This window comes from Streptomyces sp. bgisy130, from assembly GCF_057708345.1.
The window spans coordinates 226,243-269,999 of record NZ_JBYISA010000009.1; the positions used below are offsets into that span (position 1 = coordinate 226,243).

The 43,757-nt window shown below is 72.1% G+C and carries 30 protein-coding genes and 1 pseudogene (1 of these 31 running past the window's edge); 18 read left to right on the plus strand and 13 right to left on the minus strand.

Translation table 11 applies throughout. The features are described 5' to 3' along the window. Both AC3EUV_RS15520 and AC3EUV_RS15525 read right to left on the minus strand, forming a co-directional pair. Positions 1 to 1,887: the 5' portion of a YhgE/Pip family protein gene (locus AC3EUV_RS15520; protein WP_435603148.1), read on the minus strand. Its footprint begins 192 nt before the window's first position; the window shows 1,887 of its 2,079 coding nt (coding positions 1-1,887); the start codon lies at positions 1,885 to 1,887; the stop codon falls past the left edge of the window. Continuing rightward, complete coding sequence (locus AC3EUV_RS15525; RefSeq protein WP_432140763.1) at positions 1,859 to 2,695, minus strand: ATP-binding cassette domain-containing protein; 837 nt, start codon at positions 2,693 to 2,695, stop codon at positions 1,859 to 1,861. The genes AC3EUV_RS15520 and AC3EUV_RS15525 overlap by 29 nt, the downstream gene beginning before the upstream one ends. 222 nt (positions 2,696 to 2,917) lie before the next feature. On the opposite strand from AC3EUV_RS15525, the gene AC3EUV_RS15530 reads away from it, so the two are divergent. From AC3EUV_RS15530 to AC3EUV_RS15540, 3 genes are all read left to right on the plus strand, one after another. Then, positions 2,918 to 5,830: a discoidin domain-containing protein gene (locus tag AC3EUV_RS15530; protein ID WP_435603149.1), complete on the plus strand. Its 2,913-nt coding sequence runs from the start codon at positions 2,918 to 2,920 to the stop codon at positions 5,828 to 5,830. Between the two features lie 170 nt (positions 5,831 to 6,000). Next, the gene (locus AC3EUV_RS15535) at positions 6,001 to 9,918 is read left to right on the plus strand and encodes an ABC transporter ATP-binding protein (protein WP_435603150.1); all 3,918 of its coding nucleotides are present in this window, start codon (positions 6,001 to 6,003) and stop codon (positions 9,916 to 9,918) included. 177 nt (positions 9,919 to 10,095) lie between these two features. Beyond that, positions 10,096 to 11,514, plus strand: a complete 1,419-nt coding sequence (locus AC3EUV_RS15540; RefSeq protein ID WP_432140760.1) for a S28 family serine protease — start codon at positions 10,096 to 10,098, stop codon at positions 11,512 to 11,514. Positions 11,515 to 11,619: 105 nt separating this feature from the next. On the opposite strand, the gene AC3EUV_RS15545 is transcribed toward AC3EUV_RS15540, so the two are convergent. The 3 genes from AC3EUV_RS15545 to AC3EUV_RS15555 all read right to left on the minus strand — a co-directional run bounded on the left by AC3EUV_RS15545 (position 11,620) and on the right by AC3EUV_RS15555 (position 15,782). Then, positions 11,620 to 13,473 carry a glycoside hydrolase family 3 protein gene (locus AC3EUV_RS15545; RefSeq protein ID WP_435603151.1) on the minus strand — a complete coding sequence of 618 codons (1,854 nt, stop codon included), beginning with the start codon at positions 13,471 to 13,473 and terminating at the stop codon, positions 11,620 to 11,622. Between the two features lie 349 nt (positions 13,474 to 13,822). Further along, entirely contained in the window at positions 13,823 to 14,728 is a 906-nt protein-coding gene (locus AC3EUV_RS15550; RefSeq protein WP_435603152.1) for a sugar phosphate isomerase/epimerase family protein, read from the minus strand. A gap of 70 nt (positions 14,729 to 14,798) precedes the next feature. Further along, positions 14,799 to 15,782 carry a bifunctional helix-turn-helix transcriptional regulator/GNAT family N-acetyltransferase gene (locus tag AC3EUV_RS15555; protein WP_435603153.1) on the minus strand — a complete coding sequence of 328 codons (984 nt, stop codon included), beginning with the start codon at positions 15,780 to 15,782 and terminating at the stop codon, positions 14,799 to 14,801. 165 nt (positions 15,783 to 15,947) lie between these two features. On the opposite strand from AC3EUV_RS15555, the gene AC3EUV_RS15560 reads away from it, so the two are divergent. The 5 genes from AC3EUV_RS15560 (at position 15,948) to AC3EUV_RS15580 (ending at position 23,058) form a co-directional block, all read left to right on the plus strand. Beyond that, positions 15,948 to 17,099 (plus strand): Gfo/Idh/MocA family protein, encoded by a 1,152-nt coding sequence (locus AC3EUV_RS15560; RefSeq protein WP_432140756.1) that lies wholly within the window; start codon positions 15,948 to 15,950, stop codon positions 17,097 to 17,099. Positions 17,100 to 17,167: 68 nt separating this feature from the next. After that, on the plus strand, positions 17,168 to 18,241 hold the full coding sequence (locus AC3EUV_RS15565) for a dihydrodipicolinate synthase family protein (RefSeq protein WP_432140949.1): 1,074 nt from the start codon (positions 17,168 to 17,170) through the stop codon (positions 18,239 to 18,241). Then, a complete protein-coding gene (locus AC3EUV_RS15570) occupies positions 18,238 to 19,098 on the plus strand; it encodes a sugar phosphate isomerase/epimerase family protein (protein ID WP_435603154.1) in 861 nt (286 codons plus the stop codon). Before AC3EUV_RS15565 ends, AC3EUV_RS15570 begins: the two co-directional genes overlap by 4 nt. A 280-nt stretch (positions 19,099 to 19,378) precedes the next feature. Continuing rightward, the gene (gene recD2 / locus AC3EUV_RS15575) at positions 19,379 to 21,592 is read left to right on the plus strand and encodes an SF1B family DNA helicase RecD2 (protein WP_432140754.1); all 2,214 of its coding nucleotides are present in this window, start codon (positions 19,379 to 19,381) and stop codon (positions 21,590 to 21,592) included. 176 nt (positions 21,593 to 21,768) lie between these two features. After that, complete coding sequence (locus AC3EUV_RS15580) at positions 21,769 to 23,058, plus strand: citrate synthase (protein WP_432140753.1); 1,290 nt, start codon at positions 21,769 to 21,771, stop codon at positions 23,056 to 23,058. 424 nt (positions 23,059 to 23,482) lie between these two features. On the opposite strand, the gene AC3EUV_RS15585 is transcribed toward AC3EUV_RS15580, so the two are convergent. After that, positions 23,483 to 25,747 carry a heavy metal translocating P-type ATPase gene (locus AC3EUV_RS15585; protein ID WP_435603155.1) on the minus strand — a complete coding sequence of 755 codons (2,265 nt, stop codon included), beginning with the start codon at positions 25,745 to 25,747 and terminating at the stop codon, positions 23,483 to 23,485. A 4-nt stretch (positions 25,748 to 25,751) separates the two neighbouring features. Further along, entirely contained in the window at positions 25,752 to 26,039 is a 288-nt protein-coding gene (locus AC3EUV_RS15590; RefSeq protein ID WP_432140751.1) for a heavy-metal-associated domain-containing protein, read from the minus strand. Between the two features lie 245 nt (positions 26,040 to 26,284). Here AC3EUV_RS15590 and AC3EUV_RS15595 point away from each other — a divergent pair, with 245 nt between their 5' ends. After that, complete coding sequence (locus AC3EUV_RS15595; RefSeq protein WP_432140750.1) at positions 26,285 to 26,932, plus strand: DedA family protein; 648 nt, start codon at positions 26,285 to 26,287, stop codon at positions 26,930 to 26,932. Between the two features lie 49 nt (positions 26,933 to 26,981). Here AC3EUV_RS15595 and AC3EUV_RS15600 read toward each other — a convergent pair whose 3' ends face one another. Beyond that, a complete protein-coding gene (locus AC3EUV_RS15600) occupies positions 26,982 to 28,013 on the minus strand; it encodes a Gfo/Idh/MocA family protein (RefSeq protein WP_435603156.1) in 1,032 nt (343 codons plus the stop codon). A gap of 173 nt (positions 28,014 to 28,186) precedes the next feature. On the opposite strand from AC3EUV_RS15600, the gene AC3EUV_RS15605 reads away from it, so the two are divergent. Further along, entirely contained in the window at positions 28,187 to 29,311 is a 1,125-nt protein-coding gene (locus tag AC3EUV_RS15605) for a LacI family DNA-binding transcriptional regulator (RefSeq protein WP_435603157.1), read from the plus strand. An 87-nt stretch (positions 29,312 to 29,398) separates the two neighbouring features. Here the strand turns inward: AC3EUV_RS15605 and AC3EUV_RS15610 are convergent, their stop codons facing one another. The 5 genes from AC3EUV_RS15610 to AC3EUV_RS15630 form a co-directional block, all read right to left on the minus strand. Then, entirely contained in the window at positions 29,399 to 29,593 is a 195-nt protein-coding gene (locus tag AC3EUV_RS15610) for a helix-turn-helix transcriptional regulator (protein ID WP_018093041.1), read from the minus strand. Between the two features lie 400 nt (positions 29,594 to 29,993). Then, positions 29,994 to 30,362, minus strand: coding sequence for a peptidoglycan-binding domain-containing protein (locus AC3EUV_RS15615; RefSeq protein ID WP_244329652.1), 369 nt, complete (start codon positions 30,360 to 30,362; stop codon positions 29,994 to 29,996). A 183-nt stretch (positions 30,363 to 30,545) separates the two neighbouring features. Beyond that, on the minus strand, positions 30,546 to 31,967 hold the full coding sequence (locus AC3EUV_RS15620) for a sugar porter family MFS transporter (RefSeq protein ID WP_435603158.1): 1,422 nt from the start codon (positions 31,965 to 31,967) through the stop codon (positions 30,546 to 30,548). Between the two features lie 220 nt (positions 31,968 to 32,187). Then, the gene (locus tag AC3EUV_RS15625) at positions 32,188 to 33,207 is read right to left on the minus strand and encodes a Gfo/Idh/MocA family protein (RefSeq protein ID WP_432140746.1); all 1,020 of its coding nucleotides are present in this window, start codon (positions 33,205 to 33,207) and stop codon (positions 32,188 to 32,190) included. Between the two features lie 130 nt (positions 33,208 to 33,337). After that, positions 33,338 to 34,258 (minus strand): sugar phosphate isomerase/epimerase family protein, encoded by a 921-nt coding sequence (locus AC3EUV_RS15630; RefSeq protein ID WP_432140745.1) that lies wholly within the window; start codon positions 34,256 to 34,258, stop codon positions 33,338 to 33,340. A gap of 344 nt (positions 34,259 to 34,602) precedes the next feature. On the opposite strand from AC3EUV_RS15630, the gene iolC reads away from it, so the two are divergent. The 8 genes and pseudogenes from iolC to AC3EUV_RS15670 form a co-directional block, all read left to right on the plus strand. After that, positions 34,603 to 35,595, plus strand: coding sequence for a 5-dehydro-2-deoxygluconokinase (gene iolC / locus AC3EUV_RS15635; RefSeq protein ID WP_432140744.1), 993 nt, complete (start codon positions 34,603 to 34,605; stop codon positions 35,593 to 35,595). 89 nt (positions 35,596 to 35,684) lie between these two features. After that, positions 35,685 to 36,572, plus strand: coding sequence for a Cgl0159 family (beta/alpha)8-fold protein (locus tag AC3EUV_RS15640; protein ID WP_432140743.1), 888 nt, complete (start codon positions 35,685 to 35,687; stop codon positions 36,570 to 36,572). Positions 36,573 to 36,602: 30 nt separating this feature from the next. Beyond that, positions 36,603 to 37,496, plus strand: a complete 894-nt coding sequence (gene iolB / locus AC3EUV_RS15645) for a 5-deoxy-glucuronate isomerase (protein ID WP_435603159.1) — start codon at positions 36,603 to 36,605, stop codon at positions 37,494 to 37,496. Then, positions 37,493 to 39,409 (plus strand): 3D-(3,5/4)-trihydroxycyclohexane-1,2-dione acylhydrolase (decyclizing), encoded by a 1,917-nt coding sequence (gene iolD, locus AC3EUV_RS15650; RefSeq protein ID WP_435603160.1) that lies wholly within the window; start codon positions 37,493 to 37,495, stop codon positions 39,407 to 39,409. Before iolB ends, iolD begins: the two co-directional genes overlap by 4 nt. Before the next feature lie 38 nt (positions 39,410 to 39,447). Continuing rightward, positions 39,448 to 40,941: a CoA-acylating methylmalonate-semialdehyde dehydrogenase gene (locus tag AC3EUV_RS15655; RefSeq protein ID WP_432140740.1), complete on the plus strand. Its 1,494-nt coding sequence runs from the start codon at positions 39,448 to 39,450 to the stop codon at positions 40,939 to 40,941. Between the two features lie 178 nt (positions 40,942 to 41,119). Next, positions 41,120 to 42,259 carry a hypothetical protein gene (locus AC3EUV_RS15660; protein WP_435603161.1) on the plus strand — a complete coding sequence of 380 codons (1,140 nt, stop codon included), beginning with the start codon at positions 41,120 to 41,122 and terminating at the stop codon, positions 42,257 to 42,259. Between the two features lie 341 nt (positions 42,260 to 42,600). Further along, positions 42,601 to 43,098, plus strand: a complete 498-nt coding sequence (locus AC3EUV_RS15665) for a GNAT family N-acetyltransferase (RefSeq protein ID WP_435603166.1) — start codon at positions 42,601 to 42,603, stop codon at positions 43,096 to 43,098. A 263-nt stretch (positions 43,099 to 43,361) separates the two neighbouring features. Then, positions 43,362 to 43,757, plus strand: a pseudogene (locus AC3EUV_RS15670) (two-component sensor histidine kinase); the annotation flags it as partial.

The window sequence follows — 43,757 nt, forward strand, 5'->3', positions numbered from 1 at the left end:
GTGGATGGCGGCGAAGAAGCCGGGGCTGGTCTGCACCGGGTAGGTGCCGCCCGCCGAGGTCAGCTGGAGCATCAGGACGACCAGGGTCAGCACCCGGCCGGCCGGTCCGAAGAACGCGCCCAGCAGCTGGATGATGGCGGTGAAGCAGGCCGTGGCCAGCAGCAGGAAGCCGACGGTGCCGGCCGTGCGGGCCATCTCCAGGCCGAGGCCCCAGTGGAGCACGGCCATCAGGGCGAGCACCTGGACGACGCCGATGGCGTAGGCCGGCAGATAGGAGCCGAGGGCGATCCGCCAGCCCGGGGCGCCCGCGGCCAGGGCGCGCTTGCCCAGCGGCTGGAGCAGCATGAAGGCGACCATCGCGCCGACCCAGAGGGAGAGCGGGATGAAGTACGGCGCCAGGCCGGTGCCGTAGTTGGGCGCCTTGTGCAGCGACTTGGCGGCCAGCTCGACCGGGTCGGCCATCACCTCGGTGCGGGTGTCGCGGTCCTTCTTGTTGTAGTCGGGGATCTTGGAGACGCCGCTGTGCAGCCCGTCGGACAGCTGGTTGCTGCCGTCCTTGAGCTTGAACAGGCCGCCGGTGAGCTTGTCGGCACCGTCCTTGGCGACGCCCAGGCCGTTGTGGAGCTTGCCGGCGCCGTCGGCCAGCGTGCCGATGCCGTCGGCGAACAGCCCGGCGCCCTGGGATACCTTGTGGGCGCCCGCGTTGAGCTGGTTGATCTGGCCGATCGCCTTGTCCGCCCGGTTCGCGATGCCCGGGGCCTGCTCGGCGACCATCGCGGCACCGTGGTGCAGCTCCCGCACCTTGGTGCGCAGCTGCCCGAAGTCCGTGTGGGCGACGGTGTCGTTGACCTTCTCCGCCGCGTCGGCGGCGAGGGCGGTGCCGTCGGCGATCGCCTTCAGCTTGGGGCAGTCGGGGTCGGTGTCGACGAGGCCCTTGCAGCGGCTCTGGTAGAGCTCCGCGGCGTTGTCGGCGTTCTCCCGTGCCTGGCGGGCGGCCTTTGCGGAGTCCCCCGGCAGCCTGCCGAGGTCCTCGTCGAGCTGCGCGGTGAGGTCGGCGACGATCTGTGCCTTGCGGCCGATGTCCTTGCCGTGCTCGCGGAGGTAGGGCAGGTCCCTGCTGGCGATGCCGTGGACCTTGTCGGCGAGCTGCTGGGTGCCGTCCGAGACCTTGCGCGCGCCCAGGCTCAGCTGCCGGGCCTTCGTGGCGGCCTCCGCCGCGCCCTTGCTGATCCGGTCCGCGCCCTTGTCCAACTTGCCCAGGCCGTCGGCGAGTTCACCGGTCTTGTCCTTGGCGGTGCCGAGACCGTCGTCGAGCTTCCCGGCGCCGTCCGCCGCCTCGGCCGTCTTGTCGTGCAGATCGGAGAACGAGATGAAGATCTTGTCGAGCATGGCCCGCGACGAGCTGGCCGAGGTCTTGGCGCGGACCTCGGAGAACACCGTCTTGGAGATCGAGCCGACGACGTAGTTGTTGGCGTCGTTCGTCCGGACCTGGAGCGCGCCGGTCTGCGGGGTCTTCCCGGAGCTGGAGGCGATCCGCTCGCTGAAGTCCCGGGGGACGGTCAGCGAGAGGTAGTACGTGCCGTTCTCCACACCCTTGGCGGCGTCGGCGGCACTGACGTCCTCCCAGTGGAACTTCTTGCTGTCCTTGAGGTTCTCGGCCAGCTCGTCGCCCGCGTGGATCTTCTTGCCGCCCGTGGTGGTACCCCGGTCGTCGTTGACGAGCGCCACCGGGATCTTGTCCAGGCGGCTGTACGGGTCCCAGAACGAGCAGAGGTACAGGGCTCCGTAGAGCAGGGGGATCAGCGTCAGGGCCACCAGGCCCAGCCGGGGCAGCTTGCCCCTGCTGAACCGCCTGAGCTCAAGCGCGGCCAGCTTCGGCGAACGCATCCGCTGCCTCCTCCTTGGTGGTGTGGGGGTCGTCCTGGACGGGGGCGGGAGTGGCTTCGGCGGGCTCGGCGGCCTCGGCGGGTCCGGCTGCCCCGGCCGCTTCGGTGCCCGTGCGCGCGGTGCGGACGATCAGCGCGTCCTCGGGTGCGCCGTCACCGGCGGCCACGACGGTGAGGCCCTCGCGCGAGAGGTCCCGCAGCAGCTGCCAGATCTCGGTGCGCTCGGCGTCGGCGAGCTTGAGGTCCACATCGTCGACAGCCAGCAGCTGCGGGCCGTGCATCAGCCCGAGCGCGACGGAGAGCCGCAGCGCCTCGATCCGCTCCAGGTCGCGCACGGCGGTGCGCAGCCCCTTGGGGAGGGTGCCGGGGTCGAGCCGGGCGGCCGCGAGGGCGGCGTCGACCCGGGCCCGGGTGGCCTCCTTGTGGCGCTTGCCCCAGGGGAGCGAGACGAGCGGCGAGCCCTGGATGCGGGGGCCCAACAGGGCCTGCTCCTTGAGGTGTTCGCCGACCGTGAGGGCCGGTTCGAGGTCGGCGACGCCCGGCACATGGGCGAGGGCGGTACGGCTGCGTACCGACCCCATCCGCTTGGGCAGCGGGAGTCCGGCGACCGTCGCCTCCCCTTCCGTGATCCGCATCCGGCCGGTGAGGGCCAGCAGCAGACAGGTGCGGCCGGAGCCCGAGGGGCCCTGGACCGCGATCAGCGTGCCCGGTTCCGCGGTGATGTCGACCGCTCGGAAGGCCCATCCCCGTGGGCCCTCCACTCCGATTCCGCCGGCGTGGACCGCCGCCCCCTGGCGGGTGGTGTTCACCGACACCCCTCCCCTTTTGATCTGACTGGTCAGTCTAAAAGTGTGCCCTATGGAGGGTCGTGTTGACCAATCGGACCGCACGGGCTGGAGCCGGTCCCGTCGATCCCGTGACCCGAACGGCCGAGCCGCCCTAGGGTGCAGGGCAGGCGGGGGCCTGATGATGTCCATGGTGAGTCCGTGCCGCGGCATGCGGCGCGGACCGCGCACAGACGACGGAGAAGCATGCATCCTTCGCCACAGCACCCCGTGGACCGGCCGCCGCAGCAAACGGCCGGTCCGTCCGCGCCGCGCTCCCGCAAGCTGGTCGCCCCTCTGCTCGCCACCGCGCTGATCGCGGTCCTCGCACCCGTCTCGGCCTCCGCCGCGGCGCCCGCCCCCGCGCCGGAACCGGCCGGCGCCGCGCAGGGTCCCTGCATGAAGGGCGACGGCTGGACCGCCACCGCCACCAGGATCGACCCGAAGGACAGTCACCACGCCTTCGTGGGCAACGGCTACCTCGGACAGCGGGTGCCCCCCAACGGCACCGGCTACGCGGCACCCGGCGGAACGACCGGCTGGCCGCTCAAGACCCCTGAATACGACGGCTCGTTCGTCTCCGGGCTGTACGCCAAGGGACCCAAGGACCTCAAGGGCCGGCAGGCCATCGCCGCGATCCCCACCTGGACCACCCTCGACGTCGCCACCGGCGGCGCACACCCCGACACCTTCTCCTCCGCCACCGCCCCCGGCCGGATCTCGCACTACCGTCAGACGCTCTCCCTGCGCTGCGGATTCGTCCGTACGTCGCTGACCTGGACCGCCGCCGACGGCCGCGTCACCGACCTGGTCTACGACGTGCTCGCCGACCGCACCGACGCCCACACCGGTGCCGTACGCCTGCGGATGACGCCCCATTGGAGCGGCGCCGCCACGGTCACCGACGGTCTCGACGGCCGCGGCGCCCGCCGGATGACCCCGTCCGCGGACGGGGCCGCCACCAAGGGCGCGGAGACGGGAGGGAAAGAGACCGGCGGCAAGGAGGCCGGAGGTAAGGAGACCGGGGGCAAGGAAGCCGGCGGCAAGGAGGCCGGCGGTGCGGCCACCGGCGGCACCATGGACGTCGGTTTCCGCACGGACGGGACGAAGACCGAGGGGGCGGTGGCCTCCACCCTGCGCACCGGGCCCGGCGTACGCGCCAACCCGCCCCGGCCGACGACGCAGGACAAGCTGAGCAACCGGCAGCAGGTGTCCTTCCCGGTCCGCAGCGGCCGCTCGTACGAGCTGACCAAGTACGTCGGCGTGGACACCGCCCTCACCTCCCGCACCCCGCGCGCCGCCGCCGACGCCGCCTCGCGCCGGGCCGCCGACCGCGGCTGGGACGCCCTGTTCGCCCGGCACAGCGCCGCCTGGCAGCGGCTGTGGCGCAGCGACATCGAGGTCAAGGGGCAGCGGGACCTTCAGAACTGGGTGCGCGCGGCGCAGTACGGCCTGCTGGCCAACACCCGTGCCGGCAACCGCAACAGCATCGGCCCCACCGGCCTGACCAGCGACAACTACGCCGGCGAGATCTTCTGGGACGCCGAGACCTGGATGTACCCGGGCCTGCTCGCCGCCCACCCCGCCCTCGCCAGGTCGATCGTCGACTACCGCTACAAGACGCGGGCCGGGGCCGCCGCCAACGCCCGCAAGCTGGGCTACAAAGGGCTGTTCTACTCCTGGACCAGCGGCAGCAAGGGCGATCTGTGGAACGAGTGCCACAGCTGGGACCCGCCGCACTGCAAGACCCAGAACCACCTCATGGGCGATATCTCCCTGGCCACCTGGCAGTACTACCTCGCCACCAAGGACACCGCCTGGCTGCGGTCCCGCGGCTGGCCGGTCCTCAAGGGCATCGCCGAATTCTGGGCCTCCCGGGCCACCCGTAACACCGACGGCAGTTACTCCGTCAAGAACGTCGCCGGTCCTGACGAGTACAGCAACGGCGTCAACGACGGGGTGTTCACCAACGCCGGGGCCGCCACCGCGCTGCGGCATGCCGGCCGGGTCGCCGCGATCCTCGGCGAGAAGGCACCGGCCTCCTGGAAGGCCATCGCCGACAAGCTGCGCATCCCGTACGACAGCAAGAAGCAGGTCTTCGAGCAGTACGCCGGGTACAAGGGCACGACCATCAAGCAGGCCGACACCGTGCTGCTGATGTACCCGCTGGAATGGCCGATGTCGCAGACCCAGGCGGCCCGCACGCTGGACTTCTACGCCGGGCACACCGACCCGGACGGCCCGGCCATGACCGACTCCGTGCACGCCATCGACGCGGCCGGGATCGGCGAGGCCGGCTGCTCCACGTACACCTATCTGCTGCGGTCCATCAAGCCGTTCGTCCGCGGGCCGTTCCACCAGTTCTCCGAGGCGCGCGGCGAGAAGGCCGGCGCCTCCGACCCGCACGCCGGTAAGCCCGCCCAGGACTTCCTCACCGGCAAGGGCGGCTTCCTCCAGACCTTCACCCACGGGCTGACGGGGCTGCGGCTGCGCGAGGACCGGGTGCGGCTCGACCCGATGCTGCCGCCGCAGCTCTCCGAGGGCGTCACCTTGCGCGCACTGCACTGGCAGGGGCGGACCTACGACATCGAGATCGGCGCGCACCAGACCACCGTGCGGCTGACCGCCGGGGCGCCGATGCGGATCGAGTCGCCGGAGGGCGAGAAGATCGTCAGCCGGGGGGTGCCCGCCGTCCTGAAGACCCGCCGCCCGGATCTGGCGGCGACCTCGAACGCGGCCCGGTGCACCTCGGCCACCGCGACCTCGGAGGAGCCCGGCCTTTACGCCGGCGCCGCGGTGGACGGCAACACCACCACGGCCTGGGTGCCCGACGCCGCCACCGGCACCCTCACCGTCGACCTCGGCCGGACCACCCGCATCGGCCAGATCACCCCGCACTGGAACGGCACCCGGCCCCGGTCCTACAACGTCCAGGTCTCCCAGGACGGCAAGCACTGGACCGGAACCGGATACGCGGGCCGCACCCCGGCCCGGTACGTACGGGTCACGGTGCACGGTGACCCGGGCACATCGGCCGACGGCAAGCCCAAGCCGCATCCGGGGATCTCGGAGCTGACCGTGGAGCGGGTGCCGGACACGACGGGGGAGCGGGGGAAGTAGCCCGCCGCGCCCCCTGAGTAACGGCCCGCTGGGCGACGGCCCCGTTCCGGACGATCCGGAACGGGGCCGTCCGCCGTGCCGGGGGCGGTGCGCGCAGAGAAGTTTGTGACAGCGGGATGAAAACCGCGCCACGCGGTGTTAGCGCCCTCGAACAGTTCGAAAAAGTGTCGATGGGCGGGAGGCACCGGGTGGCGGGGACGGACAGGGAACGAGCGGGCTGGGCGCGGCGGCTGACCCGCGACTGCTGGCAGTACCGCAAAGACGTGCTGCTGGCCCTCGGCTCCTCGCTCGCCGGGATGGCCGTGCTGGCCCTGGTCCCGCTCGTACCGAAGCTGATCATCGACGATGTCATCGTCCGGCAGGCGCGCCCCATCGGCCCCTGGGCCGCCCTCATGGTGGTGGCCGCGCTCGTCGTCTACGTCCTCACCTACATCCGCCGCTTCTACGGCGGCCGGCTCGCCCTGGACCTCCAGCACGATCTGCGGACCCGGATGTTCGGCGCGATCGCCCGGCTCGACGGCCGGCGGCAGGACGAGCTGAGCACCGGCCAGGTCGTCGGCCGCGCCACCAGCGACCTCCAGCTGATCCAGAGCCTGCTCTTCATGCTCCCGATGATGATCGGGAACGTCCTGCTGTTCGCGGTCTCGCTGGCCGTGATGGCGGTGCTGTCGCCGCTGCTCACCGTCGTCGCGCTGGCCGTCGCCCCCGCCCTGTGGTTCATCGCCAAGCGCAGCCGCGCCCGCCTCTTCCCCGCCACCTGGTACGCCCAGGGTCAGGCGGCCGCGGTGGCCGGTGTCGTGGACGGCGCGGTCGCCGGGGTGCGGGTCGTCAAGGGCTTCGGGCAGGAGGAGCAGGAGACCGGGAAGCTGCGCGAGGTCAGCCGCCGGCTGTTCGCCGGACGGCTGCGCACGGTCCGCCTCAACGCTCGCTACACCCCCGCCCTCCAGGCGGTCCCCGCGCTCGGCCAGGTCGCGATGCTGGCCCTCGGCGGCTGGATGGCCACCCAGGGACAGATCACCCTCGGCACCTTCGTCGCCTTCTCCACCTATCTGGCGCAGCTGGTCGGACCGGTCCGGATGCTGGCGATGATGCTGACCGTCGGCCAGCAGGCACGGGCCGGTGTGGAGCGGGTCTACGAGCTGATCGACACCGAGCCCACACTCACCGAGCGGCCGGACGCCCATGAGCTGCCCGCCGACGCCCCGGCCACCGTCGTCTTCGACCGGGTGACGTTCGGGTACGCGCCGCCGCACGGGGGCGAGGGGGCGGGCGACGGCACCGGCCCCGCCCCGGACGTCCCGGCCGCCGCCCGTCCCGTCCGCCCGGTCCTCGATGACTTCTCGCTGCGCATCGAGGCCGGCGAGACCGTCGCCGTGGTCGGCACATCCGGCAGCGGCAAGTCCACGGTCTCGCTGCTGCTGCCGCGCTTCTACGACGTCTCCGCGGGCCGGGTCCTGGTCGGTGGCCACGACGTACGCGATCTCACCCTGGACTCGCTGCGGGCCGCCATCGGCCTGGTCCCCGAGAGCAGCTTCCTGTTCTCCGACTCCGTGCGCGACAACATCGCCTACGGCCATCCGGACGCCACCGACGCCCAGGTCCGCGCCGCGGCCCGCGCCGCCCAGGCCGACGGCTTCATATCCGAGCTCCCCCAGGGCTATGACACCAAGGTCGGCGAGCAGGGGCTGACCCTCTCCGGCGGCCAGCGCCAGCGCATCGCCCTGGCCCGCGCCATCCTCACCGACCCCCGGCTGCTGGTCCTGGACGATGCGACCTCGGCGGTCGACGCCCGGGTCGAGCACGAGATCCATGAGGCGCTGCGCGGCGTCATGGCGGGCCGTACGACCCTGCTCATCGCGCACCGCGCCTCCACCCTGGCGCTCGCCGACCGGATCGCGGTCCTCGACGGCGGGCGGCTGGTCGACCTCGGCACCCAGGAGGAGCTGGCGGACCGCTGTCCCCTCTACCGCAGGCTGCTGACCGACCCGGAGGAGCTGGGCGGCGTCGAGCGGGACCCGGCCGGTGCGCTGGCCGGTGCCTTCGACGGCGAGTTCGCCGCCGACGGACCCGGGGACCCGGAGGCGGACCCCGACGGTGTACGGGACGGCGCGGCGCCCCGGGCCGGGGCGGACGGCACCATCACCCCCGAACTGTGGGTCCGCCGGGAGCAGGAGGCCGAGGCGGGCGGAGCCGGGATGGCGGCCCGCGCGGCCGCCGCGGCCGGCCCCGGCATCGGCGCCGCGATGGCCGGACTGCCCGCCACGCCCGAGCTGCTCTCCCAGGTCGCCGCGCTGCCGCCCGCCACGGACACCCCGGACATCGACGAGGACCGGGCCGTACGCCCCGAGCGCTCCTACGGCCTGCGCCGGCTGCTGGACGGCTTCGGCGGGCCCCTGACCTTCGCGCTGGCGCTGGTCACCGTGGACGCACTCGCCGGGCTGATGCTGCCGGTGCTGATCCGGCAGGGCATCGACGACGGCGTCCGCCGCGGCGCGCTGATCGGTGTCTGGACGGCCGCCGCCGTCGCCCTCGTCGTGGTCCTGGCCCAGTGGGCCGCGCAGATCGGCGGCAACCGCATGACCGGACGCATCGGCGAGCGGATCCTCTACGCCCTCCGCCTCAAGATCTTCGCGCAGCTCCAGCGCCTCGGGCTCGACTACTACGAGCGGGAGCTGACCGGCAAGATCATGACCAGGATGACCACGGACGTGGACGCCCTGTCCACGTTCCTCCAGACCGGTCTGGTCACCGCCCTGGTCTCGATGCTGACCTTCTTCGGCATCTTCATCGCGCTGCTGGCCATCGACCTCCAGCTGGCCCTGGTCGTCTTCGCCACCCTCCCGCCGCTGATCATCGGCACGTACTTCTTCCGCAAGCAGAGCGTGCGGGCCTACGAGCTCGCCCGCGAGCGGATCAGCGTCGTCAACGGCGACCTCCAGGAGAGCGTGGCCGGACTGCGGATCGTGCAGGCGTTCCGGCGCGAGGGGCAGGGCGCGGAGCGGTTCGCCGCCCGCAGCGACGCCTACCGGCAGGCCCGGGTCCGCGGCCAGTTCCTGATATCCGTCTACTTCCCCTTCGTCCAGCTGCTGTCGTCCGTGGCGGCGGCGCTGGTGCTGATCGTCGGCGCCGGCCGGGTCGGCTCCGAGACCCTCACCGCCGGTGCGCTGGTCGCCTACCTGCTCTACATCGATCTGTTCTTCGCCCCGGTCCAGCAGCTCTCCCAGGTCTTCGACGGCTACCAGCAGGCGTCCGTCTCGCTCGGCCGGATCCAGGAGCTGCTGCGCGAGCCGACTACCACCCCGGCCGTCGAGCGGCCCCGCGCGGTGCCCGCGCTGCGGGGCGCCATCACCTTCGACGATGTGCACTTCCACTACGGCGGCGACGGCGAGGAGCCGGCGCTGGCCGGTATCGCGCTGACCATCCCGGCCGGCCAGACCGTCGCCTTCGTCGGCGAGACCGGCGCTGGCAAGTCCACGCTGGTCAAGCTGGTCGCGCGCTACTACGACCCGTCCTCGGGCGCCGTCCGGGTCGACGGCACCGATCTGCGCGAGCTGGACCTGACCGGCTACCGCCGCCGCCTCGGCGTGGTCCCCCAGGAGTCCTATCTCTTCGCCGGCACGGTCCGCGACGCCATCGCCTACGGCCGCCCGGACGCCACCGACGCCGAGGTGGAGGCCGCCGCGCGGGCCGTTGGCGCCCACGCGATGATCGCCACCCTGGACGGCGGCTACCTCCACGAGGTCGCCGAGCGCGGTCGCAACCTCTCGGCCGGCCAGCGGCAGCTGCTGGCCCTGGCCCGCGCCGAACTCGTCGACCCGGACGTGCTGTTGCTCGACGAGGCCACCGCGTCCCTGGACCTGGCCACCGAAGCGGTCGTCAACCAGGCCACCGACCGGCTCGTGGGGCGCCGGACGACCCTCGTCGTCGCCCACCGGCTGACCACCGCGGCCCGCGCGGACCGGGTCGTGGTGCTCGACCAGGGCCGGATAGTCGAGGACGGCAGCCACGGCCAGCTACTCGCCCGCGAGGGCCGCTATGCGGAGCTGTGGCGCACCTTCACGGGCGAGGAGGAGGAGCTGGCGGCCTGAGAGGAGGGCCCCCGGACGGGACGGTCCCCGGCCGCAGGAGCCCGGGGACTGTCCGGAGGCCCGCGGAGGCCCGCGTTCCGCCGGACGGCCGATCCGCCGAACGGCGCCGAGGGCTGGTGGCACCCCCGCCGCGCCGATAGGTTCAGCCCGACCTTTGCTATCCCAAGGGGAGGGTGCATGCGCAAGGCCACCAGATGGCTGCTGTCGCTCGCGGTGCTCATAGGCACGGCGGGAGCCGGCAGTGCTTCGGCAGGAGCGGCCACCGCCGCCGAGCCGAAGACCGAGGACATCAAGGACCGGATCCTGGCGATTCCGGGGATGAGCCTCATCGAGGAAAAGCCGGTCGACGGCTACCGCTACTTCGTTTTGAATTACACCCAGCCGGTTGACCACCGGCACCCCTCGAAGGGGACCTTCCAGCAGCGACTGACCCTGCTGCACAAGTCGGTGGACCGGCCGACGGTGTTCTTCACCTCCGGGTACAACGTGAGCACCACGCCGTCCCGCAGCGAACCCACCAAGATCATCGACGGCAATCAAGTCTCGATGGAATACCGGTACTTCACCCCGTCGCGGCCCACGCCCACCGACTGGAAGAAGCTGGACATCCGGCAGGCCGCCAACGACCAGCACCGTATCTTCCGGGCGCTGCACCGTATCTACGGCAAGAACTGGATCGACACCGGCGGCAGCAAGGGCGGTATGACCGCCACGTACTACCGCCGCTTCTTCCCGCACGACATGAACGGCACCGTCGCCTATGTCGCGCCCAATGACGTACGCAACGACGAGGACTCCGCGTACGACCGCTTCTTCCGCACCGTCGGCACCGAGAAGTGCCGCACCGCCCTCACCGCCATCGAGCGGGAGGCCCTGATCCGCCGCGGGGAGATGGTCAAGCGCTTCCAGAAGTGGGCCGACAAGGAGAAGCAGACCTTCACCAAGGTCGGCAACGCGGACCGGGCCTACGAAGTCATGGTCACGGACCTGGTGTTCGGGTTCTGGCAGTACCAGCCGGCCGAGACCGCCTGCGCCGAGGTGCCCAAGCCCACCGTCTCCACCGACGAGTTGTGGAAGTGGATGGACACGGTCGGCGGCTTCGACAGCTACACCGACCAGGGCATGGAGCCGTACACGCCGTACTACTACCAGGCGGGCACCCAGCTCGGAGAGCCCGGCTACGGCTACCCGCAGCTGTCCGGTCTGCTGAAGTACCCCGGCATCAACAACTCCCGGTCGTTCGTGCCGAAGGACATCCCGATGCGCTTCGACCGGCGCGCCATGCCCGACGTCGACCGCTGGGTGCGCCACCACGCACAGCGGATGATGTTCGTCAACGGTGAGTACGACCCGTGGAGTTCGGAGCACTTCGAGGTCGGCAAGGGCGCCCGGGACTCCTATGTCTTCACCGTGCCCGGCGGCAACCACGGCTCGAACATCGCGAAGCTGAAGGAGGCCGACCGCACCAAGGCCACCGCCGAGCTTCTCGACTGGGCCGGTGTCCAGGCCCCGGCCGGCAAGCCCACCCCGCTGGCCCCGGACAACAAGAAGCTGGACAAGCAGGAGATCCGGCGGATGCCGCTGCTGCGGCCCTGAGTCCGCCACCCACCGCGGGCCGCGGCGTCCCGCGGCCGCGGTGCGGTGACGGACCGAACGGCGCGCTCCCCGAGGGACCGGGGGAGCGCGCCGGGTCCGGGCGGCTCAGTAGGTCAGCCCGTGGCCGATCTGGTAGAGCGCCCGGGTCGGGGCGTCGGCGCGCATTATGGGGACGGGCAGCCGGCCCGCCGGACTCCGCCGCCCGGCGATCACCCGGGCCGCCGCCCGCAGCTCCACATCGGTCCAGGAATAGCTGGCCAGGGCCGCCGTGACCCCGCTCAACTGGGCGATGTCATACGGGTTGCGGACCGCCAGCTGCACCACCGGCTTACCCGTGGCGAGCAGCGCCTCGACCAGCTTCCGCTGGCCGGAGGACGCGGTCACGTTGTAGGTGGCCACCACCACCGCGTCCCGCTCGCGGAGCGCCGCCACCGCCTCGTCGATCCGCTGCTGGTTCGGCGTCTGGCCCGTGGACAGGGCGGTGGCCGTGAAGCCCAGCTCGGTGAGCGCCCGCGCCAGCACCGTGGTGGGCGGACCGCCGGTCCCGGACGGCGCGGCCGCGTCGACGCCGGCCACCAGCACCCGGCGCTCCCGGAGCCGGGACAGCGGCAGGATGCCGGTGTCGTTGCGCAGCAGCGTGGTGGTGCGGTCCGCGATCCGGTCGGCGGTGGTGAGGTGGGCGCGGGTGCCCACCACCCGGTCGACGGCCCGGTGGGTGGTGTACGGGTCCTTGAAGAGTCCGCGCTTCTCCTTGAGCAGCAGAATGCGCAGCAGCTTCGCGTCGAGGTCCCGCTCGGCCAGCTCACCCTCCTTGAGCGCGGTGAGCACGGCACCGTGCGCGACGGCCAGGTCCGGCGGGTTCAGCAGCTGGTCGACCCCGGCCTTGAGGGCCAGCACCGGTACCCGGGCGTCGCCGTACTTCACCCGTACGCCCTCCATCCCGAGGGAGTCGGTCACCACCACACCGTTGTAGCCGAGGCGTTCACGCAGGATGCCGGTGAGGATCGGGCGGGAGAGGGTGGCCGGGTCCTCGCTCGGGTCGAAGGCGGGCACCACGATATGCGCCGTCATGATCGAATCGATACCGGCGGCGATCGCGGCCTGGAAGGGCGGCGCGTCCAGCCGCTCCCACTCCTCGGCACTGTGGTGGATGTACGGCAGCCCGACATGGCTGTCGGTGTCGGTGTCGCCGTGCCCGGGGAAGTGCTTGGCACAGGAGGCGATCCCGGCGCCCTGATAGCCCTTCACCTCGGCGGCGACCATACGGGCCACGGCCTGCGGGTCCGCGCCGAAGGAGCGCACACCGATGACCGGGTTGGCGGGGTTGACATTGACATCGGCGTCCGGCGCGTAGTCCTGCCGGATGCCCAGGGCGAACAGCTCCTCGCCGGCGATCCGGGCCGCCGTACGGGCATCGTCGCGGGAGCCGCCCGCGCCCAGCGCCATCGCCCCGGGGAACAGCGTCGCGGGCGCACCGACGCGGGCCACTATGCCGTGCTCCTGGTCGGTGGAGATCAGCACCGGCACGGGGACGCGCTGGGCGGCGGCGGCCTGCTGGATGCCGTTGGAGAGATCGGCGATCTGGTGCGGCTCACGGGTGTTGTGCGCCCAGCCGAAGTAGATGATGCCGCCGACGTGGTACTTGGCGATCAGCTCGGCGGCGTTGGCGACGCCGATCTCCTTCTGGTTCGCGGCGGCATCGGCCGGGTCGGGGTCGGTGGCGGAGTGCCCGTAGACCCGCATGACGAAGAGCTGGCCGACCTTTTCCTCCGGAGTCATACGGGAGATGAGGCGGCGCAGCCGGGCCCGGGTGGCGGCGGACGGGGCCGGGGACGGGGCCGGGACGGCGGGCCGGTGTCCGATGCCGGGGGCCGTGCCGTGCGCGGGGCCGGCACCCGCGCCCGTGGCAGCGGCGGCCGCGGCGGCCGCGGTGGTCAGGACGGTACGTCTGGAGTGCATCTGCGCTCCTTCCGGAGGGCTTCCTCGGCTCATTGAAGGAAACTTCCAAGGAGACACGGATAGCCGGAAAACTATTGTCGGTCAATGACGCGATCCGTGGTGGCGCCCAGCTATTGCGCGGCGGCGGGGGATGTGTGATGGGGCGTCGGGGTGCGGGGCCGTGGCGGGGCGCGACCGGAGGAGGTGGGGGGCGTGCGGGGTGGAGCGGCCAGGGCGCGGGGCCGGGTGGGCGACGGCGAAGGCGCTGGGCGGCGGCGTGCGGGTAGGCCGACGAAGACGCGGGGCAGGCGGGCGACGGCGTGCGGCCGGCCGGCCGGTCCGGATCCGCCGCCGCCCGCCACACCCCGACTCAGGAAGCCGCGGGCCCGTCTTCCAGGAGCCGCTGGAGATGGGCGCGGCCCGGGGCCAGCAGGGCGGGGAAGTCGGCCGCCCCGGGGTACCAGCGCTTCTCGTACTCCCAGCACAGCCAGCCGCCCGCGCCCTGGTCATAGGTGCCCTCGGGGGCCGGTACCGGGCCGTGGGCACCGGCGGGGGGCCGGCCCAGGGTGTCCAGGGCGGCGGCCAGCGGCACGGCGCCGACACCGAGCGGGACCGGTGTGCGGTCCTCGGCCGAGGCGACGTCCTTGACCTGGACATAGCCCAGATGCGGGGCGAGCGCGGCATGGGTGTCGGCCGGCTCCTCGCCACCGAGCCAGCTGTGCAGCACATCCCAGAGCGCCCCGATCTGACGGTGGCCCACGGGGCCCAGCACCCGGGCGGCATCCGCGCCCGTACGGTGCGAGTCATGGGTCTCCAGGAGCACCCGGACGCCGCGTTCGGCCGCGAGCGGGGCCACCGCGGCGAGCCGGCGGGCGGCATCCGCGTCCGCCTCGTCCGCCGGGCGCTCCCCGCCGCCGGGGAAGACCCGGACATACGGCGCCCCCAGATCGGCGGCGAGCCACACCAGCTCGCTCAGCTCCTGCGCCAGCTCCTCCTCGCCCGCCGCGTCCCGGGCCGCGGCCACCCGGGCGTAACCGGCGACGGCCAGGATCTCGACCCCGGCGTCCGCGAACTGCTCGCGCACCGCGGCCCGTTCCCGCATCCCGATCAGCGGATGCACCGGTTCCTCCGGATGGGCCCGCAGCTCCACGCCCTGATATCCGGTGTCGGTGGCCAGCCGCAGCACGTCGGCCACCGGCATGCCGGGCACACCGAGAGTGGAGAAAGCGAAGCGCATCGCGGGGGCGGTACCGGGTGCGTTGCCGGTGCTGACCATGCCTGGCTCCTCCTCGTGGTTCACACCATCGTCGTCCGTCCCTTCCACCCTGCCCGCAATGCCCGGCGCATCACAGGACCAGCCGCCAGTCCTGGCCGACCAGGTCCTGCCCGAAGCTGTGGTGCGCCGACTCGGCGACCAGCTCGAACCCGGCCCGCTGATAGATACGGCGGGCCGCGCCGAGGACGGAGTTGGTCCACAGCACCATCTCGCCGTATCCGGCCTCCCGGGCGAACTCCACGCAGGCATCGACGAGTTGATGCCCCACCCCGTGCCCGCGGGCGTCCGGCTCCACCAGCAGCAGCCGCAGCCGGGCCACCCCGGGCCGCTCGTCCCGTACACACATCACCGCGCCCGCCCGGCGCCCGTCCAGCTCCGCTATCCAGGTGCGGTCCCACCGCGGGTCGAAGCCCTCGGCGTACTCCGCGATGATCCGGGCCACCAGCGCCTCATAGCTCAGATCGAAGCCGTACTCGGCGGCGTAGAGGGCGGCGTTGCGCTCGACCATCCAGCCGAGGTCCCCGGGGCGCGCCGTGCGCAGCGTCACCTCGGCCGCCCGGCCCTGGGGCGGCGCTTCCGCACCCTCACCGAGCAGGGCACGGATGGTCCGCATCGAGTCCACCAGCCGGGCCCGGTCCTCGTCCGGGAGCCGCTCCAGCAGCGACCCGGCGGCGTCCTGCGAGCGCTCCTCCAGCAGGCCGGCCGCCTCCCGGCCGCCGTCGGTCAGCGTGATGCGCTGCCGGCGGGGATCCTGCTCGGACCTGCCGCGGGTGATCAGCTCGCGGTCCTCGAACTTGCCGAGCAGCCTGCTCAGATAGCCGGCGTCCAACGACAGCGAGGCCCGCAGATCCGCGGCGTCCACCCGCTCGTGGTGCGCGACCTCGTAGAGCACTCGGGCCTCGGTGAGGGTGAACGGGGTGTAGAGATGCCGCCCGTAGTCGAGGGCGCCGATCAGGTTCGTGTAGAAGCGGTTGAATCTGCGCAGCTCGCGGACCTCGGGCGCGGCCTCGCGCGCCGCGCCGGATGTCATGTCGGATGCCGTCCCGGTTGTCATCGTCGACCCCTCACCCTTGACTGAGTCAAGGATAAGCGAAGGAGGCCGCACCGCGCACGGCAATTTCGCACCCTGTTGATAACCCCGCCTGCGGGCTAGCGTCCTCGCGGGAGAGTACGTACCGCCAGACGCTCCCCACCCGCCGCGAGCGAGGGAGGCCGGGCCGTGCCACACACGACCGTACGCATCGCCATGAACGGCGTCACCGGACGCATGGGACACCGCCAGCATCTGGTCCGCTCCGTCCTGGCCCTGCGCGACCAGGGCGGCCTGGAGCTCGCCGACGGGACCCGGATCCGGCCCGAGCCCGTCCTCGTCGGCCGCTCCGCGCACAAACTGCGGGCGCTGGCCGACCGCCACGGCGTGGAGCACTGGAGCTGCGACCTCGACTCCGTACTGGGCGACGACACCATCGACGTCTACTTCGACGCCCAGATCACCGCCGCCCGCGAGGAAGCGGTGGGCAAGGCGATCGCCGCCGGAAAGCATCTGTACGTCGAGAAGCCCACCGCGGGCGGCCTCGCCGGCGCCCTGACGCTGGCCCGGCTGGCCCAGGAGGCGGGCGTCAAGAACGGTGTCGTCCAGGACAAGCTCTTCCTGCCCGGCCTCCGCAAACTCCGCCGCCTCGTCGAGAGCGGCTTCTTCGGCCGCATCCTGTCCGTACGGGGCGAGTTCGGCTACTGGGTCTTCGAAGGGGACACCCAGCCGGCGCAGCGCCCCTCCTGGAACTACCGCGCCGAGGAGGGCGGCGGCATCGCGGCCGATATGTTCCCGCACTGGGAGTACCTCCTGCACGAACTGTTCGGGCCGGTCAGAAGCGTCCAGGCGCACCTCACCACCCACATCCCGCGCCGCTGGGACGAGTCGGGCACCCCGTACGACGCCACCGCCGACGACGCCGCCTACGGCATCTTCGAACTGGCCGGCGGCATCGTCGCGCAGATCAACTCCTCCTGGGCGGTCCGGGTGCACCGCGACGAACTCGTGGAATTCCAGGTGGACGGCACCGAGGGCTCGGCCGTCGCCGGACTGCGCCACTGCCGCATCCAGCACCGCGCCGGCACCCCCAAGCCCGTCTGGAACCCCGACGTCCCGGCGCCCGAACCGTTCCGAGAGCAGTGGCAGGAGGTCCCCGACAACGCCGACTTCGACAACGGGTTCAAGGTCCAGTGGGAGCTGTTCCTCCGGCATGTCGTACGCGACGAGCCCTGGCGCTGGGACCTGGCGGCGGGCGCGCGCGGCGTCCAGCTCGCAGAACTGGCGCGGCGGTCCTCGGCGGAGGGACGCCGCCTGGACGTACCGGAGCTGAGCCGGTGAACGCCCCGGCGCTCCCCTCCCGTTCCGCGCCGGACCCCGTATCCCCGCCCCCTTCCGCGCCGCCCCCCTTGCGCTCCCGTACGGTCTTCGCCGCCGCCCATGTGGTCGCCGATCCACACGCCGACACCACCCCGGACGGCCCGGCCGCCGTCGACTGGGACACCACCCTCGCCTTCCGGCGCCACCTGTGGGCGCACGGCCTGGGCGTGGCCGAGGCGATGGACACCGCGCAGCGCGGCGCGGGCCTGGACTGGGGCGCCGCCGCCGAGCTGATCCGCCGCTCCGCCGCCGAGGCACGCGCGGTCGGCGGACTGCTCGCCTGCGGCGCCGGCACCGACCAACTCCCCGCCCACGGCGCCTCCTTGGCCGAGATCCGGGACGCGTACGAGGAACAGCTCGGCACCGTCGAGGCGGCCGGCGCCCGGCCCGTCCTGATGGCGTCCCGTCAGCTCGCCGCGGCCGCCACCGGCCCGGACGACTACCGCGAGCTCTACGGCCACCTGCTCCGCCAGACCACCCGGCCGGCCGTCCTGCACTGGCTCGGCCCGATGTTCGACCCGGCGCTGGCGGGCTACTGGGGCAGCGCGGAACCCGACGCCGCCACCGGGACGCTCCTCGCCATCGTCGCCGACCACCCCGGCAAGGTGGACGGCGTCAAGATCTCCCTGCTGGACCCCGCCCGGGAGGTACGGCTGCGCCGCCAACTGCCCCCGGACGTACGGTGCTACACCGGCGACGACTTCCACTACCCCGAGCTGATCGCGGGCGACACACACGGCTTCAGCGATGCCCTGCTGGGCGTCTTCGACCCGCTCGCCCCCCTGGCCGCGGCGGCCGTCCGCCGCCTCGACACCGGGGACACCGCGGGATTCCGGGCCGCCCTGGACCCCACCGTCACGCTCGCCCGGCACCTCTTCGCGGCACCCACCCGCCACTACAAGACCGGTGTGGTCCTGCTGGCCTGGCTGGCCGGTCACCAGCCGCACTTCACCATGATCGGCGGCCGCCAGTCGGCCCGTTCGCTGCCGCATCTGCGGCGCGCCCACCAACTGGCCGACGCCCTCGGCCTGTTCCCGGACCCGGAGCGCGCCGCCCACCGGATGCGCACCCTGCTCGCGGTGTACGGGGGAGACGGCGCATGAGCCACGGCACCCCGTCACTCCTCGACCGTCTCAGCCTCAACCAGGAGACCGTCCGCCAGTGGTCGCTGCCCCAACTGGCCGACGGCTGCGCACGCGCCGGCGTACGGGGCGTGGGCCTGTGGCGCGCACCCGTGCAGCAGTACGGAGTGGCCGCGGCCGCCCGGCTGATACGGGACGCCGGGCTGCGGGTCAGCAGCCTGTGCCGGGGCGGGTTCTTCACCGCCCTGGACCCGGGCGAGCGGGCCGCCGCCCTGGACGACAACCGGGCCGCCCTCGACGAGGCGGCCGCCCTCGGGACCGACGCCCTGGTCCTGGTCTCCGGCGGACTGCCGCCCGGCAGCCGGGACCTGGCCGGCGCCCGGGAGCGGATCGCGGACGCGCTGGGCGAGTTGGCCCCGTATGCCGCCGAGCGGGGCGTGCGCCTGGCGCTCGAACCGCTGCACCCGATGTACGCCGCGGACCGGTGCGTGGTCTCCACCCTCGCCCAGGCCCTGGACCTCGCCGAACGGTTCCCCGCCGACCGGGTCGGGGTGGTCGTGGACACCTACCACCTGTGGTGGGACGACACGGTCGGCACGCAGATCGGGCGCGCGGGCGGCACCGGCGGCGCGGCCGGTTCCCGGATCGCCGCCTTCCAGCTCGCCGACTGGGTCACCCCGCTGCCCGAAGGCGTCCTGCTGGGGCGCGGGCAGCTCGGGGACGGCTCGGTGGATCTGCGGTGGTTCCGGGAGCGGGTCGAGACGGCCGGCTACCGGGGGCCGGTCGAGGTGGAGATCTTCAACCCGGCGCTGTGGGCCCGGGATGGCGCCGAGGTCCTGGCCGAGGTCGTGCGGCGCTTCCGGACGCACGTCGGCTGACCGCCGGACGATCGCCGGACGACCGCCGGACGACCGGGGGAGCCGCCCCTCTACCGCCCGGGAAATAACTCCGCGGAAGTGTGCAACCGTTGGCCGCCCGTAAAGGTCATAGCTGACGTTGGTCCCGAAAAGGGGAGGGATCCGGGGGGATCCGGGGCCGGCATGGAGGGGGAATCGAGGGGCCCGACCATCGGACGGGCCCCTCGATGGGAAGCCGGCGTTCCGGCCCGGCGCGCCGCCGGACCCGCGCGGTGTCAGACCCCGGCGGTACGGTCGGTGCATGGTCAACACAGCCGTGATCGAAGGGGTCCTGGAGCGGATCACCTACGCCAATGAGGAGAACGGCTACACGGTCGCGCGGGTCGACACCGGCCGCGGCTCCGGCGATCTGCTGACCGTCGTCGGCGCACTGCTCGGCGCGCAGCCCGGCGAGTCGCTGCGCATGGAGGGCCGCTGGGGCTCCCACCCGCAATATGGCAAGCAGTTCACGGTCGAGAACTACACCACCGTCCTGCCCGCCACGATCCAGGGCATCCGCCGCTATCTGGGCTCCGGCCTCATCAAGGGCATCGGCCCGCGGATCGCGGACCGTATCGTCGAGCACTTCGGCACGGACACCCTCGACATCATCGAGCGCGAGCCCGGCCGCCTCGTCGAGGTACCGGGCCTGGGCCCCAAGCGGACGAAGCTGATCGGCGCGGCGTGGGAGGAGCAGAAGGCCATCAAGGAGGTCATGGTCTTCCTCCAGGGCGTCGGCGTGTCCACCTCCATCGCGGTGCGGATCTACAAGAAATACGGCGACGCCGCCATCTCCGTCACCCGCAACGAGCCCTACCGCCTGGCCGCCGACGTCTGGGGCATCGGCTTCCTGACCGCCGACCGCATCGCGCAGTCCGTGGGCATTCCGCACGACAGCCCGGACCGGGTCAAGGCGGGCCTCCAGTACGCCCTGTCGCAGTCCACCGACCAGGGCCACTGCTTCCTCCCCGAGGAGCAACTGATCGCCGACGCGGTGAAGTTGCTCCAGGTGGACACCGGCCTGGTCATCGACTGCCTGGGCGAGCTGGCCGCCGACCCGGAGGGCGTGGTCCGCGAGCAGGTACCGGGCGGTGCGGACGGCGCGCCGCCGGTCACCGCCGTCTATCTGGTGCCGTTCCACCGCGCCGAGATCTCCCTGGCCGGCCGGCTGACCCGGCTGCTGCGCACGGACGAGGACCGGATGCCGGCCTTCCGGGACGTCGACTGGGACAAGGCGCTGGCGTGGCTGGCCCGGCGTACGGGCGCCGAGCTCGCCCCCGAGCAGCAGCAGGCGGTGCGGCTGGCGCTGACGCAGAAGGTCGCGGTGCTCACCGGCGGCCCCGGCTGCGGCAAGTCCTTCACGGTCCGCTCCGTCGTCGAGCTGGCCCGCGCCAAGAAGGCCACGGTCGTGCTGGCGGCGCCCACGGGCCGGGCGGCCAAGCGGCTCTCGGAGCTGACCGGGGCGGAGGCCTCCACGGTCCACCGCCTCCTGGAGCTCAAGCCGGGCGGGGACGCCGCCTACGACGCGGACCGGCCGCTGGACGCCGATCTGGTGGTCGTCGACGAGGCCTCGATGCTGGATCTGCTGCTCGCCAACAAGCTGGTCAAGGCGGTGCCGCCGGGCGCCCATCTGCTGCTGGTCGGGGACGTCGACCAGCTCCCGTCGGTGGGCGCCGGAGAGGTGCTGCGCGATCTCCTCGACGGGTCCGGCCCGGTGCCGGCGGTCCGGCTGACCAGGATCTTCCGTCAGGCTCAGCAGTCCGGGGTGGTCACCAACGCCCACCGCATCAACTCCGGCACCCCGCCCCTGACGTCCGGAATGACGGACTTCTTCCTGTTCGCCGAGGAGGACGCCGAAGAGGCCGGGCGGCTCACGGTGGATGTCGTGGCCCGCCGCATCCCGGCGAAGTTCGGTCTCGACCCGCGCCGGGACGTCCAGGTGCTCACCCCGATGCACCGCGGCCCGGCCGGCGCCGGCGCGCTGAACGGTCTGCTCCAGCAGGCCGTCACCCCCGCCCGCCCCGACCTGCCCGAGCGCCGCTTCGGCGGCCGGGTCTTCCGTGTCGGCGACAAGGTCACTCAGATCAGGAACAATTATGAAAAGGGCCGCAACGGCGTCTTCAACGGCACGGTCGGGGTGGTCACCGCACTGGACTCCGACGAGCAGCGGCTGACCGTGCGCACCGACGAGGACGAGGAGGTTCCCTACGACTTCGACGAACTCGATGAACTCGCCCATGCCTATGCCGTGACGATCCATCGCTCGCAGGGTAGTGAGTATCCAGCGGTGGTGATTCCGGTCACCACCAGTGCCTGGATGATGCTTCAGCGCAATCTGCTGTATACCGCCGTGACCCGGGCAAAGCGTTTGGTGGTGCTGGTCGGCTCCCGGAAAGCCCTGGGACAGGCCGTCCGCACGGTATCCGCCGGTCGGCGGTGTACGGCGCTCGATCACCGGCTCGCCGGTGCGATGTGATGTCACCCCTCTTTCCCATTCGGGGCGAAGAGGGGCAGGATGGGCGCTCAGGCGGCACTGAGTGCCGCAGACAGGCCCTATGGCCGACCCCGAGTGCACATCCAAGGCCCAAATGGGGGAAGGTATAGGCAGTCAGGGCACCTCGAAGAAGAGGCACAACGTCGGTGAGGGATGACGTGAGCGACAACTCTGTAGTACTGCGTTACGGGGACGGCGAATACAGCTACCCGGTCGTCGACAGCACTGTTGGCGACAAGGGCTTCGATATCTCGAAGCTGCGCGCCCAGACCGGTCTGGTGACCCTGGATTCCGGTTACGGCAACACCGCGGCGTATAAATCCGCGATCACCTATCTCGACGGTGAGAACGGCATTCTTCGTTACCGCGGGTACCCGATCGAGCAGCTTGCAGAGCGCAGCACGTTCGTCGAGACCGCGTACCTCCTCATCAACGGCGAGCTGCCCACCGTCGATGAGCTGGCGAACTTCAAGCAGGACATCACCTACCACACCCTGCTGCACGAGGATGTCAAGCGCTTCTACGACGGCTTCCCCCGGGACGCCCACCCGATGGCGATGCTGTCGTCGGTCGTCAGCGCGCTGTCGACCTTCTACCAGGACAGCCACAACCCGTTCGACGAGCAGCAGCGGCACATCTCCACGATCCGGCTGCTGGCCAAGCTCCCGACGATCGCGGCGTACGCCTACAAGAAGTCGGTCGGCCACCCGGTCGTCTACCCGAGCAACGACCTCGGGTACGTCGAGAACTTCCTGCGGATGACCTTCTCGGTGCCCGCCGCGGACTACGACCTCGACCCGGTCGTGGTCAGCGCCCTGGACAAGCTGCTGATCCTGCACGCCGACCACGAGCAGAACTGCTCCACCTCCACGGTCCGCCTGGTCGGCTCCTCGCAGGCGAACCTCTTCGCCTCGATCTCGGCCGGTATCAGCGCCCTGTGGGGTCCCCTGCACGGTGGTGCCAACCAGTCCGTGCTGGAGATGCTGGAAGGCATCCAGCGCGACGGTGGCGACGTCGACTCCTTCATCCGCAAGGTGAAGAACAAGGAAGACGGCGTGAAGCTCATGGGCTTCGGGCACCGCGTCTACAAGAACTTCGACCCCCGCGCGAAGATCATCAAGGCGGCGGCGCACGATGTCCTCTCCGCGCTCGGCAAGTCCGACGAGCTGCTGGACATCGCCCTGAAGCTGGAGGAGCACGCGCTCTCCGACGACTACTTCGTCGAGCGCAAGCTCTACCCGAACGTGGACTTCTACACCGGTCTGATCTACCGGGCGATGGGCTTCCCCACCGAGATGTTCACCGTGCTCTTCGCGCTCGGCCGGCTGCCCGGCTGGATCGCCCAGTGGCACGAGATGATCAAGGAGCCCGGCTCCCGCATCGGCCGCCCGCGGCAGATCTACACCGGCGCCGTCGAGCGCGACTTCGTGCCGGTCGAGCAGCGCTGACCGCTGCCCTCCGAGGCAGCCCGCAGGCATAAAGAAGCGCCCCGCCTCCGGATCCCCCCACGGGTCCAGAGTGCGGGGCGCTTCCCGTGTCCCGGTTGGATTCCCCCCACGGGATCCGTCCGGGCGTTCCGGGTTGCACCGCGATCTGCCGGGACGCGCACGTTCGGGAGGGCCGCTCAAAGCTCCCCGGGCACGTCGCCCCGGCCACGCGTAGCCGGGCACGATCCCCCAAGACCAGCACGGCTGTTGCAGTGCAAGCCCCGCCGGGGTGCCTGCACTGCCCGGTTAGACTCACGACCCCCCTCAATGGTTACGTTCCCATGAGTGTGATCTGGGTCTCTTGCCATATGGGGGCGAATGCGGTCAAGGGATCCCATCTGGAGATCGAGGCCCTGCGGTATGGGTGTTGTGTCAGTTGTAAGGGCTATGTGAAATTTCGTAGCCGCAGACTGTTCATGACCACGAAGACCGACGAGAAGGCCATCGCCGCACCCGCGATCATCGGGTTGAGCAGTCCGGCCGCGGCCAGCGGCAGCGCCGCGACGTTGTAGCCGAACGCCCAGAACAGATTCCCCTTGATCGTGCCGAGCGTGGCCCGCGCCAGCCGGACGGCATCCGCCGCCACCCGCAGATCACCCCGCACGAGCGTGAGATCACCGGCCTCGATCGCGGCATCCGTGCCGGTCCCCATCGCCAGCCCCAGATCCGCGGTGGCCAGCGCGGCCGCGTCATTGACCCCGTCACCGACCATCGCGACCGTACGGCCCCGGGCCCGCAGCCGCTCCACCACCGCCACCTTGCCCTCGGGCAGCACCCCGGCGATCACCTCGTCGATCCCGACCTCGGCAGCCACCGCCGCCGCGACGGCCTCGTGGTCACCGGTCAGCAGCACCGGGGTCATCCCCAGCCGGCGCAGCTCCCGCACCGCCGCCGCGCTGCCCGGCTTCACCGCGTCGGCGACCGTCAGCACCCCGCGCGCCCGGCCGTCCCAGGCCACCACCACGGCCGTCCGGCCCGCGGCCGCGGCGGCCGCCAGCGCCTCCCGCAGCTCCGGCGGCAGCACGGCCCCGGCCTCCTCGGCCAGCCGCGCCCGCCCCGCCAGCACCCGGTGGCCGCCGACCGTCCCGCGCACCCCCAGCCCCGGCACATTCCCGAAATCCGCCACCGCCGGCAGCGCGCCCACCCGGCGGGCCGCACCCTCGGCCAGGGCGCGGGCCACCGGATGCTCCGAGGCGTCCTCCAGCGCCCCCGCCAGCCGCAGCAGCTCGTCCTCCGCGACGCCCGGGGCCGCCACGACCTCCTGGAGCCGCATCCGGCCGCTGGTGACCGTGCCGGTCTTGTCCAGCAGCACGGTGTCCACCCGGCGGGTCGACTCCAGCACCTCCGGACCCTTGATCAGGATGCCGAGCTGGGCGCCGCGCCCGGTGCCGACCATCAGCGCGGTCGGCGTGGCCAGCCCCAGCGCGCACGGGCAGGCGATGATCAGGACCGCCACCGCGGCGGTGAACGACGCGGTCACCTCCCCGGTCGCCAGCAGCCAGCCCGCCAGGGTGCCGGCCGCGATCAGCAGCACCACCGGAACGAAGACCGCGGAGACCCGGTCGGCCAGCCGCTGCACCGCGGCCTTCCCGTTCTGGGCGTCCTCCACCAGCCGCGCCATACGGGCCAGCCGGGTGTCCGCGCCGACCGAAGTGGCCTCGATCTCCAGCCGCCCCGACGCGTTCACCGTCCCACCCGTGACACCGTCACCCGGCGCGACCTCCACCGGGACGGACTCCCCGGTCAGCATCGACGTATCCACCGCGGCCGCGCCCGCCACCACCCGCCCGTCCGTGGCGATCTTCTCCCCGGGCCGGACCACGAAACGGTCGCCGACCGCCAGCTCCGCCACCGGAATCTGCACCTCACGCCCGTCCCGGAGGACGGCCACGTCCTTGGCGCCCAGCTCCAGCAGTGCCCGCAGCGCCGCGCCCGCCCGCCGCTTCGAGCGGGCCTCCAGATACCGCCCGAGCAGCAGAAACGCCGTCACCCCGGCTGCCGCCTCCAGATAGATCTGGGTCCCGGCGTCCGTACGGGACACGGTCAGATCGAAGCCGTGCCGCATCCCCGGCATCCCCGCGTCGCCGAAGAACAGCGCCCACACCGACCAGCCGAACGCGGCCAGTGTGCCGAGCGAGACCAGGGTGTCCATGGTGGCGGCGCCGTGCCGCAGATTCGTCCAGGCGGCCCGGTGGAACGGCAGGCCGCCCCAGACGACCACCGGCGCGGCGAGGACCAGCGAAAGCCACTGCCAGTAGGGGAACTGGAGCGCGGGCACCATGGCCAGCACGATCACGGGCACGGCCAGTACAGCGGAGACCGTCAGCCGCTGCCGCAGGGGGCGCAGATCCGCCCGCTGATCCGTGTAGAGGTCCGCGCCGCCGGCCAGCGCCACATCGGCCGACCCGGGGGGCTCCGGCGGCGGTGCCGGGGGCCGCGCCGTGTAGCCGGTCCGCTCGACGGTGGCGATCAGATCCCCGACCGAGACCCCGGCCCCGTAGGAGACCTGCGCCTTCTCGGTCGCGTAATTGACCGTGGCCACCACGCCGGCCATGCGGTTGAGCTTCTTCTCGACCCGCGCGGCGCACGAGGCGCAGGTCATCCCGCCGATGGCGAGCTCGACCCGCGCCTCCGCGGTGGACCCGGACATGGGATCAGGCCGCCTGCCCCACGAGCTCGTAGCCGGCCTCGTCGACGGCCGCCCGGACGGCCGCCTCGTCCAGCGGGGCCTTCGACGTGACCGTCACCAGGCCGGTGGCCGCGACCGCCTGCACTGCACTGACCCCGGCGATCTCGCCGATCTCCGCCGACACCGCACCCTCGCAGTGGCCGCAGGTCATGCCGGTGACGCGGTAGGTGGTGGTCACCGCCCCGACCTCGACGTCGGTGCCGCCGGAGTGGCAGGAGCCTTCCGGGGTGCAGCAGGAGCTGTTCTCAGCCATGGGGACTCTCCTTGTGGTGCTGATGCGTTCCATGTGGTGCAAGTGTCGGAGTGCCGAAGCGTGCCACGCGAGACCCCGGCAACCGCCTCTGCCCCCGACCTTAAGCACACTATACCCCTAGGGGGTATCAATCCAGGCCGTCGGCGCACCCCGTGCTCGAACGGGTCCCCCTCCGCGTTGCCGCGCGCCCCACCACGCGTCAGCCTTGGGATACGGGCTCGGGGCGGATCCGAGGAGGCGGCCGGATGGACGTACTGGCCCTCTACGGCCTGCTGGTGCTCACCACACTGCCGCCGCTGGTCCCCAACTCCGCCCTGCTGGTCTCCGCCGGCGTGCTCGCCTCCCGCGGCGAACTCTTCCTGCCGCTGATCCTGCTGATCGTCGCCGGCAGCGCCCTGCTCGGAGACCTGCTGATGTACCTCGCCGCGCGGCGGTTCGGCGGACCCGTACGGGCCTGGATGCGCCGCAAACCCCGCCGCCGGGCACTACTGGACTGGACCTCCGGCCGCATCCAGCGCTACGGCCTGCCGTTCGTGATCGCCGTACGGTTCCTGCCCAGCGGGCGGATCGCCGGCGCGCTGGCCTCCGGCGTGCTGCGCTACCCGCTCCGCAAATACGCCCTCGGCGCCGGCATCGCCGAAGCCACCTGGGCCACCTACTCCGTCGGCCTCGGCTACCTCGGCAGCGCCACCACCGGCCGCCCGCTCTACGCCGCCGCCATCGGCTTCGGCGTCTCCTGCGCGGTCGCCGCGGTCGGCGCCGCCATCCAATGGGCCGCCCGCCGCCGCACCCTGCGCGACCCCTCGGAAGGCGCCGGCGAAGGCGAGGGCGGCGGCCCCCACAACGGCGGCGAGGAACCCGGCGGCCGGGCATCCTCCGTGGCCGCCACCTGACGGGCCCACCGGCGCCCGGCGGCCGGGACCGCGGCGACCCCGAGCGCCCTCACACCCCCGGACCACTGCCGCCGGCCGGGACCCGGACATCCGCCACGGCCACCGGCTCACCGCTGCGCCGCGAACGCTCGCACGCCTCGGCGACATACAGCGCCTCCAGCGCCTCCGCCGGCGCACACGGGCTCGGCGCCCGGCCCGCCGCGACCTCGGCGAAGACGCCCAGCTCCGTGACGTAGGCATCGTGGAAGCGCTCCATGAACGTGGCATACGGCTCGGCCGCCCGCCGCCACGACAGCTCCGGCTCCGCGGACGTCAGCGGCGCCCGGTCGTCCAGCCCCACGAAGCGGGCCCCCTCGGAACCGCACACCTCCAGCCGGACGTCATGGCCGGCACCGTTGTAGCGGGTCGCTGTCACCGTGGCCAGCGTGTCGTCGTCGAAGCGCAGCAGCGCCGCACAGGTGTCGACATCGTCGCCGTCCGCGAAGAAGGACGCCCCGCGGTTGGCGCCCTGCGCGTACACCGAGACCACCTCACGGCCGGTGAGCCAGCGCAGGATGTCGAAGTCATGGATGCTGCAATCGCGGAACAGCCCGCCGGAGGTGGGGATATACCCGGCCGGCGGCGGCGTCCGGTCGCTGGTGCACGCGCGCAGGGTGTGCAGCCAGCCCAGCTCGCCGGAGCGCAGCGCCTCCCGGGCGGCCCGATAGCCCGCGTCGAAACGCCGCTGGAAACCGATCTGTACGGGCACGGTGCCGGCCCGCGCCCGCTCCACCACCCCGACCGTGCCGGGCACATCCAGCGCGACCGGCTTCTCACAGAACACCGGCACCCCCGCGTCCAGGGCCTGATGGATCAGCGGCGCGTGGGCGCTGGTCGCGGCGGTGATCACCACACCGTCCAGGCCGTCCGCGTACATCTCCTCGATCCCCGCGGCGGCGCGCACGCCCAGGGTGTCCGCCAGCGCGGCGGCCCGCGCGGCGTCCAGGTCCGCGACGACGACATCGGTGACGCCAGGGACGCTCCGGAGGGTGGCGGCGTGGAACGCGCCGATGCGCCCGGTGCCGATCAGACCGATCTTCATGCCTGGGGTCCCTTCCGGTGGCTGTGTGCGTTGGAACGGGCCATGTGTTGGAACGGTCCAACTGCCCGCGATACCCGCACCCTGCATGTCCTGATGTCCGCATGTCAACCACCTTGCAGGGGCGCAAGGTTGCGCATTGACGCCGACCTGCGCCGATGGAAGGATTTCCGTTCATGGAACGGTCCAACGGGTCCAACGGGCGACTTGAGGCGCAAGCCGACGCGCGGACCGGCGTGCGCCCGGGTGCGGGTGCAGGCCGGCCGCCCACGATCCGTGGAGTCGCCGAGCGCGCGGGCGTCTCCAAATCGCTGGTCTCGCTGGTGCTTCAGGGCTCACGGCGGGTCAGCGACAGCAAGCGGCAGGCCGTGCTGGACGCCATCGAGGAGCTGGGCTACCGGCCGAACGCCGCCGCCCGCAGCCTGGTCGCCCGCCGTACGCACACCGTCGGGGTGCTGCTGAACGATATGCGCAACCCCTGGTTCGTCGAGGTGCTCGACGGGCTGAACTCGCTGCTTCAGGCGCACGGGCTGCGGATGCTGATGGCCGACGGGCGGCTGGACCGCCGGGCCGGCCAGGACTTCGCCCGCACCTTTCAGGAGCTGCGGGTCGACGGCCTCGTCGTCGTCGGTACCCTCCCGGACACCGACGGCCTCGCCGAGGTCGCCGAACGGCTGCCGACCGTCATCGCCGGCAACCACGAACCCCGGCTGCCGCACACCGACCTCGTCGCCAACGACGACGAGCGCGGCGCCCGGCTCGCCACCGAGCACCTCATCGGCCTCGGCCACCGGCGGATCGCCCATATCGCCGGCCAGGGCCTGGTCGGTGAGCTGCGACGGCGTGGCTTCGAGGCCGCGATGCGCGCCCACGGCCTGGCCGGGAGCGCCGTCGTGACCGGCGGCGACGGGACCGAGGAAGGCGGCTACCGCGCCGCCGTGCGGCTCCTCACCCCACCGTCCGCCCCCGCACGCCCCGTTGCCCGGCCGCCGGCCGCCCAACGCCCCACCGCCGTCTTCGCGTTCAACGACATCTCCGGTGTCGGTGCGCTGTCCGCGGCCCAGGAGTTGGGCCTGCGCATACCCGCCGACCTCTCCCTCGTCGGCTACGACAACACCTACCTCGCCCGCATCCGCCACCTCTGGCTGAACTCCGTGAACAACGCCAGCCACGAGGTCGGCCGGCGCGCGGCACGCTGCCTCCTCGACCGTATGGAGCGCCCCGACGCCCCGGCCGGGCAGCAACTCGTCGCCCCGGAACTGGAGATCAGGGGCTCGACGGCAGCACCGCGGTCTGATTGACCCGTAGCGGCAGGGTGCGTCCGGCCGCGCTGCCGCCCGGGCCCCGGTGCCGCCCTGGGGCGCCGGAGCCGGGGCCGGTCCGGTGGCTCAGCGCCGGCCGCGTTGGCCCGGCCGCTGCGCCACCCACCTTCTGACCGTGTCGGCGAACCAGTACGGTTTTCCGCCCTCCACCAGATCCGGTTCGGGCAGCAACCCGTGCTTGCGGTAGGAGCGCACGGTGTCCGGCTGCACCTGGATGTGCGCGGCGATCTCCTTGTACGACCAGAGCTTGCGGTCGGTCATCTCTGCCACCTCCTGAGTGCCGTACGCAGGGTCGGCCCGGAGAGCCGGCAGGGGGCTGGGTACGGCCTGGTGATCACTCACCCTGTGCCTGGACAACGACACCGAGTAACCATCGGGGAGGGGCTGTTGAACGGCTGTGACGTAAGGCGCGCGTAACGGTGACAGCGGTGACGCGGGGCGGACGGCTGTGACGGGGGCGGGACGATCAGGGGCCGGGCGGACGCTCCCGTACGGGGTGGGGCGGGGCGCTCTCGTACAGGGCGGGGATGGGGTGACGCGGGACGGGGTTGCGGGCTGCCGGTGCGGCCCCGGCGCCGTGGGCACACAGCCGTGTGGCGGGCCAGTGCCCCGGCTGGGGAACCGGCCCGCCACAAGGGTGTTGCCGACGGTCGGAAGCGGATCAGGCGTGGTACAGCGCGTACCAGGTCTTCTTGCCGACCTTGCCGTCAGCGGTCAGGTGGTGCCGGGACTGGAACTTCTTCACCGCGGCCCGGGTCTTGGGGCCGAAGTACCCGGTCACATCTCCCCAGGGGAGATAGCGGCGGTTCGCCAGCAGGCACTGCGCCTGCGAGACGCGGTCGCCGCGCTGACCGTAGACGGTGAGGGCGTTGCCGTTGTAATAGGCGCAGGCGGCCAGGGTGTCGGCCCGTCCGCCGGCCGGAGCGTCCGCGGACGCCGGGCCGGTGAGCAGTCCCGCGGTCAACAGGCCCGCGGTCGCGGTGAGGACGGCCGTGCGCTTGACGGTTCGGCTGAGTGCGTTGGTCTTCACGAATTCCACCGTTTCCCCCGTTGGATGTGATTCCACCCACTGTGACGCGGGGAATGCGGTCCGTGGTTCCCGGCGATTTCCGGCGATTCCCGCCAAGTGGCGACCGGCCGGAGTCCTGGTGGTTCCGGCCCGCCGCGTAGCCGGTTCCCGCCGCTGCTCCGTCAGTTGCCGTCCGCCGTCCCGTCAGCTCGTGACCGGCGCGTGCCCCGCCGCCTTCCGCAGCTCGTCCTCCAGATCCTCCAGCGCCAGCCCCTTCGTCTCCGGTGCGTACCGCCGGCAGAACACCAGGGACAGCACACACATCGCGCCGAAGAACCAGAAGGTGGTGCCGGCGCCGACCGCGTCGAGCAGCAGCGGAAAGGCCAGCGCCACCGCGAAGTTGACCAGCCACATCATGAACACCGCGGCACCCATGGCCAGTCCACGCACCCTGAGCGGGAACATCTCGGCCAGCAGCAGCCAGACCCCGGTGTTGAGCGTGCCCTGCATGAACGCCATGTAGAGAACCATCAGGCCCAGGACCAGGATGCTGACGGCGGGGGAGTGCGGGAGGTGGAAGGCGGCGCCGAGCAGCGCGAGCGAAACGGTCATCCCGGCCAGGCCGGTGAGCAGCAGCGGCCGCCGGCCGACCCGGTCGATCAGGGACATCCCGAGCGCGGTCGCGAGCACCGAGATCACCCCGATCGCGATGGTGGCGGTGATCGAGGCACCGGTGCCCAGCCCCGTCGATGCCAGGATCTTCGGCGCGAAATACACCACGGCGTTGACGCCGGTGATCTGCTGCACGGCCGCCAGCCCGATACCGACCAGCAACAGCCGCCGGATCCACGGGGTGCGCAGCTGCTGCCGGCCGTCGCGCCGGGCGTCGGCCTCCAGACCGCGGGCCTGATCGATCCGGGCCAGCTCGGCGGGTACGTCCCCGGCGGGCAGCGTACGGCGCAGCACCCCGGCCGCCTCGTCCTGCCGCCCCTTGCTGAGGTACCAGCGCGGGGTGTCCGGCAGGAAGAACAGACCGACGAACAGCGCCACGGCGGGCAGCGCCGCCAGACCCAGCATCCAGCGCCAGGCCGCCCACTGCGCCAGGAAGGCATTGAGGAGATAGGCGAGCAACGGGCCGCTGACGATCATCAGCGAATTGAACGAGACCAGCCGGCCCCGGATGTGCGGGGGCGCGATCTCGGAGAGATAGAGCGGAGTGATCACCGACGCGCTGCCGACGGCGAGGCCGAGAACGAAGCGCGCCACGGTCATGAACGGCACATCGGGCGCGAGCGCCACGGCCAGCGCCCCGCCGATGAACACGGCGCCCGCCCACAGCAGCGAGTTGCGCCGGCCCAGCGCATCGGACATCCGCCCACCGATCAGCGAGCCGAAGGCCGCGCCGATCAGCAACGCGCTGGTGATGACGCCCTCGCCCAGGGATGTCAGGCCGAAGTGGCCCTCCATGAACGGGAGCGCGCCGGATATCACCCCGGTGTCGTACCCGAACAGGGCGCCGCCGAGGGCGGCGACGGCCGCAATGCCCACGATGAAGCGTCCGGCGCGCCGGGCCCGCCCACCCTCACCCGGGCCGGCGGACACCAACTGGCCGGTCGGAGCCCCCATCACCAGCCCCGCCCCGCCGGGCAGCCGATCCCCCCGGCATCAGGAGCGGGGAAGGGGCGCGGGGGGAGGGGCAGGGACGGGGTGGCGTGCATGGGGTGGGACCTTTCGGCGGATCGGGGGTGGGCGTGGCGGCCCGGGGGCATGGGTGCGACGGCCCGGTGGGCCGGGGATGGGTGTGGCTCGGGGGAGGTGAGGAGTCACCTCCCAGCGGCCGGCCGCCTCACCGATACAGCGCAGGCCGCTCGATGAGTTCGACCGCGATCCGCTCGCCCGTCGTCTGGGCGCGCACCCCCGCCTCACACACCGCCGCCGCGGCATAGCCGTCCCAGCAGCTGGGGCCCTCGACCTCGCCGCGCCGGGTGGCGTTCACCCAGCGCTGCACCTGCCGGTCGTAAGCCTCCTCGAAGCGCTCCACGAAACCGGGGGTGATCGCACCGCCCCAGCGGCCCGCGGTGTTGCTGAACACCCCGTGGTCGTCGCCGATCCTGGCCGTGCCGCCCTCGCAGACCGCCTCACAGCTGACCTGGTAGCCGAAGCCGCAGTTGACGAAGAGTTCGGTGTCCACGACCTGGCCGCCCGCCGTCTCGAAGAGGATCAGCTGGGGGTCGCTGAGGCCCTCCGGGGCGTTGCCGGTGGGGGCCGGGCGCAGCACCCGCACCGCGGTGATCTCCTCCTCCAGCAGCCAGCGGGTCACATCGATCTCATGCACCAGCGAGTCGTTGACCATCATGGCGTTGGTGAAGCCGGGCGGGGAGTCCGGGTTGCGGTGCTTGTTGTGCAGCATCAGCGGACGGCCGTAAGTGCCCTGGTCCAGAAGGGACTTGAGGGTGCGGTAGTCGGCGTCGTAGCGGCGCATGAAACCGACCTGGACCCGGCGGTGCCCCAGCGCCTGCTCGGCCTCCAGCACCCGCAGCGCGGAAGCGGCGTCCGGCGTCAGCGGCTTCTCGCACAGCACGGGCAGATCCCGCGCGAAGGCGTCCAGCAGCGCCGCCTCGTGTGCGGGCCCCGGCGAGGCGATCAGTACGGCATCCACCCCGGGGTCGTCCATGGCGGCGGCCGGGTCGGTGTAGGCGGTGCACCCTTCGACGCCGTCGGCGAGGTGCTTGACCCGCGCCGCGTCGATGTCGACCACCGCCGCCACCCGGGCGCCGCTGATCACCTCGTTGATCCGGCGTACGTGGTCGGCGCCCATCCGGCCGGTACCGATGACCGCCACACCCAGCGTTTCGTGCGAAGTCATGATGTCCACAAGTCCTTACGTGGTTCGGAGTGCGAGGGATACCCTGAGAACGGAACTGACTACTCTCCGTAATCGTTGCCGGGGTAAGAGGAGGAGGCGTCGCGAGGCGGGCAGATGAGGCGCCGGCGGCTCACGCGCCGCACGAGCGCAGGAAGCGGCGGGTGCGTTCGGCGATGGGGAAGGGCTGGTCGGGCGGGCAGGGGTACATGTCCTGCTCGACGATGGCGAAGAGGTCGACGTTCAGCTCCTGGGCGGCCTCCAGTACGGGCGGCAGCGCCGGTACGCCGAGCGGTGGTTCGCACATCACGCCCTGCTTGACCGCGGGGCCGAACGGCGTGCCCTTGGCGACGACGTCGCTGAGGATGTCCGGGTCGACCTGCTTGAGGTGGAGGTAGCCGATCCGCTCGCCGTAGGTGCGGATCAGCTTGACGCTGTCGCCGCCGCAGTAGGCGTAGTGGCCGGTGTCCAGGCAGAGGTTGACCAGGTCGGAGTCGGTCGCGTGCAGGAACCTCTCGACATGCTCCTCGGTGTCGATGTGGGTGTCGGCGTGCGGGTGCACGACGATGTCCAGCCCGAACTCGTCGCGCACCTGCTTGCCCAGCCGTTCCATGCCGGTGGTCAGCTGCTTCCACTGCTCCGTGGTCAGCTCGCGCGGCTCGATCTCCTCGGCGGTCTTGTCGTCGCGCCAGAAGGAGGGGATGACGACGAGGTGCCGCGCGCCCATCGCCTGGGTGAGGGTGGCGACCTGGGAGACGTGTGCCCAGGTCTTGTCCCATACGGACGGGCCGTGGTGCAGGGAGGTGAAGATCGTGCCGGCCGACACCCGCAGGCTGCGGCGGGTGATCTCGTCGCGCAGGACGGCGGGGTCGGTGGGCAGGTAGCCGTACGGGCCGAGTTCGATCCACTCGTAGCCCGCCTCGGTGACCTCGTCCAGGAAGCGCTGCCAGGGGACCTGCTGGTCGTCGTCGGGGAACCAGACTCCCCACGAGTCGGGTGCGGAACCGACGCGGATGCGGTCCAGGACGGGCTGGGCGGCATGGGGAACGGACATGCTGCGGCTCTCCTCTCGCCGGTCGGCGGTGACCGGGAGGCGCTGGGGTGGGGTTGTGGGGCACAGCCTCTCTGCCGCCCCGGGGAGTGTCAAGACTTCGTCCTGACATAAGGACTTAAGGACTTTGTCGTTTGGGGGGGCGTAGGGGCGAGTGGGGTGCATGTGGGGCGCGGGCCGGCGGTGGCATCCCCGGGGCGTGACCTCCTCGTGTGCCTCGTTCAATGTTTTCCCTGACGTCAGTATGTAAGGACAAATTGTTGACAGGGTCTGGCTCTCCCCGTTAGACCTTTCCTCGGAGCCGAACCCGCCGAACCCGCCGCGCCGGGCGACCCGAAGGGGCGCACATGACCCAGCCGTACGACCTGATCACCATGGGCCGGATCGGAGTCGACATCTACCCGCTTCAGACCGGTGTGCCGCTGGCCCAGGTCGAGACCTTCGGGAAGTTCCTCGGCGGTTCCGCCACCAATGTCGCGGTGGCCGCCGCGCGGCTCGGGCGGCGCAGTGCGGTCATCAGCCGCACCGGCCGCGACCCGTTCGGCGATTACGTACACCAGGCGCTGCGGGACTTCGGGGTGGACGACCGCTGGGTGACCTCCGTCGACGCCTACCCGACGCCGGTCACCTTCTGCGAGATCTTTCCGCCGGACGACTTCCCGCTCTACTTCTACCGCCGGCCGAAGGCCCCTGACCTGGTCATCCGGCCCGAGGAGCTCGACCAGGACGCCATCGCGGCGGCCCGGATCTTCTGGATCACCGGCACGGGGCTCTGCGAGGAGCCCAGCCGCAGCGCCACCCTTGCCGCGCTGGAGGCTCGCGCCAAGGTGGGCACCACCGTCTTCGACCTCGACTGGCGGCCGATGTTCTGGGGCGGTGAGGGCGGCGCCTCCGGGGACGGCGGGGCGACCGGGGCCGCGGCGATGGCCACCGCCCGCCCGTATTACGAGGCGGCGCTGCGGCATGTGACCGTGGCGGTCGGCAATGTCGATGAGGCCGAGGTCGCCACCGGGCGGCGCGAGCCCAAGGAATGTGCCCAGGCGCTGCTGGACATGGGCGTCGAACTCGCCGTCATCAAACAGGGCCCCAAGGGTGTGCTCGCCGTCCACCGTGACGGCCGTACCGCCGAGGTCCCGCCCACCCCCGTCGAGGTCGTCAACGGTCTGGGCGCCGGCGACTCCTTCGGCGGGGCGCTGTGTCACGGGCTGCTCGCCGGCTGGGAGCTGGCGCCGATGATGCGCTACGCCAACGCCGCGGGTGCCATCGTCGCCTCCCGCCTCGCCTGCTCCTCCGCGATGCCGACGGCCGACGAGGTCGACGCCTTCCTGGCCGACCGGTGACCCCCGCTGCCGGGCCCCCTCCAACCCCCGCCCCGCCCGCGGTCGGCCGCACCCCCTCCACCTGTGTACTCAAGAAGGTGAGTTGAGCCTTGACTCCTCGGATCAGTGACCTTGCGACGCTGCGGGCCCGGCATCCTGAAGCTGTCGCGGAGGCCGCCGCCCGTCGTGCCCGCCGTCCGCTGCTCGGCGACAGCGGTCGGCTGATGATCGTCGCCGCTGATCATCCGGCCCGTGGCGCGCTGGCCGTCGGTGACCGGCAGCTGGCCATGGCCAACCGTTTCGACCTGCTCGAACGTCTGGTGCTGGCGTTGTCGCGGCCCGGTGTGGACGGGGTGCTGGCCACCGCCGACATACTGGAGGACCTGCTGCTGATCGGCGCCCTCGACGGCAAGGTCGTGATGGGCTCCATGAATCGCGGCGGGCTGGCCGGTGCCTCCTTCGAGATGGACGACCGGTTCACCGGTCACCGCCCCGAGGACCTCGCCCGGCTCCGCTTCGACGCCGGCAAACTGCTGCTGCGCATCGACTACCGCGACCCCGGTTCGCTGACCACCCTGGAGGCCACCGCCCGCGCCATCGACGCGATGGCCGAGCGGCGGCTGCCCGTCTTCGTCGAGCCGTTCCTCTCCTCCCGGGCGGACGGCGTGGTCCGCAACGATCTGAGCCCCGAAGCCGTCACCCGCTCGGTGGCCATCGCCTCCGGGCTCGGCGGCACCTCCGCCTACACCTGGCTCAAGCTTCCGGTCACCGACGACCCCGAGGCCATGGCCCGGGTCTGCGAGACCACCACCCTGCCGACCGTGCTGCTCGGCGGTGACATCGGCAGCACCGTCCAGGACCAGGAGGCCGCCTACGAGAAGTGGCGCAAGGCGCTGCGGCTGCCGACGGTGCAGGGCCTGGTCGTCGGCCGCTCCCTGCTCTACCCCGCCGACGGGGATGTCGCGGCCGCCGTGGACACCGCCGTCGGCCTGCTGTGAACGCCGCGTATTCCGCAGGAGACTCGAGATATGAGCACTGAATTCCATCTGGGGGCCGGAGCCGCGGCAGCGGGCCCGTACGCCCTGGACATCGACCCGGAGCGGGCCGGCTGGGGCTACTCCTCGCTGCGTGTCCTGGAGCTGCCGCCCGGTGCCCACCACTCCTTCGCCACCGGCGACAGCGAATGGATCGTGCTGCCGCTGTCCGGCGGCTGCACGGTGCTGACCGACGACGGCGAGACCTTCGAACTGACCGGCCGGGAGAGCGTGTTCAGCGGGGTCACGGACTTCGCCTACGTCCCGCGCGACGCACAGGTCCGGATCGAGGCCGCGGCCGGCGGCCGCTTCGCGCTCACCGGCGCCCGCTGCGAGAACCGGCTGCCCGCCCGTTACGGTCCGGCCTCCGGCGTCCCCGTGGAGCTGCGCGGCACCGGCAACTGCTCGCGCCAGGTCAACAACTTCGGCGCGGCGGGCACCTTCGAGTGCGACCGGCTGATCGCGGTGGAGGTGCTCACCCCCGGCGGCAACTGGTCCTCGTACCCGCCGCACAAGCACGACGAGTGCCGCCCCGGCGAGGAGTCCGAGCTGGAGGAGATCTACTACTTCGAGATCGAGTCCGCGCACGGTACGGACGGGGTCGGCTACCAGCGGGTGAGCCCCTCGGGGCGTGGCCGCGGCACGGAGGTGCTGGCCGAGGTCCGCAGCGGTGACGCCGTCCTGATCCCCGACGGCTGGCACGGCCCGTCCATCGCCGCGCCCGGCCACGCCATGTACTACCTGAATGTGATGGCCGGTCCGGGGGCCACGCGTGAGTGGCTGATCTGCGATCACCCGGACCACGGCTGGATCCGTTCCACCTGGCCGGAGCAGCCGGTCGACGCCCGACTCCCCCTCTACGAAGCGCCCGCAGGAGCCGCCCGATGAACGCCCCGACGACGCGCCGGCTCACGGTCGCGCAGGCCCTGGTCGAGTTCCTCGCCCACCAGTACACCGAGCGGGACGGCCGCCGGCACCGTCTGATCAACGCCTGCTGGGGCATCTTCGGCCACGGCAATGTCGCCGGTCTCGGCCAGGCCCTGCTGGAGTCCGGTGCCGCGTCCCGGCAGGGGACGGCCCCCGGGACCCCGGTGCTCCCGTACCTCCAGGGCCGCAACGAGCAGGCCATGGTGCATGCCGCGGTCGGCTACGCCCGGCAGTGCGACCGGCTCTCCGCCCAGGCCGTCACCACCTCGATCGGCCCCGGCGCCACCAACCTCGTCACCGGCGCCGCGCTGGCCACCATCAACCGCCTCCCGGTCCTGCTGCTGCCCGGCGACACCTTCGCCAGCCGGACGGCAGACCCCGTCTTGCAGCAGTTGGAGGCCCCGCACGCGGGGGACGTGTCGGTCAATGACGCGCTGCGCCCGGTCTCCCGCTACTTCGACCGGGTCACCCGGCCCGAGGCGCTGATCCCGGCCGCCCTCCAGGCGATGCGGGTGCTCGCCGACCCCGTCGACACCGGCGCGGTGACCCTCGCGCTGCCGCAGGACGTGCAGGCCGAGGCGTACGACTGGCCGGTGGAGTTCTTCGCCGACCGGGTCTGGCGCGTCGCCCGGCCGCTCCCCGACGCCGATGCCCTCGCCGACGCGGTCCGGGCGATCCGCGGGGCCCGCCGGCCGCTGCTGATCGCGGGCGGCGGGGTGCACCACTCCGAGGCCGAGGACGCGCTGTGCGCCTTCGCCGACGCCACCGGCATCCCGGTCGCGTCCACCCAGGCCGGCAAGGGCTCGCTGCGCCACGACCACCCCGCCGACATCGGCGGTATCGGCCACACCGGCACCGCCACCGCCGACGCCCTCGCCCGCGAGGCGGACCTGGTCATCGGTGTCGGCACCCGCTACACGGACTTCACCACCGCCTCCGCGACGCTGTTCGCTGCGCCCGGGGTGCGCTTCCTGAACCTCAACATCGCGCCCTTCGACGCGCACAAGCTCGGCGCCGCCCCGCTGGTCGCCGACGCCCGCGCCGGACTCGAAGCGCTCACCAAGGAGCTGTCCGGGCACCGCGTCGACGCCGCGTACGAGGCCGGCTACGCAGCGGCGAAGGCGGACTGGGAGCGCCGGGTGGACGCCGCGTTCGGGGCCGCCGACCCGTCCGTACGGCCGTCCCAGACGCAGGTCCTGGGGGCGCTGGACGCCCTCGTCGACGACACCGACATCATCCTCAACGCGGCCGGGTCCCTCCCCGGTGACCTGCACAAACTCTGGCGGGCCCGGTCCCGCAGGCAGTACCACCTGGAGTACGGCTACTCCTGCATGGGCTACGAGATCCCCGCCGCGATCGGGGTGCGGATGGCCGCGCCGGACCGGCCGGTGTGGGCGCTGGTCGGCGACGGTACGTATCTGATGAACCCCACCGAAATCGTCACCGCGGTCCAGGAGGGCATCCACATCAACCTCGTCCTCATTCAGAACCATGGTTACGCCTCGATCGGCGGGCTCTCGCAGGCGACCGGCGGCGAACGCTTCGGCACCGACTACCGCTTCCGCGCCGCGGACGGCACCTACACCGGCGCGCCGCTGCCCGTCGATCTCGCGGCCAACGCCGCCTCGCTCGGTATGCGGGTGCTGCGCGCGGCCACGGTCGGTGAGCTGCGTGCCGCGCTCGCCGAGGCGCGTGGCGCGAACCGGCCCACATGTGTCTACGTCGAGACCGAAACGGCTGACACTGTGCCGGGCGCGCCGGAGGCACAGGCCTGGTGGGATGTTCCTGTTGCCGAGACCGCGACACGTCCGGCGGCGGTGGCCGCCCGCGAGGAGTACGACCGGCACGCCGCCGGGCGCCGCCGCCACCTCTGACCCCAGCCCGAAGCCGTCAGCCCAGAAAGGCCCCCCGCATGAAGACCATCAGCCACTGGATCGGCGGCAAGCCCGTCGAGGGCGTCTCCGGCAACTTCGGCCCGGTCTACAACCCGGCCACCGGCGCCCAGGAGAAGCAGGTCGCCTTCGCCTCGGCCGACGAGGTCGACGCGGCCGTCCGCGCGGCCAAGGAAGCCTTCCGGACCTGGGGCGACAGCTCCCTGGCCAAGCGCACCTCGGTGCTGTTCAAGTACCGCGAGCTGCTCGACGCGCACCGCGAGGAGATCGCGCAGCTGATCACCGCCGAGCACGGCAAGGTGCACTCCGACGCGCTGGGCGAGGTCGCCCGCGGCCTGGAGATCGTGGAGCTGGCCTGCGGCATCCCGGAGAAGCTCAAGGGGGAGCTGTCCACCCAGGTCTCCACCCGGGTCGATGTGGCGGCGATCCGCCAGTCGCTCGGTGTGGTCGCCGGCATCACGCCGTTCAACTTCCCGGCGATGGTGCCGATGTGGATGTTCCCGCTCGCCATCGCCTGCGGTAACACCTTCGTCCTCAAGCCGAGCGAGAAGGTGCCCAGCGCCGCCTTCAAGCTCGCCGAGCTGGCCGCCGAGGCGGGGCTGCCCGACGGTGTGCTCAATGTCGTCAACGGCGACAAGGTGGCGGTCGACGCCATCCTGGAGCACCCGGACATCGCCGCGGTCTCCTTCGTCGGCTCGACCCCCATCGCCCGCTACATCCACACCACCGGCACCGCCAACGGCAAGCGGGTACAGGCGCTGGGCGGCGCCAAGAACCACATGCTGGTCCTGCCGGACGCCGACCTCGACCTGGCCGCGGACTCCGCGATCAACGCCGCGTACGGCTCGGCGGGTGAGCGCTGCATGGCGATCTCCGTCGTCGTGGCCGTCGGTGACACCGCCGACCCGCTGATCGGCAAGATCAAGGAGCGCGCCGACAAGCTGCGGATCGGCCCCGGCGACGACCCGGCCTCCGAGATGGGCCCGCTGATCACCAAGGTGCACCGCGACAAGGTCGCCTCGTACGTCGAGGGCGCCGCGGCCCAGGGCGCCGATGTCGTCATCGACGGCAGCGGCTACACCGTCGAGGGCTACGAGGACGGGCACTGGATGGGTGTCTCCCTCCTGGACAACGTCACGCCCGAGATGGACGCCTACCGCGACGAGATCTTCGGCCCGGTGCTGTCCGTGGTCCGCGTCGAGACCTACGACGAGGCCATCGCGCTGATGAACAACTCGCCGTGGGGTAACGGCACCGCGATCTTCACCCGGGACGGCGGCGCGGCCCGACGCTTCCAGATGGAGGTCGAGGCCGGCATGGTCGGCGTGAACGTGCCGATCCCGGTGCCGGTCGGCTACCACTCGTTCGGTGGCTGGAAGGACTCGCTCTTCGGCGACCACCACATCTACGGCAACGACGGCGTGCACTTCTACACCCGCGGCAAGGTCGTCACCACCCGCTGGCCGGACCCGTCCGACGGTGGTATCAACCTGGGCTTCCCCAGCAACCACTGAGGACGCCCTGACGGACCCCCGGCCGGACCCCCGCCGGCCGGGGGTCCGGCATGTCCGGCCGCCGAGGTCTCCCCGGCGGCCGTGGCGGGCCTGTGAAGACCCCAGGTCCAGGGGAGACCGCGGACCGGGGCGTTGCTACCGTGCTTCCTCGCGTAGCACGGAAACAACGGGGGATGACATGCCTCAATCGATGGCGCTCGCCAAGGGCGCCCGTATCACCGGCGGGATCTTCTGCCTGCTGTTCTTCCTTTTCATCGCCACGTGGATGGTGGTCGACCTCAGTGAGTTCGGCCTCGACGGGGTCTGGGAGTCCTGGACGTTCCAGAGCTCCGGCGGCGTCAACCAGGTCACGAACCCGTTCCATTTCGGACTGGCCCTGGTCCAGTTGGCGGCGGCGTTCACGGCGTTCGCGGGGCAGCGGGTGGCCGGCGGGCTGCTGGCCGTCGCCACCACCCTCACCTTCGGCACCGTGCTCCAGGCCCTCGTCAGCGTCGGCAACCACACCAGCGACGACCGTTGGTTCCGGCACGCCGAAACGGCCACCGATACCTTCGACGGCGTCTTCCTCAGCAGCCTGGGGATGTTCCCGCTGACCCTCGTCGCGGGCATCGTGCTGCTCGCCGGGATGCGTTCCTGGCCGCGCGCCACCCCCAGCGACCCGCCGCTGCGCCCGGCCAGGACGGCCGGTGTGGTGGCCGGTCTGGTGCTCGGCGCGATGGTGCTGCTCAACCTGGTCTTTCAGGGCTACCTTCTGGTCGAGGGCGGCACCGAACACTTCGCCCTGTTCTACCTCGGCAAGGGTGTTCTCGGCGCGCTGCTGGGCCTGTCCTCCGGCTGGTCCTCCCTGCTCTTCCTCACGCTGATCGCGCCGGCCGCGCTCAACAGCCTGCTGCGCGGCGCCGCGGCCCGCGGGCTGGCCATCGGGCTGGCGATGGTGCTGCTGCCCGGCGCCCTGCTGTCGGTGATCGGGATGGCCGGCAACGGCACCCTGTTCGACCTGTCCGGCCCCGCGCCGGGCATGAGCGTCATTAGCCACCTCCAGCTGGCGCTGGACCTGTTCGGCTCGGTGGCCCTGCTGTTCCTGATGGGCCGTGGCGAGCCGGTCGCCCCGGCCTGGTACCCGCCGTCCCAGGCCCCGCAGTTCGCCGCCCCCGGCTTCGTCCCGCCGCCCGGCCCGCAGGCCCCGCCGGTCTGGCAGCCGCCCGCCGGACCGGTGCCCCCGGTCAGCGGCCCGCCGATGCCGCCGCCCGGTGCCCCGCCGATGCCGCCCGGCACCCCGCTGCCCCCGCAGGGCGGGTTCGGGCCGCCGCAGTACTGACCGGGGCGGTCGTGGAAATCAACTGGGGGCGGCGGCCCGCCGGTTGATACGGTGCGGCGGCGCGCGCCCGCGCGCGATCACTGCCGGACGAGGGAGGTTGATGAATATGGCCCGCCGGACGCCTCATCAGCATGCCCTTGTCCGGGCCGCCGCCTGAGCGGGACGCCTGAGCGCCCGATGCCCTGAGCGCGGCCCGGTCGTCGACGAACGACCAGGAGTGACGCGTGTCTTCCTTTCTTTCCTCCGGCTCCTCCGGCTCCTCTAGCTCCTCTGATTCCCCGGACTCCCTGGATTCCCCGGACTACCCGGATTCCCCGGACTGTCCGGACTCCGCCTTCTCGCTGCACGGTGCGGAACTGCGCACCGCGCGGCTGCTGCTGCGGCCCTGGACCGACGGTGAGCTCGCCGCCGTGCTCGACGGCACACCGCAGCCGCACTGGGCGGCGGACTTCCCCGCCGACGGCGACCGGGTCATCGCCGGTTTCACCGCGGGGAACCCCGACGCCCGTGGTGTGTACGGCCAGCGGCAGATCCTCGAACGGGACGGCGGCCGGGTGGTCGGCGCCATCGGGTTGTTCTGGCCGCCGCGCGAGGGCTCGCTGGAGTTCGGCTACGGCATCGTGCCGTCCCGGCGGGGCCGCGGCTATGCCACCGAGGCCGCCCGCGCCATGGTGGCGTTCGCGCGCACGGCACCGGGCGTGCATACGGTCCGCGCGGACGTGGAGCTGTCCAATCCGGCGTCCGGCCGGGTCCTGGAGAAGGCCGGACTGGTGCGCTGGAGCAGCGATGACCGGCTCGCGCGATACCGGCTGACGGCGCCGGAACCGGCCGCCGGCTAGTCCCCGTACGGCACGCTGCCGGGGCCCGTAGGACGAGCCCCGGCAGCGTGCCCGGTGCGGAAAGGGCCGGTGGCGGCGGGGCTGTGGGGCCGGGAGGTGAACCGTTGTTTACTGCCGGTTTATGACCCCTTTGTGCAGGATGGCACCTGCCTGCCAACTGTCCTGTGCCTTACGGCATCTGAGGAGGAATCAGTCATGCCTTTACCTCTTGCCCCGATGCCGGTCGTGGTGCCCCCTTCGCCGGCCCCCCGGGGCTGAGCGCCGTGGCACCCACTTCCCAGGCGCCCGCCTCCCGGGCACCCGCACCGCCGGCCCTGCCGCCGGCGCCCACCATGGGTCCCGAGCCGCGGCGTCGCCCGCCGCCGTGGCTGCGGCCGACCATCCGGATACGGCTCACGCTGCTGTACGGCGGCATGTTCCTGATGGCCGGGGTCGTCCTGCTCACGCTCATCTACATCCTGACGGCCAAGGCCCTCGAGGAGGGCACCCCGGAGTTCCGGATCTTCGGCACCAACGTCCGGGTGGGCAATGTCAGTTGTCCCGGTCTGCCGTCGCTCGGCACGGTCGGCGAGATCAACGCGGCGATCAGCGACTGCCTCCGCGACCAGCGTGCAGGGGCGCTGCACCGCTTCCTGAACCATTCACTGGCCGCTCTGGTG

What these genes read in the sequence shown, in the direction of transcription:
- AC3EUV_RS15595 (WP_432140750.1), top strand. Translation starts at nt 26,285, where the DNA reads ATGGACGTACTGGCCCTCTACGGCCTGCTGGTGCTCACCACACTGCCG.
- AC3EUV_RS15570 (WP_435603154.1), top strand. Translation starts at nt 18,238, where the DNA reads ATGAGCCACGGCACCCCGTCACTCCTCGACCGTCTCAGCCTCAACCAG.
- AC3EUV_RS15540 (WP_432140760.1), top strand. Translation starts at nt 10,096, where the DNA reads ATGCGCAAGGCCACCAGATGGCTGCTGTCGCTCGCGGTGCTCATAGGC.
- AC3EUV_RS15610 (WP_018093041.1), bottom strand. Translation starts at nt 29,593, where the DNA reads ATGACCGACCGCAAGCTCTGGTCGTACAAGGAGATCGCCGCGCACATC.
- AC3EUV_RS15655 (WP_432140740.1), top strand. Translation starts at nt 39,448, where the DNA reads ATGAAGACCATCAGCCACTGGATCGGCGGCAAGCCCGTCGAGGGCGTC.
- AC3EUV_RS15535 (WP_435603150.1), top strand. Translation starts at nt 6,001, where the DNA reads ATGGGCGGGAGGCACCGGGTGGCGGGGACGGACAGGGAACGAGCGGGC.
- AC3EUV_RS15530 (WP_435603149.1), top strand. Translation starts at nt 2,918, where the DNA reads ATGCATCCTTCGCCACAGCACCCCGTGGACCGGCCGCCGCAGCAAACG.
- AC3EUV_RS15660 (WP_435603161.1), top strand. Translation starts at nt 41,120, where the DNA reads ATGCCTCAATCGATGGCGCTCGCCAAGGGCGCCCGTATCACCGGCGGG.
- AC3EUV_RS15630 (WP_432140745.1), bottom strand. Translation starts at nt 34,258, where the DNA reads ATGTCCGTTCCCCATGCCGCCCAGCCCGTCCTGGACCGCATCCGCGTC.
- AC3EUV_RS15605 (WP_435603157.1), top strand. Translation starts at nt 28,187, where the DNA reads ATGGAACGGTCCAACGGGTCCAACGGGCGACTTGAGGCGCAAGCCGAC.
- AC3EUV_RS15585 (WP_435603155.1), bottom strand. Translation starts at nt 25,747, where the DNA reads ATGTCCGGGTCCACCGCGGAGGCGCGGGTCGAGCTCGCCATCGGCGGG.
- iolC (WP_432140744.1), top strand. Translation starts at nt 34,603, where the DNA reads ATGACCCAGCCGTACGACCTGATCACCATGGGCCGGATCGGAGTCGAC.
- AC3EUV_RS15550 (WP_435603152.1), bottom strand. Translation starts at nt 14,728, where the DNA reads ATGGTCAGCACCGGCAACGCACCCGGTACCGCCCCCGCGATGCGCTTC.
- recD2 (WP_432140754.1), top strand. Translation starts at nt 19,379, where the DNA reads ATGGTCAACACAGCCGTGATCGAAGGGGTCCTGGAGCGGATCACCTAC.
- AC3EUV_RS15620 (WP_435603158.1), bottom strand. Translation starts at nt 31,967, where the DNA reads ATGGGGGCTCCGACCGGCCAGTTGGTGTCCGCCGGCCCGGGTGAGGGT.
- AC3EUV_RS15625 (WP_432140746.1), bottom strand. Translation starts at nt 33,207, where the DNA reads ATGACTTCGCACGAAACGCTGGGTGTGGCGGTCATCGGTACCGGCCGG.
- iolB (WP_435603159.1), top strand. Translation starts at nt 36,603, where the DNA reads ATGAGCACTGAATTCCATCTGGGGGCCGGAGCCGCGGCAGCGGGCCCG.
- AC3EUV_RS15555 (WP_435603153.1), bottom strand. Translation starts at nt 15,782, where the DNA reads ATGACAACCGGGACGGCATCCGACATGACATCCGGCGCGGCGCGCGAG.
- AC3EUV_RS15590 (WP_432140751.1), bottom strand. Translation starts at nt 26,039, where the DNA reads ATGGCTGAGAACAGCTCCTGCTGCACCCCGGAAGGCTCCTGCCACTCC.
- iolD (WP_435603160.1), top strand. Translation starts at nt 37,493, where the DNA reads ATGAACGCCCCGACGACGCGCCGGCTCACGGTCGCGCAGGCCCTGGTC.
- AC3EUV_RS15600 (WP_435603156.1), bottom strand. Translation starts at nt 28,013, where the DNA reads ATGAAGATCGGTCTGATCGGCACCGGGCGCATCGGCGCGTTCCACGCC.
- AC3EUV_RS15545 (WP_435603151.1), bottom strand. Translation starts at nt 13,473, where the DNA reads ATGCACTCCAGACGTACCGTCCTGACCACCGCGGCCGCCGCGGCCGCC.